The 57,671-nt window shown below is 73.0% G+C and carries 42 protein-coding genes (1 of these 42 running past the window's edge); 15 read left to right on the forward strand and 27 right to left on the reverse strand.

Going from position 1 to position 57,671, the window contains the following annotated elements; all coding sequences use genetic code 11:
- The 4 genes from ACZ4UB_RS34145 to ACZ4UB_RS34160 all read right to left on the reverse strand — a co-directional run.
- Nucleotides 1-2,060, reverse strand: a 2,060-nt coding sequence (locus ACZ4UB_RS34145; RefSeq protein ID WP_468076333.1) for a condensation domain-containing protein, incomplete at its 3' end; no start/stop codon positions are given.
- Nucleotides 2,060-8,362 carry an amino acid adenylation domain-containing protein gene (locus tag ACZ4UB_RS34150; RefSeq protein ID WP_468076335.1) on the reverse strand — a complete coding sequence of 2,101 codons (6,303 nt, stop codon included), beginning with the start codon at nt 8,360-8,362 and terminating at the stop codon, nt 2,060-2,062. The genes ACZ4UB_RS34145 and ACZ4UB_RS34150, both read right to left, overlap by 1 nt.
- Nucleotides 8,363-8,649: 287 nt before the next feature.
- Entirely contained in the window at nt 8,650-9,618 is a 969-nt protein-coding gene (locus tag ACZ4UB_RS34155) for a TauD/TfdA family dioxygenase (RefSeq protein WP_468076337.1), read from the reverse strand.
- Nucleotides 9,615-13,595: a PA14 domain-containing protein gene (locus ACZ4UB_RS34160; RefSeq protein ID WP_468076339.1), complete on the reverse strand. Its 3,981-nt coding sequence runs from the start codon at nt 13,593-13,595 to the stop codon at nt 9,615-9,617. Before ACZ4UB_RS34160 ends, ACZ4UB_RS34155 begins: the two co-directional genes overlap by 4 nt.
- A 184-nt stretch (nt 13,596-13,779) precedes the next feature.
- Between ACZ4UB_RS34160 and ACZ4UB_RS34165 the strand changes: the two genes are divergently transcribed.
- On the forward strand, nt 13,780-14,442 hold the full coding sequence (locus tag ACZ4UB_RS34165) for a response regulator (RefSeq protein WP_468076341.1): 663 nt from the start codon (nt 13,780-13,782) through the stop codon (nt 14,440-14,442).
- Nucleotides 14,443-14,450: 8 nt separating this feature from the next.
- Here ACZ4UB_RS34165 and ACZ4UB_RS34170 read toward each other — a convergent pair whose 3' ends face one another.
- The 4 genes from ACZ4UB_RS34170 to ACZ4UB_RS34185 form a co-directional block, all read right to left on the reverse strand.
- Nucleotides 14,451-16,328, reverse strand: a complete 1,878-nt coding sequence (locus ACZ4UB_RS34170; protein ID WP_468076343.1) for an ArnT family glycosyltransferase — start codon at nt 16,326-16,328, stop codon at nt 14,451-14,453.
- Nucleotides 16,329-16,469: 141 nt separating this feature from the next.
- Nucleotides 16,470-16,724 (reverse strand): LysR family transcriptional regulator, encoded by a 255-nt coding sequence (locus ACZ4UB_RS34175; protein WP_399263373.1) that lies wholly within the window; start codon nt 16,722-16,724, stop codon nt 16,470-16,472.
- Between the two features lie 217 nt (nt 16,725-16,941).
- Nucleotides 16,942-19,485: an ABC transporter permease gene (locus ACZ4UB_RS34180; protein ID WP_468076345.1), complete on the reverse strand. Its 2,544-nt coding sequence runs from the start codon at nt 19,483-19,485 to the stop codon at nt 16,942-16,944.
- Nucleotides 19,485-20,267 (reverse strand): ABC transporter ATP-binding protein, encoded by a 783-nt coding sequence (locus ACZ4UB_RS34185; protein WP_468076347.1) that lies wholly within the window; start codon nt 20,265-20,267, stop codon nt 19,485-19,487. Before ACZ4UB_RS34185 ends, ACZ4UB_RS34180 begins: the two co-directional genes overlap by 1 nt.
- Before the next feature lie 241 nt (nt 20,268-20,508).
- Between ACZ4UB_RS34185 and ACZ4UB_RS34190 the strand changes: the two genes are divergently transcribed.
- Nucleotides 20,509-21,726: a cytochrome P450 family protein gene (locus ACZ4UB_RS34190; protein ID WP_468076349.1), complete on the forward strand. Its 1,218-nt coding sequence runs from the start codon at nt 20,509-20,511 to the stop codon at nt 21,724-21,726.
- A gap of 30 nt (nt 21,727-21,756) precedes the next feature.
- On the opposite strand, the gene ACZ4UB_RS34195 is transcribed toward ACZ4UB_RS34190, so the two are convergent.
- Nucleotides 21,757-23,886: an ABC1 kinase family protein gene (locus ACZ4UB_RS34195; protein WP_468076351.1), complete on the reverse strand. Its 2,130-nt coding sequence runs from the start codon at nt 23,884-23,886 to the stop codon at nt 21,757-21,759.
- A 243-nt stretch (nt 23,887-24,129) separates the two neighbouring features.
- Here ACZ4UB_RS34195 and ACZ4UB_RS34200 point away from each other — a divergent pair, with 243 nt between their 5' ends.
- Complete coding sequence (locus tag ACZ4UB_RS34200; protein WP_468076353.1) at nt 24,130-24,369, forward strand: DUF6269 family protein; 240 nt, start codon at nt 24,130-24,132, stop codon at nt 24,367-24,369.
- Between the two features lie 19 nt (nt 24,370-24,388).
- On the opposite strand, the gene ACZ4UB_RS34205 is transcribed toward ACZ4UB_RS34200, so the two are convergent.
- The 5 genes from ACZ4UB_RS34205 to ACZ4UB_RS34225 all read right to left on the reverse strand — a co-directional run bounded on the left by ACZ4UB_RS34205 (nt 24,389) and on the right by ACZ4UB_RS34225 (nt 32,475).
- Nucleotides 24,389-26,191 carry an AfsR/SARP family transcriptional regulator gene (locus ACZ4UB_RS34205; RefSeq protein ID WP_468076355.1) on the reverse strand — a complete coding sequence of 601 codons (1,803 nt, stop codon included), beginning with the start codon at nt 26,189-26,191 and terminating at the stop codon, nt 24,389-24,391.
- A gap of 337 nt (nt 26,192-26,528) precedes the next feature.
- Entirely contained in the window at nt 26,529-29,519 is a 2,991-nt protein-coding gene (locus ACZ4UB_RS34210; protein WP_468076357.1) for an AfsR/SARP family transcriptional regulator, read from the reverse strand.
- A gap of 116 nt (nt 29,520-29,635) precedes the next feature.
- Nucleotides 29,636-29,845, reverse strand: coding sequence for an acyl-CoA carboxylase epsilon subunit (locus ACZ4UB_RS34215; RefSeq protein ID WP_468076359.1), 210 nt, complete (start codon nt 29,843-29,845; stop codon nt 29,636-29,638).
- An 11-nt stretch (nt 29,846-29,856) separates the two neighbouring features.
- On the reverse strand, nt 29,857-31,398 hold the full coding sequence (locus ACZ4UB_RS34220) for an acyl-CoA carboxylase subunit beta (protein ID WP_468076425.1): 1,542 nt from the start codon (nt 31,396-31,398) through the stop codon (nt 29,857-29,859).
- A 24-nt stretch (nt 31,399-31,422) separates the two neighbouring features.
- Nucleotides 31,423-32,475 carry a polyprenyl synthetase family protein gene (locus tag ACZ4UB_RS34225; RefSeq protein WP_468076361.1) on the reverse strand — a complete coding sequence of 351 codons (1,053 nt, stop codon included), beginning with the start codon at nt 32,473-32,475 and terminating at the stop codon, nt 31,423-31,425.
- Between the two features lie 246 nt (nt 32,476-32,721).
- On the opposite strand from ACZ4UB_RS34225, the gene ACZ4UB_RS34230 reads away from it, so the two are divergent.
- Entirely contained in the window at nt 32,722-33,393 is a 672-nt protein-coding gene (locus tag ACZ4UB_RS34230) for a hypothetical protein (protein ID WP_468076363.1), read from the forward strand.
- A gap of 55 nt (nt 33,394-33,448) precedes the next feature.
- Here ACZ4UB_RS34230 and ACZ4UB_RS34235 read toward each other — a convergent pair whose 3' ends face one another.
- The 4 genes from ACZ4UB_RS34235 to ACZ4UB_RS34250 all read right to left on the reverse strand — a co-directional run bounded on the left by ACZ4UB_RS34235 (nt 33,449) and on the right by ACZ4UB_RS34250 (nt 36,765).
- The gene (locus ACZ4UB_RS34235; protein ID WP_468076365.1) at nt 33,449-33,907 is read right to left on the reverse strand and encodes a hypothetical protein; all 459 of its coding nucleotides are present in this window, start codon (nt 33,905-33,907) and stop codon (nt 33,449-33,451) included.
- A 158-nt stretch (nt 33,908-34,065) separates the two neighbouring features.
- Nucleotides 34,066-34,830, reverse strand: coding sequence for an IclR family transcriptional regulator (locus tag ACZ4UB_RS34240; protein WP_468076367.1), 765 nt, complete (start codon nt 34,828-34,830; stop codon nt 34,066-34,068).
- A 349-nt stretch (nt 34,831-35,179) separates the two neighbouring features.
- Nucleotides 35,180-35,926, reverse strand: coding sequence for a TrmB family transcriptional regulator sugar-binding domain-containing protein (locus ACZ4UB_RS34245; RefSeq protein ID WP_468076369.1), 747 nt, complete (start codon nt 35,924-35,926; stop codon nt 35,180-35,182).
- Nucleotides 35,927-36,030: 104 nt separating this feature from the next.
- Nucleotides 36,031-36,765 (reverse strand): DNA-binding response regulator, encoded by a 735-nt coding sequence (locus tag ACZ4UB_RS34250; protein ID WP_468076371.1) that lies wholly within the window; start codon nt 36,763-36,765, stop codon nt 36,031-36,033.
- Between the two features lie 855 nt (nt 36,766-37,620).
- Here ACZ4UB_RS34250 and ACZ4UB_RS34255 point away from each other — a divergent pair.
- The 4 genes from ACZ4UB_RS34255 (at nt 37,621) to ACZ4UB_RS34270 (ending at nt 42,415) form a co-directional block, all read left to right on the forward strand.
- The gene (locus tag ACZ4UB_RS34255; protein ID WP_468076373.1) at nt 37,621-38,007 is read left to right on the forward strand and encodes a 4'-phosphopantetheinyl transferase family protein; all 387 of its coding nucleotides are present in this window, start codon (nt 37,621-37,623) and stop codon (nt 38,005-38,007) included.
- 153 nt (nt 38,008-38,160) lie between these two features.
- On the forward strand, nt 38,161-40,977 hold the full coding sequence (locus ACZ4UB_RS34260; RefSeq protein WP_468076375.1) for an AMP-binding protein: 2,817 nt from the start codon (nt 38,161-38,163) through the stop codon (nt 40,975-40,977).
- Nucleotides 40,974-41,990, forward strand: coding sequence for an NAD-dependent epimerase/dehydratase family protein (locus ACZ4UB_RS34265; RefSeq protein WP_468076377.1), 1,017 nt, complete (start codon nt 40,974-40,976; stop codon nt 41,988-41,990). The genes ACZ4UB_RS34260 and ACZ4UB_RS34265 overlap by 4 nt, the downstream gene beginning before the upstream one ends.
- Nucleotides 41,987-42,415 carry a nuclear transport factor 2 family protein gene (locus tag ACZ4UB_RS34270; protein ID WP_468076379.1) on the forward strand — a complete coding sequence of 143 codons (429 nt, stop codon included), beginning with the start codon at nt 41,987-41,989 and terminating at the stop codon, nt 42,413-42,415. The genes ACZ4UB_RS34265 and ACZ4UB_RS34270 overlap by 4 nt, the downstream gene beginning before the upstream one ends.
- A 55-nt stretch (nt 42,416-42,470) precedes the next feature.
- On the opposite strand, the gene ACZ4UB_RS34275 is transcribed toward ACZ4UB_RS34270, so the two are convergent.
- A complete protein-coding gene (locus ACZ4UB_RS34275) occupies nt 42,471-42,674 on the reverse strand; it encodes a cold-shock protein (RefSeq protein WP_468076381.1) in 204 nt (67 codons plus the stop codon).
- A 236-nt stretch (nt 42,675-42,910) separates the two neighbouring features.
- Between ACZ4UB_RS34275 and ACZ4UB_RS34280 the strand changes: the two genes are divergently transcribed.
- On the forward strand, nt 42,911-43,648 hold the full coding sequence (locus ACZ4UB_RS34280) for a hypothetical protein (protein WP_468076383.1): 738 nt from the start codon (nt 42,911-42,913) through the stop codon (nt 43,646-43,648).
- Between the two features lie 40 nt (nt 43,649-43,688).
- Here the strand turns inward: ACZ4UB_RS34280 and ACZ4UB_RS34285 are convergent, their stop codons facing one another.
- Complete coding sequence (locus ACZ4UB_RS34285; RefSeq protein WP_468076385.1) at nt 43,689-44,360, reverse strand: DUF4097 family beta strand repeat-containing protein; 672 nt, start codon at nt 44,358-44,360, stop codon at nt 43,689-43,691.
- Nucleotides 44,361-44,588: 228 nt separating this feature from the next.
- Here ACZ4UB_RS34285 and ACZ4UB_RS34290 point away from each other — a divergent pair, with 228 nt between their 5' ends.
- From ACZ4UB_RS34290 to ACZ4UB_RS34315, 6 genes are all read left to right on the forward strand, one after another.
- Nucleotides 44,589-45,323, forward strand: coding sequence for a GbsR/MarR family transcriptional regulator (locus tag ACZ4UB_RS34290; protein ID WP_468076387.1), 735 nt, complete (start codon nt 44,589-44,591; stop codon nt 45,321-45,323).
- Nucleotides 45,324-45,463: 140 nt separating this feature from the next.
- Nucleotides 45,464-46,615 (forward strand): NUDIX hydrolase, encoded by a 1,152-nt coding sequence (locus ACZ4UB_RS34295; protein ID WP_468076389.1) that lies wholly within the window; start codon nt 45,464-45,466, stop codon nt 46,613-46,615.
- Nucleotides 46,612-47,112 (forward strand): hypothetical protein, encoded by a 501-nt coding sequence (locus tag ACZ4UB_RS34300; protein ID WP_468076391.1) that lies wholly within the window; start codon nt 46,612-46,614, stop codon nt 47,110-47,112. The genes ACZ4UB_RS34295 and ACZ4UB_RS34300 overlap by 4 nt, the downstream gene beginning before the upstream one ends.
- A gap of 75 nt (nt 47,113-47,187) precedes the next feature.
- Entirely contained in the window at nt 47,188-47,916 is a 729-nt protein-coding gene (locus tag ACZ4UB_RS34305) for a VOC family protein (RefSeq protein ID WP_468076393.1), read from the forward strand.
- 105 nt (nt 47,917-48,021) lie between these two features.
- Nucleotides 48,022-48,366: a hypothetical protein gene (locus ACZ4UB_RS34310; protein WP_468076395.1), complete on the forward strand. Its 345-nt coding sequence runs from the start codon at nt 48,022-48,024 to the stop codon at nt 48,364-48,366.
- Nucleotides 48,363-48,674, forward strand: coding sequence for a hypothetical protein (locus tag ACZ4UB_RS34315; protein WP_468076397.1), 312 nt, complete (start codon nt 48,363-48,365; stop codon nt 48,672-48,674). Before ACZ4UB_RS34310 ends, ACZ4UB_RS34315 begins: the two co-directional genes overlap by 4 nt.
- 2 nt (nt 48,675-48,676) lie before the next feature.
- Here the strand turns inward: ACZ4UB_RS34315 and ACZ4UB_RS34320 are convergent, their stop codons facing one another.
- The 7 genes from ACZ4UB_RS34320 to ACZ4UB_RS34350 all read right to left on the reverse strand — a co-directional run.
- Entirely contained in the window at nt 48,677-50,083 is a 1,407-nt protein-coding gene (locus ACZ4UB_RS34320) for an ABC1 kinase family protein (protein WP_468076398.1), read from the reverse strand.
- The gene (locus ACZ4UB_RS34325; RefSeq protein ID WP_468076399.1) at nt 50,080-52,356 is read right to left on the reverse strand and encodes an anthranilate synthase component I; all 2,277 of its coding nucleotides are present in this window, start codon (nt 52,354-52,356) and stop codon (nt 50,080-50,082) included. The genes ACZ4UB_RS34320 and ACZ4UB_RS34325 overlap by 4 nt, the downstream gene beginning before the upstream one ends.
- Before the next feature lie 34 nt (nt 52,357-52,390).
- On the reverse strand, nt 52,391-53,851 hold the full coding sequence (locus tag ACZ4UB_RS34330) for a nitrosuccinate lyase (RefSeq protein WP_468076401.1): 1,461 nt from the start codon (nt 53,849-53,851) through the stop codon (nt 52,391-52,393).
- The gene (locus ACZ4UB_RS34335; RefSeq protein ID WP_468076403.1) at nt 53,848-55,845 is read right to left on the reverse strand and encodes an FAD/NAD(P)-binding protein; all 1,998 of its coding nucleotides are present in this window, start codon (nt 55,843-55,845) and stop codon (nt 53,848-53,850) included. Before ACZ4UB_RS34335 ends, ACZ4UB_RS34330 begins: the two co-directional genes overlap by 4 nt.
- A gap of 76 nt (nt 55,846-55,921) precedes the next feature.
- Complete coding sequence (locus ACZ4UB_RS34340; protein ID WP_468076405.1) at nt 55,922-57,064, reverse strand: acyl-CoA dehydrogenase family protein; 1,143 nt, start codon at nt 57,062-57,064, stop codon at nt 55,922-55,924.
- Nucleotides 57,057-57,557: a PaaI family thioesterase gene (locus tag ACZ4UB_RS34345; RefSeq protein WP_468076407.1), complete on the reverse strand. Its 501-nt coding sequence runs from the start codon at nt 57,555-57,557 to the stop codon at nt 57,057-57,059. Before ACZ4UB_RS34345 ends, ACZ4UB_RS34340 begins: the two co-directional genes overlap by 8 nt.
- Nucleotides 57,558-57,639: 82 nt before the next feature.
- Nucleotides 57,640-57,671 carry the end of a ferritin-like domain-containing protein gene (locus ACZ4UB_RS34350; RefSeq protein WP_468076409.1) on the reverse strand. It continues 1,114 nt past the right edge of the window, so 32 of the gene's 1,146 nt are visible here — the last part of the coding sequence; the start codon falls outside the window, past its right edge; its stop codon occupies nt 57,640-57,642.

Consider the following 57,671-nt stretch of genomic DNA (forward strand, 5'->3'; position numbering starts at 1 on the left):
TCCGCCAACAGCTCACCCGCCAACGCCCCCACCTCGGGCACCACCAAAGCAGCACCCGAAGTCAACGCCATGCACAACTCCAACACCGACGCATCAAAACTCGGCGAAGAAAACTGCAACACCCGACTCGAACCCGACACCGCGAAACGCTCACGCACCGACGACGCGAACGCCGCCAAACCCGCATGCGTCACCACCACACCCTTCGGCACCCCCGTCGAACCCGACGTATAAATCACATACGCCGGCGAAGAAACCGACACCGGACCCGGAACAACCGAATCGCCCGGCTCCAACTCCGGCAACACCACCTCATCCACAACCACCACCACACCATCGAAACCCGCCACCACACCCGCGAACTCCGCACACGTCACCACCACCGACGGACGCGCGTCACCGAACATGAACTCCACACGCTCCGCCGGATAATCCGGATCCACCGGCAAAAACGCAGCACCCGCCCGCATCACCGCCAACGAAGCCACCACCGACTCCACCGAACGACCCAGAACCAGCGCCACAACCCCCTCAGCACCCACCCCCAAACCCACCAAATACGCGGCCAGACGCTCCACCCGAGCATCCAACTCCGCATACGACAACGACTCCCCCACCGACTCCACCGCCACCGCACCCGGAGTCCGCGCCACCTGCCCCGCGAACAACTCCGAAAACGTCACCGCCTCCGGCACCTCACCACCCGACACACCCCCACCCGACAACCACCGCGCTTCCTCACCCGACAACAACTCCACCGAACCCACCACACCCGACACACCACCGACCACCGACTCCAACACCCGCACCACACGAGCGGCGATCGACTCCACCACCCCACGCCCGAACACATCCGGACGGAAGCTGAACTGGAGCCGCAGACGGCCGTCCTCGATGTGCGCGATCAGGCACAGCGGGTAGTGGTTGGCGTCGATGACCTCGAAGTTCTCGATCCGCAGGCCGCCCGCCTGGGTGCGCAGCGCCTCCAGGTCGAAGGGGAAGTTCTCGAAGGCGACGTAGGTGTCGAACAGTTCCGCGTGCCCGGAGACCCGCTGGATGTCGCTCATGCCGAGGTGCTGGTGCGGCATCAGGTCCGTGTGCTCGCGTTGGATGCGACCGAGGACGTCGAGCAGCGGAGCCCGCGTCGGCACCTGGATCCGGACCGGCAGCGTGTTGATCAGCATGCCGACCATCCGCTCGGACCCGGTGATCTCCGGCGGGCGACCCGCGACGACCGTGCCGAAGACGACGTCCTCCCGGCCCGTGAGCGCGCCCAGCACGACGGCCCACGCGGCGTGGAGGGCCGTGTTGAAGGTCAGCCCGTGCCCGCGCAGCACGGCGGCGATCGCTTCCGTGGTGTCGGCCGGCAGGTCCAGGAACACCAGCTCGGGCTTGACGACGGCGTGCCCCTGCCCCTGGCCGCCGCCCAGCCGGGTCGGCTCGTCGAGGCCGGAGAGCGCCTGCTGCCACGCCGACTCGGCCGCGCCCCGGTCCTGCTTGGCCAGCCAGGCGAGGTAGTCCCGGTAGGGGGTGACCTTGGGCAGTGCGCGGTCGTCGCCCGCGTGGCCGTAGAGCTCGAAGAACTCGCCGAGCAGGACGGAGGTGGACCAGCCGTCGAGCAGCAGGTGGTGGAACGTCCACAGGAGCCGGTACGTCCCGTCGCCGAGGTCGATCAGGCGGAAGCGCATGAGGGGCGGACGGGCCAGGTCGAAGCGCCGGGCCTGCTCCTGGATCTGGAGGCGCTCCAGCTCGGCGGCCCGCTCGGGGGCGTCGAGGCCCGCCAGGTCGGTTTCCTCCCACGGCAGTTCGACCTGCCGGGCGACCACCTGGACGGGCCGGCTCTGCTTCGGGTGCAGGAAGCCGACCCGGAGGTTGGCGTGGCGGCGCAGCAGGGTGACGGCGCTGGCCCGCAGGGCCGCCACGTCGACGGTGCCGGCCAGGTCGAGGACGACCTGGACGGTGTACACGTCGTGGCCCTGCTCGTCGTACAGCGCGTGGAAGAGCAGGCCCTCCTGCAGCGGCGACAGGGGAAGGATGTCCTCGGGACCCGACTTCGTCATTACAACGTCCTCCACTCGGCTTCGAGCATGTCGATCTCGTCTTGGGAAAGTTCCACCAGAGCCAGGTCCGATGGGGTGTAGCCGCCGGCGTCCGGCGCCTGCGCGTGCTCGATGAGCGCGTCCAGCGCCCGGAACCACCCTTCGGCGAGCTCGCGCACGTCCGGTTCGGCGAGGAGCCGCTCCGGCCAGGTCCACGAGGCGAGGAGCCGTGGACCGTCGGGGTGCTCCTGGGCCAGGGCGTTGACCTCCACGACGTGCGTGAGCGCGAGCCGCGCGTCGCCGTCGCCGATGACGACCTGGGACTCGGCGGCCGGACCCCAGTCGGCGCTCGCCGTGTCGCCCGGGGCCGCGGCCCGCCCGAAGTAGTTGAAGAGCATCTGCGGCCGGGCGAGGGCCGCCAGTTCCGGCCCCGAGACGGGGTTGAGGTGGCGCAGCAGGCCGTAGCCGATGCCGCCGTCCGGCAGGGACCTCAGGTGTTCCTTCACGGTGCGCAGCGCGGCGCCCGCCGGCGCCCCGCCGGACCACAGCTCCTCGCGGTCCGCGACGTCGAGGTCGAGGCGGACGGGGTAGAGGCTGGTGAACCAGCCCACCGTGCGGGACAGGTCGAGGCCCTCGGCGATCTCCTCGCGGCCGTGCCCCTCGATGTCCAGGAGGACGTCCCCCGCGCCGGTCCGTCCGCGGCGCTCGCGCCAGTCGGTGACCGCCAGCGCGAGGGCGGTGACGAGGACGTCCTGGACGGTGGCGTGGAAGGCCGCGGGCACGCTGGTCAGCAGGCGCTGGGTCTGCTCGGTGGTCAGGCTCAGGCTCAGCTTCCTCGCGGTGCCCACGACGTCCTGCTCCGGGTCGAGTTCCGCGTCCACCAGGGTGGGGGCCGGAAGGCGCAGGGCCTCGGTCCAGAGCGTGGTCTCCGCCGCCACCCGGGTGTCCCGCAGGGCCTCCGAGCGCAGCAGATCCGCCCAGTGCCGCAGCGGTGTGCCCACCGGAGCCGGCTGCGGGTCCTTGTCGGCGACGACGGCTTCGTGGGCGGCGCGCAGGTCGGGGAGCAGGATCTGCCAGGACACCCCGTCCACCACGAGGTGGTGGGCGGCCAGGAGCAGCCTGCCGGGCCGCTCCGCGCCCGCGTCGAACCAGACGGCCTGGAGCATCACCCCCGCCTCCGGCGCCAGCCGTGACCAGGCCGCGCGGGCCTCGGCGCCGATGACCTCGCCGAGCCGGTCGTCCGCCAGGGTGGTGATGTCGACCGTCCGCAGCAGCCGTTCAGCCCGTACGTCCGCGCGCCCGGCGATCTCGTAGGTGCACGGCTGGCTCCCGGTTCCCGGCCGGCGGCACATGCGCAGGGCGTCGTGCCGGTCGAGCACCGCCTGGAGCGCGGTGGTCAGCTCCCCCGCGTCGAGGCCGGCGGGCACCTGGAGCAGCATCGACTGGTTGAAGGTGTCGACGGGGCCGCCGCGGTCCTCCAACCAGCGCATGATCGGGGTCGCGGTCAGCTCGCCGATGCCGGCGTCCGTGTCGAAGACGACGGGACCCGCGGCCAGCGGCGTGACCACTTCGGCGAGCCGGGCCACCGTCTTGTGTTCGAAGACGTCCCGGGGTGAGAGGTCGAGCCCCAGCCGTCGGGCCTTGCTGACCAGTTGGATCGAGAGGATGCTGTCGCCGCCCAGCTCGAAGAAGCTCTCCTCCAGGCCGACGCCGGCGAGTCCCAGTACGTCGGCGAACAGGGCGGCGAGGGCTTCCTCCCGCTCGTCGCGGGGAGCGCCGTCGGCTTCGGCCGTACCGAACTGCGGCGCGGGAAGCGCGCGGCGGTCGAGTTTGCCGTTCGGGGTGACCGGCATGCCGGCGAGGACGACGAACGCCGCGGGCACCATGTAGTCGGGAACGGCGGCGGCCACGTGCCGGCGCAGCTCCGCGGCCTCGGTCCGCCGGCCCTCCTCGGGCACCACGTAGGCCACCAGCAGTTTGCGCCCGGGCTCGTCCTCCCTGACCGCGAGCGCGACCCGGGCCACGTCCGGGTGGGCCGCCAGGACGGACTCGATCTCTCCGAGTTCGATGCGGAAGCCGCGCAGCTTGACCTGTTCGTCGGCGCGGCCGAGGAACTCCAACTGCCCGTCGGCGCGCCAGCGGACCAGGTCGCCGGTCCGGTACATCCGGCCGCCGTCCGCGCCGTAGGGGTCCGCGACGAAGCGCTCGGCCGTCAGGCCGGGCCGGCCCAGGTATCCGCGGGCCAGGCCCGCCCCGGCCACGTACAGGTCACCGGCCACGCCCCGGGGCACGGGTTGCAGGGCCGCGTCCAGGGCGTAGACGCGGGTGTCGCGGATCGGGCCGCCGATCGGGGGCGTGCCCGCGTCGGCGGTGAGCGGGTGGCTCATGGTCGCGCAGACGGTCGTCTCGGTGGGGCCGTAGGCATTGATCATCCTGCGGCCGGGCGCGAAGCGGGCCACGAGCTCCGGTGCGCACGCTTCGCCGGCCACCACGAGGGTCATCCCGGCCGGGACCTGAGCGGTGGTCAGCACCGCCAGGGCGACCGGGGGGATGGTGGCGTGGGTGACGCCGTGCCGGGCGAGCACGTCGGCCAGGTCCTCGCCCGGCAGCAGTCGCTCGGCCGGGGCCAGGACCAGGGCGGCTCCGGTCAGGAGCCCCATGCACAGTTCCCAGAAGGCCGCGTCGAAGCTCGGCGAGGCGAACTGCAGGACGCGGCTGCCCGGACCGACGCCCAGGTGCACCGCCTGCGACCGGGCCAGGCTCGCGACGCCGGCGTGGGAGACCACCACGCCCTTGGGCCGACCGGTCGAACCCGAGGTGTAGATCACGTACGCGGCCCCGGACGGCGCGGCCTGCGGCGCCGCGAGCGGGGCGGGTGCCCCGTAGGCCACTTCGTCGATCAGGAGGACCGGTACGCCCGCGCCGGGGAGGTTCCCGGCGGTCTCCCGGACGCTCACGAGCAGGGCCGGGGCGGAGTCCTCCAGGATGTAGGCGATGCGTTCCACCGGGTAGTCGATGTCCACCGGCACGTACGCCGCACCCGCCTTGAGGACGGCGAGCACCGCCACGACGAACTCCACCGACCGCGGCAGGGCCACCGCGACGCGGCTCTCCGGGCCGACGCCGTACTCGGCGAGCAGCGCCGCGAGGGTGTTCGTGCGGGCGTCCAGTTCGGCGTAGCTCAGCACGGTGTCCTCGAAGAGCACCGCGGGTGCTTCCGGGGTGAGCGCCGCCCGCGCCGAGAAGATCTCCGGGAAGCTCCCGCCGGGTGCCGTCCCGCTCGTGGTGTCGTTGAACTCGACGAGGATGCGCCGCCGTTCGTCGGCGGACAGCACGTCGAGCCGGCTCACCGGCCGCCGGGGATCGGCCGCCGCGGCGTCGAGCAGGCGCAGCAGACGCTCCCCGATCGCTTCGACGGTCTCCCGGTCGAAGAGGTCGCGGCTGTATTCGAGGCGCGCCGCGATGCCGGCCGGCGTGCCGTCCGTGCGCAGCGATTCCTCGGCGCCGAAGACCAGGTCGACCTTGATCAGGCCGGGGTCGACCTGCTGCGGGACGGCCGTCAGGCCGGGCAGTGCCAGGGTGGCGGGTTGGGAGGTGTCCACGTCGAGCATGACCTGGAAGAGCGGGTTGCGGGAGCGGGAGCGCTCGGGGCCCAGCGCCTCGACCAGTCGCTCGAAGGGAACGTCCTGGTGGGCCTGCGCCCCCAGGGTGCTCTCGCGCACCCGGGCGAGCAGCTCGCCGAAGGTCGGGTCCCCCGACACGTCCGTGCGGAAGACGAGGGTGTTGACGAAGCAGCCGATGAGGTCGTCCAGCGCGGAGTCGGTGCGTCCGGCGACGGGAGCGCCGATCGGGATGTCCTGGCCGGCGCCCAGCTTGCTCAGCAGCAGTGCCACGGCGCCCTGGAACACCATGAACAGGCTCACCTGGTGCTCCTGTGCGAGGGCGGTGAGCCGCGCGTGCAGGGCGGCGTCGACGTCGAAGCGGACGATCTCCCCGCGCTGGCTCAGCTCGGCCGGCCGCGGCCGGTCCACCGGCAGCGCGATCTCTTCCGGCAGGTCGCCCAGCGTCTCCTGCCAGTAGCGCAGTTGCTCGGCGACGGGGCTGCGCGGATCGTCCTCGGCGCCGAGGAGCTCGCGCTGCCACAGGGTGAAGTCGGCGTACTGGACGGGCAGCGGCTCGAAGTGGGGTGCGAGCCCCTGCACCCGGGCGGCGTAGGCCCGTTCGAGGTCACGGGCGAGGGGGGTCAGCGACAGGCCGTCCCCGATGATGTGGTGCAGGATCACCAGCAGGACGTGGTCCTCGGGGCCGACCTCCAGCAACAGCGGCCGGATCGGCGGGGCCGCCGCCAGGTCGAAGCCCTCGGCGACGGCCTCCGCGACCGTGCGGTCGAGGTCGTCCGCCGCGACCCGCCGGTCCCGCAGCACCGGTCGTGCCGCCTCGGGGGCGAGGACCTGCTGGCGCGGCCTGCCCTCGGTGTCGGGGAAGAAGGTGCGCAGGCTCTCGTGCCGGGCGACGACGTCGGCGAGGGCCTCCGCGAGCGCCGCTCGGTCCAGCCGGCCGCCGAGGCGCAGGGCGAGGCCCATGTTGTAGGCGCCCGTGGCTCCTTGGAACCGGTCGATGAACCAGAGGCGCTGCTGTGCGGGCGACAGCGGGACCTCGGCGGGCCGCGGCATGGGCGCCACCGAACGGCGGGCGCGGCGGGCGCCTTCGATCCGCCCCGCCAGGGCTGCCGCCGTCGGCTCCTCGAAGACCGTGCGGATCGACAGCTCGGCGCCGAAGACCTCGCGGATCCGGCTGAGGAGGCGGATGGCGCTCAGCGACTGGCCGCCGAGGGCGAAGAAGTCGTCGTCGAGACCGACCCGCGGCACGCCGAGCACCTCGGCGACCAGCGCGCACAGCCGCTCCTCGCGCGGGGTGCCCGGTGCCCGGTAGGGCGCGGGCTCCCGGCGGCGGTCCCCGTCGGCGGCCGCGGCGGCCGCGGGGTCCGCGGGCGGCGTCCAGTGCGCGGGCAGGGGCAGGTCGAGTGCGTCGAGCCGCTGGTCGGGGTCGGCGGCGGCGAGGGTGGAGAGGAAGCCGACGAGCCCGTCGCGGTGTCCGCGGGCCGCGTTCGCGTCGTACAGGTCGGCGTTGGCGTGGAGGTCGACGAGGAAGCCGTCGTTCGCCTCGCGGTTGTCCACGATCAGCGAGAGGTCCTCCTCGGGGCCGATCGAGAAGCCGCGCACCGTGGCCGGGTGGCCCGCGAAGGAGAGTCGCTGGCCGTACATGATGAGGTTGATCTCGGGGCCCCAGAGCCTCTTGCGCTCCCCCACCCGGTCCAGGTCGCGGTGGATGTCCTCGTAGCGGTAGCGCTGGTGGCGCAGGACGGTGTGGACCTCGTCGCTCGCGGCGCGCAGCAGCTGCGCCACGGTGGTGTCCGCGCGGACCGTGAGGCGGACGGGTACGGCGTTGGACACCATGCCGGGGGTGGCCCGGGCGACCGCGTCGGGGCGGGCGGCGACGGCGAGGCCGAGCACGACGTCCTCGACGCCGGTGAGGCGGTGCAGGTAGGCGGCGATGCCCGCGACCGCCGCCGTCGGCCAGCTGACCCCGATCTCCCGGGACAGGGCGCGCAGCGCGTCGGCCGCGGCGGCGGACACCTCGCCGGTCTGCCGGACGTGATCGGTCGGCACCCGGGTGGGGCGCGGGGCGAGGCTCACCGGGGCGGGGAGGGCCGCGAGGTGTTCGGTCCAGAACGCGCGGTCCGCGGCGAACCGTTCGGAGCCCCGGTAGTCGGCGTCCTGCTCGACGAGCCGGGCGAAGGGGTGGAACGGCGTGGCCGGCGCCTCCTCGCCCGCCGCCATCGCCGTGTAGAGCGAGGCGACCCGGGCGACGATCAGGGACCAGCTGTAGCCGTCGACGATCGCGTGGTGCACGCGGCTGAACCACGTGTGGCGGTCCGCGGCGAGCTTGATCAGGCCGAAGGTGAAGAGCGGACCCCCGGCGAGGTCGACCGGCTCCGCGGTGCGGGCGAGCATCCACTCCTCGGCGGCGGCCGCGGGGTCGGCCAGGGAACTCACGTCCAGCGCGTGCAGCAGCTCCCGCGGCGCGGGGGCGATGACCTGGAGCGGTCCGTCGGGGCCCGCCACGAAGCGGATCCGCAGGGTCTGCGCCTCGTCGACCACGCGGCGCAGCGCGGCCTCGAAGACCTCCGGATCGACCCCACCGTGTATCTCCACGCATTCCGCGATGCTGTACATGGGGTTGTCCGGATTCATCTGCTGCGCGAGCCACATGCCGGACTGGGCGGCCGTCAACGGCATTTCGTACCGATTCTGATCGGCCATTGCCATCCACCTCGATTGCGTAAGCGCGACGAAACATCCGGCACCCACACTACGAAGATCTGCACCGACGGCTTCGGGCTCATGAAAAACTTCGATCCGCCCTGAATCGCATATCGAAGAATGTAAATCGAGCTGTTGGGGGCGGGGTTCGCCGCGTAGGGGGGGCGGCGCCCGCGGGCCGGGAACGCCGAATGCCCGGCCGGGGGGAGGCCGGGCATCAGGGCCCTGAACCGGCGGGGGTTCCGGTCCCGGGACCGGGCGCTCCGTGGCGGGCGCCCGGCGGTCGGTCAGCTCGTGCGCCGGGTCATGGCGACGAGCACCTTGCGCTCGCCGGTGAAGGGGCGCCGGCCGTGCGTGGTGAGGATGTTGTCCACCATCATCAGGTCCCCGGTGGCCCATTCCTCGGCCAGCGTCGCCTCCTGGTAGGCGGCGGTGATGACGGCGTGCTCGTCGGCGGTGATGGGCGTGCCGTCGCCGTAGTAGGCGTTGCGCGGCAGGCCGTCCGCCCCGCAGAGCTCCAGCAGGCCCTCCCGCACGTCTTCCGGGAGGGCGTTGACGTGGAAGAGGTGCGCCTGGTTGAACCACACCCGCTTCCCGGTCACCGGGTGCACGATCAGCGCCGGCCGGCGCTGTCGCGTGCGCAGGACGTCACCGTCCCAGTCGGTCACGATGGCGTGGTCGGCGCAGTAGCTCTCCACCTCGCCCTTGTCCTCGGTCTGGAACCCCTCCTGCCAGGAGAGGCCCATGCCCTGGCGGTACGTCCTGGTGTAGAGCACCCCGTGTGCGGCGAAGCGTTCCACCAGGGCGACCGGGAGGCGGTCGAGAACCGCCGCGCTGTCGGCCACCGGGGTCTCGCCGCCGCTCCGCGCGGCCAGCGCGCAATAGAAGAAGACGTTGTGCGGCCAGGATTCCGAATAGGCCGCTTCGTTGTGCTGGGGAATCGTTTGATCGGCCGGATATTCGGTGGAGGTGTACACGTTTCCGGTGACCCGGCTGCGCGGCGTGGAGCGCTCGTTGTACTCCAGGGTCTCCCCTCCGATCTCCGCGGCGAGTTCGGCGAGTTCGGCCTGCTCGGCCAGGGCGCTGTCCTTGACCATCACCGCGCCGTGCTCGTACATCGCGGCGCGCAGGGCCCCGGTGTTGCGCCGGAACCAGTCCCGGCGGTCACCGTCGTGCAGCGGGGTGACGCGGACCAGTCGGGTCCCGCCGTGCTCGACGACCTCGGTGTCCGCCGCGGTGAACTGCTCTGCCGTCACTTGTCCTCCTCCTTCAGGCCGACTCCGTCGACGCTCACGTGGTTGATCGGATCGCCGGATCCGTAGTCGTAGGGGTTGGCGAAGGGACCGTGCGTCACGGGTCCCGAGAACCGGCCGGTGACGGGCTCCAGGACGCGGGTGCGCAGGAAGTACGCCGCGTTGCTCCCGGCGTGCTCGTAGCGGACCTCGTACTGGCCCAGCCAGGCGTAGTCGTTCTCGCCGGGCAGGTTGTCCGGTACGTGGTCGGCGTCCACGCGGCCGTCGGCGAGCAGTGCCTCCCCGTAGGGCCCGTAGCGGTAGAGGTCGCCCCGCTGGCGGCCGTCGGCGCCGGCGACGAGGAAGACGTCACCGCGGACGGTGGGCAGGTTCCAGCTGGCCTCGCCCCGGTACGAACGCCCCTTGGCCACGTGGACCACCCCGCCCGGCAGTGCGACGGTGCGGGTCAGGAGCCTCTTGTCGCGGTCCATGACGAGGTCGAGCTGGGGGTCGGCGGCGCTGGTGTACCCGTACAGCAAGGTGGCCGCGGCCGGTCCCTGTGCGATCGTCCGGCCCGCGTGCAGGTCGAGCATGTCGCCCGGGTAGGAGATCACGGCCGGGTCGGGACCTCCGGCGCTCTTGCCGATGTAGCGCTCGGCGGCGTCGAAGAGCTGGCCCGTCGGCGTCCCGCCCAGGTCGTAGCCGGCCAGGGCGCCGGCGACGCTGTAGCGGGGGTGGTCGATCACCTGGGCGCCGGTGGTCGCCAGCAGCCGGTCGGCGCCGTCGTAGCAGTAGTGGGTGGTGGCGGTGCCGGACGCCGTGCGGTCGACGAGGGCGACCCGGTTGCCGTTCGCTCCCGCGTTCGCGGCGGTGCCCGCGGGGCAGTCGGTGGCGGCGGGCGAGGTGAAGTCGTAGCCGTAGTGGTGCCCGGTGACGTAGGCGTCGACGAGCCGGCCGACCGCGTCGTAGCGGTAGTTGGGGCCGTCCGGGCGCGGGTCCTCGCCCGCCGTCGACTCGTCGACGATGGTGCCGGACCGGGACCGGGTGACCGTGCTGGCGAGCGTGCGCCCGTCCGCGAGGGTCCACTTCTTGGCGACCGTCCGGCCCTGCGGGTCGCGTTCCACGGCGAGCCGCGCGCCGTTCGCGTAGTCCACGGCGGCGACGTCCCCGCCCGCGTCGTGACGGACGGAAGCGAGCGCGGTGCCGTCGAGCGACACGGCCTGGATCCGGCCGGCCGCGTCGTAGCGGAGGGTCTTGACCTGCGGTGCGTCGAGCGGCGTCGGCAGCGTCACGCGCTCGCGGACGAGTCGCCCGGCGCGGTCGTACTCCGTGTCCGTGCGGGTGCCGTGGACGTCGGTGAAGCGCGTCGTGCGGCCCAGCAGGTCGGTGGTGAAGCTGACGGTGCCGAGGCTGTCGGTGGCGCGCGACGCCAGCGGGTCGCCCCCGACCGCGAGGTCGAACCGCACGGTCCGCGCCGGGGCGTTGGCGTCCGCGGGCACGGCGGTGGCGGACATCCGGCCGCGCGCGTCGTAGGTGACGCACGTCCAGTCCTTGGCGCCGTTGGTCACGGCGATCGGCAGGCCCCGTGCGCTGAAGACGAGCTTCTCCACCCGCGTCGAGCCGGTCGCCGGATCGGGCAGGCTGACGGACTTCGGCAGACCGCGCTGGGGGGCGGGGTCGTGCGCGGGCGTGCAGGGGTTGTCGGCGTCCTCCGTCGGCCCGTAGTAGGCGGTGGTCTTCTTCCCGCCGCCGGGCGCGACCTGGGCCGTCAGCCGGAAGGCCTCGTCGAACTCGTAGCCGGTGCTCAGGGCCAGGCCGTCGGGGTCGGCGACGGTGGCCAGGGGCAGACCGATGGGGCCCAGCCGGGTCTCGACGACCTGCTGCGGCACGCCGTCGGAGTCCGCGCGCTCGGTCCGCGATCCCGTCGGACCGTACGAGGTGGTCGTGGCCGCGACCTTGGCGCAGGCGCCGGGGGCCGGGGTGAGCGGGCGCAGGTCCGCGCCGAAGCACTCGCGCGGGCCGGGCCCGTACGACCCCGTGGGCATGCCGTTCCCGTCGTACACGGTCGTGCTCATGCGGCCGGCGGCGTCGGTCGTCGACGCCGGGGCGTCGGTGGCCGTCCAGGTGAAGCGCTCGGTGCGCAGGGTCGCGTCCGTGTCCGTGGCCAGCCGGCCCGCGGGGTCGAAGGTCACCTCGCGGGTCCAGCCCTGCGGCGTGCCGATGCCGGCGGTGCGCACCTGCGCCGAGCCGGGCGAGACGGTGTAGGAGTGCTGGGGGCGCCGCTCGGGGTGGCCGGTGGTGCCCGCCGGGTCGGGTGCGGTCACCTCGGCCACCGCTGCCGAAGCCCCGCGGTAGGCGATCTGGTACTGGGCGGCCGCGGTGTCGCGCCCGCGGGGGCCGGCCGCGATCCAGTCCATGACGAGCGGCGGGCGCACGGCCGTGAGCCGGTGGTCCGCCGCGAAGCCGAAGTCGGTCGTCTCCTCACCCGGGTTGACGAAGCGGACCAACTTCCCGCCCCGGTAGACGAGTTGGGTCGTGCCCGCCGAGGGGACCCGGACGGCGCAGACGTAGCCGGCCGGCGCCGCGCCGTCCGCGCACTCCGTACTGCCGGCGTAGAAGAACGTGAGCCCGCTGTCCTCGGCGCTCTGGATCCCCGCGCGCGCGGCGTCCGTACCGGCCGTGCGCCGCTCGGGCGCCGGCGCCTTGCGGGCACCGCGGGCCGGGGCCGCGGACGGGGCGGGTTCCGCGCCCCGGGAGACCTTCCCGGCCGCCGGGTCGCTCGCGTCGGCGGCGTTCGCCGCCTTGGCGGCGTTGGCCGCGTTCGCCGCGCCGGCCGTGTCCGGGCCGGCCGCGCCCGGTGTCACGCTCCATCCCGGCGGCAGCACGGCGCCGGCCGGTTGCAGCCAGGACGCCGGTACCGGAACGGATCGGCCCGCCCGGCTGATCCACAGCCCGGCCTCCGCGCCGCCGGCGCCGCGGCGGTACTCGACCGTGACGTCGTGGGCCTGCCCGGCCCGGAGCGCGACGCCCCGGCCGTACACCTCGCGGGCGCCGGCGGGGTGCGTGCCCCGCCATTCGTCGAGGACCGGCCGGCCGTCCACGAGGATCCGCACGCCGCCGTCGTAGGAGCCGCCGAGCCGGTAGACACCGTCGGCGGGCACCTGCAACCGCCCGGTCCACCGGACGCGGAAGGGCGCGGCGGGCGCGCCCCCCGGGTAGGCGGCCTCGGCGCCCCAGCGGAAGCCGATGCGGGAGTCGGTCCGTACGAACGCCGCCTTCTCGCCGGCGGCGATGCCGGAGTCCGCGTCACCGGGGTAGTACGAGCCGGTCAGCCCCGCCGAGGTGGCGACGGCCTGGGAGTCGTAGCGGAAGGTCGCCCCCAGGACGCCGGAACCGGAGTACACCTGCGGTGTCGTGACGGAGACGGCGGCGTTCCCCGTGGGCAGGGCGACCGTGACGGGGCCGAGGGTGTCCGTGGGCACCGGGCCGCCGGGGGCCTGGGCACCGAGCCGCTGGTTCAGGGAGAAGGAACGGGTGGGGGCATCGGCGCCGGCGCGCCCGCCGCGGTCCTTGGTCCGCACGGTCCACTTGTACTGTCCGCCGTCCTTCAGCAGTCCGGCCGGAACCTGCCACTGCGGAGCGTCGATCCAGCCGGACGAGGTGACCAGGCCGGTGCGCGCGGTGGCTCCGTCGGAGACGACGAACTCGTAGGCGGCCGCGCCGCTCCGCGGCTCGGCGGCGAGCCGGGGCACGGAGTCGGTGAGGGCGGCCCCGTCGGCGGGTCCGGTGGGGGCCGGCGCGGCCGGGCCTCCCGTGAGCGCTCCGGAGCCGCCGGCGAACTCGCCCGACGGCCAGGCCGGTTGGACGGGCAGGCCCGCGGGGGCCGCCAGGAACGCCGAGCGGGACGCCGGGGTCTTCCCGCCGGATCCGGCCGCCGCGGGGGACTCGGCGCCGAGCAGGGTGAGGCAGAGTGCCGCCATGGCGGTCGTCGTGGTCAGCACTCTGAGTTTTCCGGGGGGAGCCATACCCATTCACCACTCCAAAACATCGGGCCGGCGCCGTGCGTGGCGCTCGGGTCGCAACCCTCCCGAGGCTGTCAGTGGCCGAATCCCGAGCGAAGCCCGCAGAGAATCTTTGAATACGCCGCGTTGGTGACCTGCGCGACCTGCAACTACGGTGCTGGACGTGACGATCCGCATACTTCTCGCAGACGATCAGGAAGCCGTCCGCATCGGTTTCCGTTTGATCCTGGACAGCCAGCCGGACATGGAGGTCGTCGGCGAGGCGGCCGACGGTGTCCAAGCCCTCGCCCTCGCGGAGGAGTTGAAGCCGGACATCGTGCTCGCCGACATCCGCATGCCGCGCCTAGACGGACTGGAGGTGACGCGACGGCTCGCCGGCCCCCAGGTCAAGGAGCCCGTGCGGGTGGTCGTCGTCACCACCTTCGACCTCGACGAGTACGTGCACACCGCGCTGCGCAACGGTGCCTGCGGGTTCCTGCTGAAGCGGTCGGGAACGACGCTGCTCATCGAAGCGGTGCGCGCCGCGATGGCGGGCGACACCCTGATCAGCCCGTCACTGACCGTGCGCCTTCTCAAACACCTGCACCGTCCCGCGCAGGCGAGGGCCGTCGGCGCGGCGGGGCAGCCGGTCGAGGCGTTGACGGAGCGCGAGACGGAGATCGCCCGGCTGGTGGCCAAGGGTTTCACCAACGCGGAGATCGGTACCGAGCTCTTCATCTCGGCCGGCACCGCCAAGACCCACGTCGCCAACATCCAGCGCAAGCTCGACTCCCGCAACCGGGTCGGCATCGCGGCCTGGGTGTGGGACAACGGCCTCGCCGGCTGATCCCGCCGTCACTTGGGCGCGCAGTCGTACAGGATGACGTCGTCGCCGAATCCCATGGCCGGGGGTGCCTGCGCGGGCCGCGGCGGGCCCCCGTAGGCGGTGGCGGGGACCTTGGCGCAGTGCTCGCTGATCCAGTGGGTCCGCCGGGTGAACATCTCGGCTCCCGGGGCGCTTCCGTCCGCGCTGAGCACGTAGCGCAGTTCGCCGCCGGCGGTCCATTCCTGGAGCTGCCGGACCGAGGGCGCGTCGTTGTCACCGCCGTAGCCGCCCATGCCGATGACCGGGGCGTCGGTGTTCAGGATGTAGGACGAGGCGCCCATGGATCCCCATTCGACGGCCAGGGCGATCCGCCCGGTGCCCGCCCGTTCGGTGACGTACCCGAGGATCTGCTGCTGGAGTGCGGTCAGTCGGGCGCTGCTGCTGGGCACGGGCGGTAGTTTCGTCGGCCCCGCGATCGGGTTGAGGCCGCCCATGACCTGGGGGGATCCCGGGACGCTCGCCGCCCAGGCGCCGGGCGCCAGCAGTACGGCGACCACCGCGCCGCAGAGCGCGGCGGGTAGCAGGGCGCCGCGCAGGCGGGAGGCCCCGAGCAGCGCGACGGCGAGGAGGCCGGCCGCCAGCACCGGCCAGACGAGCCAGCCGTGCCAGTCCGGGGCGCGGCGGATGACCGCCACGGCCCAACCGCTCGACCCGACGACGGCGGCGACCGCGGCCGGGACCGCCCAGCGCGCGCCCGCGCGGTGCGCCCGTACCAGTGCGGACAGCAGCCCGCCGCACAGCGCGGCGACGGCCGGCGCGAGGAGGCTGGTGTAGTAGGGGTGGAAGACGCCGCGTTGGGTCGAGAACAGGCCCGCGCACACGATGAGCCACACGCTCCACAGCACCCAGCCGGAGGTGGGTACCGTCGCGTCGGCGGCCAGTCGACCGCGCCGGCGCCGCACCGCTGCCGTCACGGCCACCACCAGTGCGACGGCGCAGAGCGGCAGCAGCCAGCTGATCTGTCCGCCCACCTGCTCGTTGAAGAGGCGGCCGGCGCCCGCGGGGCCGCCGAAGACGTCGCTGCTCCCGGCGGCGTCCTCGGCGTGGAAGATCCGCCCGAGGCCGTTGTAGCCGACCACCAGGTCCCAGGCGGAGCCGTCCCTGCCGCCACCGATGTAGGGGCGCTCCCCCGGCCACGCCTCGACCAGCGCGATCCACCAGAGGGAGGAGGCGACCAGCACCGCGGCCGCGGCCAGCAGCCGCCACAGCCGGGCGGCCACGGTGCCCGCCCCGCCCACGAGCCAGGCCGCGGCGAAGGCGGGGACCACCATCCAGGCGGCCAGCATCTTGGTCAGGAACCCGCACCCGATCAGGAAGCCGCTCGCGCAGAGCCACCAGGTCGCCGAGCGTCCGGCGGCGGCCCCCTCCAGGGCCCGGGTCAGGGCGTAGGCGGCCGCGACGAGCAGCAGGACCAGCAGGGTGTCGGGATTGTTGTCGCGGTTGATGGCGACGGTGATGGGCGTCAGGGTCAGCGTGAGGGCGGCGAGCAGTCCCGCGCCCTCACCGGCCCAGCGCCGTACCGTGCGGTGCAGTACGAGGACGGCGGCCACGCCCTCCAGCACCTGGGGGAGGATCAGTGACCATCCGTGCACTCCGAAGACCTTGCTGCTGAGCACTTGCGGCCACAGGGAACTCGGCGGTTTGTCGACCGTGATCACTCCGGCCGCGTCGTAGGAGCCGAAGAGGAAGTTGGTCGCGCTCGTGCCCATCGATTTGGCGGCCGCCGAGTAGTAGACGTTCCCCCAGCCCAGGCTTCCCAGGGACCAGCCGTAGAGGCCGGCGGCGAGGACGAGGATCGCGGCGAGCGCGGCACGCGCGGACCACGGGGGTAATCGATCGCCGGCCACCGACGCCGGCCTTCCGGGTGCGGCGGGACGTGCGGGGGCGGAAACGGAAGGATTCATGGGGCGGTTTCGCTTTCGTGGAGGGAGGAGCTCACGGCCGCGTGCGGGAGCGGAGAACCGGACGGGCGGCGGCCGCGGGCCGTGTCACGCCGCGCACACGCCCTTCATGCTGTCGATGAGCACCAGTACGGCCCGCGCGGACGGAAGGATCATCCGTCCCTCCCGGGTGAGCGTCGCTCCCGTGGAATCGCGGGTGAAGAGTTTCGTGCCCAGCATTTGTTCCAGACACTTGATCTGGTAGCTGATGGCGGGCTGCGAATACCCGAGCACTTTCGCGGCACGGTCCATGCGCCCAATCTCAGCCACGGACACAAAAGCGCGGAATTCCCGCTCGTGCATCTCGCCCCCCGTCTTTTTGGTAGACCACGATCGGCTTCACCGGTCCCGCCCGCCGTGGCGGTGGTGTCCGGTGAAATCGAGTCCATATCAGCCCACCCACGAGGCAGGGGCAATGGATGAGGCAGGAAGCTGCAACCACTCTGCGGGGCGCACGCGCCGAGGGCGCCCCCGCGTCCTGCGGGGGCGCCCTCGGCGCGGGGTCGTCAGCGCGCCCCGGTCACGCCTGGCTGATGGCCGTCAGCACATTGAGCCGGGCGCCGCGGCGGGCCGGCGCGATCGACGCGATGACACCGACCACGGCCGCACCGATGAGGTAGGCCAGCATCTGCGACCAGGGGAGCGACAGTTCGCTGACGCCCTGGTCCTTCATCGCATGGGCCACGGCGAGTCCGAGGACACCGCCGACCACGATCCCGAGCACCGCTCCGAACAGCGAGATCACCACCGATTCGGTCATGATCATGCGCACCGTCTGGCCCCGGCTGAGGCCGATCGCGCGCAGGGCGCCCATCTCCTTGGTGCGTTCGAGGATGGACAGGGCGAGGGTGTTGATGATGCCGAGCACCGCGATGAGCATCGCCACGCCGAGCAGCACCTGCACCACCGTGAGCATCATGGCGAAGCCGCTGCTGAACTTCTCGATCACCTGCGCCCGGGTGGAGAGGGCCACCTCCGGGCTGTCCTTGAACAGGTCCTCGATCTGGGCCCGTACGCCGGCCACCGGCGTGCCGTCCCGCAGTTGGATGAACGCCTGGGTCGGCAGCTTGTTGCCGAATCCGGCCTCCGCGTCGGCCCACGGAACGATGAGGCCGTTCGCGAGGGCGGTGTCCTCGAAGACGCCGGCGACCTTGTAGGTCCGCGGCTCGCCGCGCTGGAGCTGGACGGTCAGGCTCTCGCCGACCTTCGCACCGCGGGCCTTGGCCGTGGCCGCGTTCATGACCACGGTTCCGCTGTCCACGGCGTCGATGGATCCGTCGTGCACGCGCAGGCCGAGCACCTCGCGCGCCGTGGCCCAGTTCTGCCAGGAGGAGACGCCCTGCACCTCCTTGGACACCGTCCCGGAGTCGTACATCGCGGCCGCGATGTTCTTCACCCCGGGCAGTTGGGCCGCCCGGGCCAGTGCGCCCGGGTCGATGGTCGCCGAGGCCGCCGTGTCGCCTTCGCCGAAGGCGACCAGGTCGGCCTTGAGGTTGTGCGAGATGTCGTTGTTGATGCTGTCCTCGGAGGACGAGGCGACCGTGCTGAGCGCCGTGACCAGCGCGACGCCGATCATCATGGCCGAGGCCGTGACGGCCGTGCGCCGCGGGTTGCGGGCCGAGTTGCGCCGGCCGAGCTGGCCGGGGAGCGAGCGGGAGAAGAGCGCACCCAGCGCCCAGACGGAGGGACGGCTGATCAGCGGGGTGAGCAGCGCGATGCCGACGAAGGCCAGCAGGACACCGGTGAGGATCGGTGAGATCCCGCCCGAGCCGAAGAGGCCGAGCGCCAGCAGGACGACACCGAGACCGAGCAGGATCGAGCCGGTCCAGGTCTGCTTGCGGCCCTTGCCCTCGGGCGCGGCGGCGGCACGGATGACCGCGATGGGGGCCACCTTCGCCGCCCGCATCGCCGGGAAGAGCGCGGAGAGCATCGTCACCAGGATGCCCACGGTGAACGCCGTGACCACGGCGCTCGCCGGGACGCCGAGGGAGGCCACCTTGAGGCCGTCGATCGCACCGGCCAGCAGATCGGCGCCCAGGGCGCCGATCCCGATGCCGGCGGCCAGGCCGAGGGCGGAGGAGACCAGCCCCACCACGAAGGACTCCACGAGGACGGAGCGGATCATCTGGCCGCGGCTGGCGCCCAGGGCCCTCATCAGGGCCAGTTCCCGCAGCCGTTGGGCGATGATGATCGAGAAGGTGTTGACGATCAGGAAGATCCCGACGAGCACCGACACCGCGGCGAACCCGAGCAGCACCTGGTTCATCAGGCTCAGGACGCCCCGGGACTTGTCCGAGGCCTTCTTGGCGAGCTCCTCGCCCGTGTTCACCTCGAAGTTCTCGCCGAGTGCCGTCGTCAGCGCCGCCTTCACCGAGGCGACCGAGGCGCCCGGTGCCGGGGCGACGGCGATCCCGGTGAATCCGCCGGCCTTGCCGATCATCAGCTCCTGGGCGACCGGGGCGGTGAAGGCCACGGTCTGCTCCCCGCCCACCGAGTCGCGGTCCAGGGAGTATCCGAAGACGCCGGCGACGGTGAAGGTCCGCTTCGGTTCGTGGGTCAGCACGCCGATCTGGTCACCGACCGAGAAGCCCCCCTTCTTGGCGAGGGCCGCGTTGATCACCACCTCGGTGTCCGTCCGCGGCTCGTGGCCGGCACGGAGGCTGATCAGCTTGCTCTCGCCCCGCCAGCTCTCGCCGTAGCGGGGGCCACCGGTGCTCGCCACGACCTTGCCGTCCTTGCCGACGGCGCGCGCGCCCTCGGCCTTGACCAGCCCGGTGGCGGCGCCGACCCCGGCGACCTTGGAGACGCGGTCCACGGCCGCCGCGTCCACGGGGGGCACCGCCGCGGCCGCGTCACCGGTTCCGGTGTCCAGCTTGGGTGCGAGCGAGACCTGGAGGGCGATGTCGTCGTAGGCCCCGTTGAACTGCGCGTTCAGGGAACGGTCGAGCGTGTCGCGGATGACCATCGCGCCGGACACGAACATCACGGCGAGCACGACCGCGAGACCGGACAGGATGAGGCGGAACTTCCGCGACAGCAGGCTCTTGAGGGTTGCGTTCAGCATCACGCCACCGTCGTGCGGACGTCGATCTGCCGCATCATGTCGAGGACGGAGTCCGCCGTCGGTTCCCGGAGCTCGTTCACGATCGCGCCGTCGGCCAGGAAGATGACCCGGTCCGCGTACGAGGCGGCGTTGGGGTCGTGCGTGACCATCACGATGGTCTGGCCCAGGGTGCGCACCGAGTGCTGGAGGAACCTCAGCACCTCGGTGCCCGAGGTGGAGTCCAGGTTGCCGGTCGGCTCGTCGGCGAAGATCACCTCGGGCTGTGACACCAGGGCGCGGGCGCAGGCCACGCGCTGCTGCTGCCCGCCGGAGAGCTCCGTGGGCCGGTGGGAGAGCCGCTCGGACAGGCCGACGGTGTCGACGACCCGGTCGTACCAGTCCTGGGAGGGCTTGCGTCCGGCGATGGCGAGCGGCAGCAGGATGTTCTCCTGCGCCGTCAGCGTCGGCAGCAGGTTGAACTGCTGGAAGATGAAACCGATACGGGTCCGGCGCAGTGCGGTGAGGTCCTTGTCGGACATCCCGTTGACCTGGGCGTCCCCGATGAACACGTCACCCGCGGTGATGGTGTCCAGCCCGGCGAGGCAGTGCATGAGGGTGGACTTGCCGGAGCCCGAGGGCCCCATGATCGCGGTGAACTCACCGCCGACCAGGTCGACGTTCACCCCGCGCAGAGCCGCTACTTGCGCCTCGCCCTCGCCGTACAGCTTGGTCACGCCCACTGCTCGGGCGGCAATCTGCCGCTTCGTCGAGATCGTCGCGGTCACACGACTCACACTCCCCATATCGGGTTTGAATTCTGACAGTCGATGACCGGAGCACTGTGCACCGTGGTCCGGCAATTGAGTTGAGACTAGGAGCGGTCCGGGACGGACGCATCTGCCAATCGGCATAGATACTCGCCCCTTCCGTCTTCCGGTTCCGAGGCCAGATAGAACTCTTGAGATCGGGCCTGCGCCGAGCGCGGGAGCGCCATAACGTCCCACGAAAGGGCAGCCGCCGGCGCCTAGGGCACGGAGGACGGATATGACTGGCACCAGGGCACTTTCCAAGTTCTGGATGCTCACCAACGACTTCACCCAGAACCCCTTTCCGGTGCTGGAGCACGTGCGCCGCGAGAGCCCCGTCCGCGAACTGTCCATGCCCGGCGGCGGCCGCGCCTGGGTGGTGACGCGGTACGAGGACGCCAAGGCCGCGCTCGCCGACCCACGGCTGAGCCGTGACATCCACGTGCACTTCCAGCTGATGTCGCAGCGCTCGGGCCGCGTGCTGGCCCCGCCCGCGGAGGAGGCCAACCACCTCGCGAACGTCGAGCCGCCGCGCCACACCCCGCTCCGGCGCGCCATCAGCTTCGCGTTCACCCCGCGCCGGGCCGAGGCCCTGCGCCCGAAGGTGGAGCAGATCGCCGACGAGCTGCTGGACGGGCTGGCCGGACGGCCGGTCCCGGACCTCATCGCCGGTTACGCCGACCCCCTGCCGGTCATCGCCATCGCCGAGCTGATGGGCGCACCGGCCTCGGCCTGGCCCGACTTCCTGCGCTGGTCGGCCGCGCTGCGCACCTACTCGCCCGCCGACGGCTCGGGGGTGCTGGACGCCAACATCCAGGAACTGTCGTCCTTCATGGCGGAGTTGATCGCGCACAAGGAACGGCAGGGGGGCGAGGACCTGCTGTCCGCCCTGATCCACGCGGCCCCGGAACGGCGCCTGACCCCGACCGAGATCCTCTCGACCGGCTTCGCCCTGATGACGGGCGGCAACGACACCACCGCCAGCCTGGTCGGCGGGGTCATCGCGGCGCTGCTGACCCACCCGGTCGAGCGGGCCGAGCTGCTGGCCTCGCCGGCCCGCTGGGGCAAGTCGATGGACGAGCTGATCCGTTACGTCAGCCCCATCAGCAACGCCCTCCAGCGCGTGACGACCGAACCGGTCGAACTCGGCGGGGTGACGATCCCCTCGGGCGAGGTCGTCATCATCAGCGTGATGTCGACCAACCGGGACGAGGAGCAGTTCCCGGACCACCCCGACCGGTTGGACCTCGACCGGCACAAGCCGGCGCACCTCAGCTTCGGCTTCGGCATCCACTACTGCTCGGGGGCCCACATGGCGAAGGTCATCACCGAGATCGCCGCCCGTCGGCTCTTCGAGAGGTTCCCCGACGTCCGGCTCGCGGTCGATCCCGCGGAGCTGCGGTACCAGCAGAACGTGGTGGTCCGCCCGCTGGAGGCGCTGCCCGTGCTCCTCTGACCCGGCCGGCGGCCGCCGCCCGCCCGCCGGTCAGGTGGGGCGGCGCATCGCCGTGTACAGCGCCCTGAGCATGAGGATCGCGCTCACCACGAGCGCGTGGTAGCCGAGGAGCGGGAAGAGTTCGAGCTTCCCGGTCAGCCGCGGTCCCCGGTCGGTGCCGAACACCACCAGCACCACCCCCATCAGCCCGGTGCAGGCGGCCAACAGGGTGACGGTGATCTGGTGGATGAGCCCCGAGACGAAGCGCCGCTCCCTCTCGTCGGCGAGCACGCGGACCCGGACCCCGAGCCGGCCCTCCTCCAATGAGGCGCTGATGCGCTCGGCCCTGCGGGGCAGCCTGCGGAGCATCGGCAGGACGGCGAGCACCTCCTGGGCCGCGCCGTGGGCCAGGGCCGAGAGATCGGGGACGCCGAAGCTCCCCGTGCCCCCGTCGCCCGCGCCCTCCCCCCGCCCCGTCCTCGCCCTTCCCGTCGTCGTCCCGCCCGTCGTCCTGCGCTTCGCGGCGCCGAAGCTGAGACGGTCCATGAGCATCGCGACGGCGAACCCCCGGGCCTCGTCCAACAGGTTGAACTCCGGCGCGAGTTGGGTGAGCGTTCCCTCGATCGTGGCGAGCGCGCGGAAGACGGCCGCGACCTCGGGCGGGACGGCCAGGCCGAACCGGGAGAGCATCCGGAACAGGGCGGTGAACATCTCCGTGTCCGGCTGCGCGCCCACTCCCAGGTGGCGGGCCATGAACCGGCCCAGCTCCCGCTCCAACAGGGCCGGGTCGGGCATCAGGTCCTCGTGGGTGGTGGCCCGCGTGCCCAGCAGCATCAGCAGCGCGTCGTGCAGCCCCGCGGCGTCCCCGCGGTCCACCGCCACCAACAGCTCCTGGATCGCGAGCCGGATCGAGGTGTCGGTGCGGCCCACGGAACCGAAGTCGAGCAGCCCGATCCGCCCGTCCTCCAGCAGCAGCATGTTGCCCGGGTGGGGGTCCGCGTGGAAGACGCCCACGCGCAGGATCTGGTGCAGGACGGCGTTGAAGGCCGTCCGGGCGAGCTCCTCCCGGTCCAGACCCGCCCGGTCGGCGACCGGTCCGGCCCGGTCCAGGGTCACCCCCTCCAACCACTCCTGCACCAGGACCCGGGCCGAGGTGTACTCGTAGTACACCCGCGGGATGCGGACGGGCGCATCGGGCTCCAACCCCCCGCTCGCCGAGGCCACGGCGCTCGAATTGCGGGCCTCGATGCGGAAGTCCAGTTCCTCGCGCACCGATTCGGCGAACCCGTGGCCCAGTTCGCGCAGCCCGAAGGTCTGCGCCGACCGCGTCCGGCTCTCCAGGCTCCCGCTGATGGCCATGACGATGCCGAGGTCCCGCTCGACCGTCTCCCGGATGCCGGGCCGTTGCACCTTGACGACCACGGTCGGGCCGCCCAGCAGCCGGGCCCTGTGCACCTGGGCGATCGAGGCGGCGGCCAGCGGCTTGTGCTCGATCCACTCGAAGACGTCGGCGACCGGTTTGCCGAGTTCCTTGTGCAGGACCGCCTCCACCTCCGGCCACGGCGCCGGGGGCACGTTGCTCTGCAGTCGGCTCAGTTCGTCGATGAAGTGCGGGGGCAGCAGGTCCCGCCGGGTGGACATCAACTGCCCGATCTTGATGAGCGCTCCGCCGCACTCCTCCAGCGCCAGCCGGGCGGAGCGGGCCGACTTCTCGCCGAACTCCCCGGGCCGCAGCGCCCGTTCCCAGGCCACCCGACCCCGCAGCATCCGACTCAGGCCGTGCCGCATGAAGATGCGGCTGATCTGGGAGTAGCGACGGGCGCGACGCATCCGGTCGCCCATCCCCCGCAGCGCCTGCAGCGGCCTCGACCAGCTGCCGTAGGGGAGGAACACCTCGACGAAGACGAGGACCGCCATCGCGGCGAGGAGGGCCAGCGGGATCTGGATGGTGGAGAGCGCGCTCCCGTCCTGGGTGTCGCCCATCACCTTCTCCAGGACGGCCAGGGTCGCCACGCCCGCCAGTCCGGCGCAGAGGGCGCGTACGGGGCCGACCCTGATGCCGAGCAACCGGCGGGAGGCCGTCGACACACCGAAGACGACGCCCGCCAGGACCGCCGCGGTCGCGAGGATGATGAGCGTCAGGGATATGTCGTCGATCGCGCCGTCGGCCAATCGGGTCATGAAGGTGCTCCCTCGGTAGGTCGCGGGCCACCCTAGGCCGATCCGCCGCGGGGTCGGCGGAACGTGGCAGCTTCATGCAACCGACGCCCGCGGCCGCCGCCGCGGCCCTCTGTACGGAATCTGTATCGGCGGGTCCGGGGAGGGGCGGCCCGGTACAGAACCACGCATGTTTTCGGCTATCGACGCGGCCGAACCTGTGCTCGTGCGGGACCCGTATGAGGTCCTGATGACACAGGAGCAGAGATGTTCGAAAGCGAGATCACCCCGCTCAAGGCGCCCGACGTGCTGAGTTTCCTGACGGAGATCGAACAGCGGGCGTCGCGGCACCACGAGATCCTGCTGCGCGACAGCGCCGCGCCCTGGGCCGCACTGCTCGCGGACTACGTCGAGAAGCTCACCGCGCTCATGTCCGAGGCCCAGGACTCCCGCGTCCCCGCCGAGCTGTACGGGCTCGACGTGGGCCACGCGGGGGGCTGCGGCTGAGCCACGGGCCCGGAGGGGCTCAGGCGACGAGCGCGGGACGGCCGCGCTCGCGGACGAGCAGCCGGACGAGCGGCGCGCAGCGGTAGTGCGGCCAGGGATCGCCGGCGACGCTCCAGCCGTCCAGCAGGCACGCGTCGCTCAGGTGGTCCAGCAGCGCCTCGGCCTCCTCGGTTCCGGTCCCCAGCAGGCCGGCCACCTCGACGACCGTCACCCGCGTCCGGCCCGCTCCCGCCAGGGCGTCGAAGGCCGCGCGGACATCGGGCGGCAGCCGGTCGACCGCCCGGGTGAGGGCGGCCCGTACGTCCGAGCTGCCCAGCCGGAGCTCGTCCAGCCTGCGCTCCTCGGGCTCCAGCCGGGCCGCGAGGCGGGCGGCCGTCCACTGCGGACGGGCGGCGAGTCGTGCGCCCGCGATGCGCAGGGCCAGCGGAAGCCGGTCACAGAACTCGGCGATCCGCGCGCCCGATCGCGGGTCCCGCGCGATGCGGCCGGCTCCCTCCACCGACGCCAGCAGCGCCACGGCCTGGGCGGGCGTCAACGGGGCCGGGCGCAGCAGCCGGGTCCCCGCGAGCGAGGCCAGGGGCGGGCGGGCGCCGGTGACGACGGTGCGGCTGTCGCCGCCCGGCAGGAGCGGGCGCACCTGGTCGTCGTCGTCCGCGTCGTCGAGGACGACGAGGACGCGCCGCCCGGAGAGCAGCGTCCGGTAGAGCTGCACGCGCTCGTCGAGGCCGTCCGGTAGCCGGGCGGGTTCGGTGCCCAGGGCGCGCAGGAACCAGCCGAGCACCTCGTACGGGGTGCGGGCGGCGCCGGCGGGGGTGCGCAGGTCGGCGTAGAGCTGGCCGTCCGGGAAGGCGCCGCGGCCCAGTTCCGCCGCCCGCAGGGCCAGCGCCGTCTTGCCGATGCCGGGTGCCCCGGTGACGACGGCGTCCCGGCCCGTGCGCAGGGTCGCGAGCATCTCGGCGATCTCCTCCTCGCGGCCGGTGAAGTCGGCGGGCGCGGCGGGCAGCAGCGCGGGCACCGGGCCGGGCCAGCCGCCGCGCCCGGCCGGCGCGAGCATCGCGGCTCCGGTCGTGCGCCCGGGGGCCCGGGGCGCGGGGACGGTGCCCGTCAGGACGCTCTGGCGCAGCGCGCGCAGTGCGGGACCCGGGTCGATGCCGAGCTCCTCGGCCAGCACGCGCCGCCCCTCCTCGTACACGGCCAGGGCGTCGGCCCGGCGGCCGCAGCGGAACAGCGCGGTCATCAACTGGCCGCGCAGCCGCTCCCGTACCGCGTGCCGGTCGACCTGGCGGGTCAGGGCGGGGACCGCGTCCGCGTGCCGGCCCAGGGCGAGTGCGGCCTCGGTGTGGTCCTCCAGCGCGCCGAGGCGGGCCTCTTCCATGCGGGGCCCCTCGGCCGCCGTCAGCCGGTCGGTGACGTCCGTCAGGGCCGGTCCGCGCCACAGCGCGAGGGCGGCGGCGAGGCCGCGTTCGGCGTCGTCGTACCGTCCGGCCGCCAGGTCGGCCCGGCCCGCCGCGGTCAGTCGCCCGAAGGCGTCCCAGTCGAAGGCGGCGTCCCCCCTGTCCATCCGGTAGCCGGAGCCGACCCGCTCCAGGCCGTGGCGGACGCCGAGGCGGGTCCGCAGCCGGGACACGTAGGTGTAGAGCTGGTGGGTGCTGCTGGCCGGTGGCTCCTCGCCCCACAGCAGCGTGGTGAGCCGCTCGTCCGTCATGACCTTGCCGCGGGCCAGGAGCAGGGCGGCCAGCACGGTGCGCTGCTTGCTGCCGTCCAGTGCCACCACTCGGCCTTCGACCTGGGCCGACACCGTTCCAAGGACCGTGAAGTGCATGGCGTCCTCCGCCTGCCGCGGGCCCGCGCCGGCCGCGCGCCACCTGCCGCGGCACGCTAGGGCGCGGTGCTTACCCGGCGGCTTCGGATCCGTTTCGCGTGCGCGAAAGCGATACGAAACCGGCGGGAAAAGCCGCGCCGGTAGGTTCCTGTCCGTACCCCAGGACGAGGCGACACGGTCGACGGTGACCGGTCGCACTCCGCAGATCTCAGGAGGACCTCATGCAGCGCCTCACTCCCCGGTCCAGGTGACCATGTCGAACCCATGGCTCCCGGGCCTGCGCCACCCCACCGCCCCCGGCTCCGACGATCCCTGGACCTGACCGCGTCCGCCGCGGTCAGGGCTGGATGAGGGCGAACAGCTCCCCCGACTCCATCCGTTCGCCGGTGCCGAGCAGGTGCAGCAGGCGTTCGGTCCGGTCCCGCCAGGCCGGTGCCCCGACCTGGGCGAACAGATCACCCGCGGACTTGAAGGAGCCCGCGGCGCCGGCCCGGTCGCCCAGCAGGCCGCGTACGCACCCGAGTGCGGCCCCGGCCCGCGCCTCCAGGTAGCGGTCCGGGACGATCGTCGCGGTGAACTGGGCCTCGCCCAAGGCCGCCTCGGCCTCCTCGTAACGCCCTTGCCGCCACAGCGATTCGCCCAGCGTCCGCAAGGCGTGGGTCTCGCCGCGGCGGTCGCCACTGCCCCGCACCAGCTCCAGGGCGCGCCGGGAGGCTTCCTCCGCCCGGTGCCCGTCGCCCTGGTGGATCAGCGCCTCGGCGAGCCGCACGGTTCCCTGCGCCTCGCCCCGGACCGTACCCAGTCCCCTGCTCCGGGCGACCGCCTCCGAGGACAGCACCAAGCTCGTCTGCGGCTGTCCTCCCTCCAGTTCTATCTGGGCCAAAAGCCCCAGTACGTGTGCCTCCGCATAGTGGTCACCGACGGCTCGGAAGATCTCCAGCGACTGGTGTCCCAGCTCTCGTGCCGCCTTCAGATCGCGGCGGTGGCGTTCGCACAGCGCCAGGTTCCTGAGCACCAGGGCACGTCCTCGATCCTGGCGCTGCTCCTCGAACAGGAGCAGCGCCAGGCCGAGGTGCTCGATGGCCGACGCGTAGTCCCATTCGACGATGTCGAGCGTTCCCAGCGAGTGCAGCATCACGGCCTCGCCCAGCCGGTCGCCGGTCGTGCGGGCGGCCGCGAGCGCGCGCTCCGCGCAGTGGCGCCAGTCCTCCAGGTGGTTGCGGTTCTGGAAGAGCGTCACCCCGGTCACCGCGATGTCCCACGCGTACGCCGACTCGCCGTCCCGGGCCGTCTGGTCCACCAGGGCGGTGATCGTGGCGCGTTCGGACTCGAACCACTCCATGGGGTCGACCAGCAGGCTCTCCACGAGGTGGCCCGGGAGGGGGTGCGGCCGCGCCGGACCGTGGATGACGCTGTAGTCGCCGCCGTACACCTTGCGGTGGGCGGCCACCGCGAGCCCCAGCCAGGCGCCGGCCACCCGCCGGGTCGCGGCCCGCAGTTCCTCGGGCGTCTCCTCGGCGAGCGCCACCTCCCGGGCGAAGAGCCGGGGCAGCGCCTGGAAGCGGTAGCGGACGTGGCCGCTGGCGGGGGCGGCGCTCTGCGGTACGAGCAGTTGTGCGTCGACGAGTTCCTCGATGAGGTCCTCGGCGTCCAGCAGGTCGATGTCGAGGAGCGCGGCGCCGGCCCAGGCGGAGAAGTCGGGCAGGTTGGCCGCGCCGAGCAGCCGGAACATCCGGGCGGTGGCGGCCGGCAGGTCGCGGTAGCTCAGGCGCAGACCCGCACGGACGCCGCGCTCGTCGGGGCTGAGCTCGTCGAGCCTGCGGTGCTGGTCCTCCAGTCGGGAGACCAGGGTGCGCACCGGCCAGTGCGGCTTGGCCGCGAGCCGGGCCGCGGCGATCCGCAGGGCGAGCGGCAGCCCGTCGCAGAGCGCGCTGAGCCGGGCCGCGCCGACCGGGTCGGCGGACAGCCGGTCGTCGCCCGCCACCCGGGAGAGCAGGGCGATCGCCTCGTCCTGCTCCAGGGCGCCCAGGTGCAGCGGGACGAAGGCGTAGTCGCCGGCGAGCGCCCCGCCCATGGGGTCCCGGCTGGTGACCAGGACGCAGCAGCGCCCGGTACCGGGCAGCAGGGGGCGGATCTGCCGGAAGGAGCGGGCGTTGTCCAGCAGGATCAACACCCGGCGACCGTCCAGGACGCTGCGGAAGAGGGCGGCGCGCTCGTTCGGGTCGCCGGGGACCTCCGGTCCCGGTACGCCGAGGGCGCGCAGGAAGCGGTCCAGGACGGCCCCCGGGCGCAGCGGCGCCTCCTCGTCGTAGCCGCGCAGGTCGGCGAAGAGCTGGCCGTCGGGGAAGCGGTCCCCCACCTGGTGGGCCCAGTGCACGGCGAGGGCGGTCTTGCCCACGCCGCCGATGCCCGTGACGGATCCGACGGGCAGGGACGGGCCGTCGAGGTGGTCCAGGAGCCGGTCGAGCGCGACGAGTTCGCCGCCGCGTCCGGTGTGGGAGGCCACGTCGGAGGGCAGTTGGGCCGGAACGCTGCGCGGGGGGACCACGACGGCGGTCCGGGCGGGCGGGTTCAGCTTCGGGGAGTCGGCCAGGATCTGCTCGTGGAGTTCCTGGAGGCCGGGCCCGGGGTCGATGCCGAGTTCGCCGTTGAGCACCCGCCGGCCCTCGCGGTACGTCTCCAGGGCTTCGGCCCGCCGGCCGGACCGGTAGTGGGCCAGCATGAGGTGGCCCTTGGCCTGCTCCCGCAGCGGGTGTTCGCGCACGAAGGCGGTCAGCTCGCCGATCACGTCGCGGTGGTGGCCCAGGTGCAGGCGCAGCCCCATGTGCTCCTCGTACACGTCCAGGCGCAGTTCCGTCAGCCGGTCCGCGCCGGCCGCGACCCGTTCCGTGGTGATGCCTTCCAGCGCCGGGCCGCGCCACATGGCGAGGGCGTCGCCGAAGTGGCCGCAGGCCTCTTCGGCCCGACCGCCGCGGGCGGCCTCGCGGCCCCGTTCGGCGAGCTCCTCGAACTCGACCGCGTCGATGCGGTGTCCGGCGGCGAAGAGCATGTAGCCGGGATGGCTGGTGACCAGGACCTCCTCGACACCGGCGGCGGCCTTGAGGGTCTTGCGCAGGGCGGAGACGCAGATGGCGATCTGGTTGCGCGCGGTGGCGGGCGGGTTCCCGTCCCAGACGGCGTCCGCGAGGGTGTCGACGGACACGATCCGGTCGGGGGCGAGCAGCAGCATGGACATGATCGTGCGCTGACGGGCACCCGTGAGGTTCACCGGCGTCCCGTCGACGCTGATGTCCAAGGGACCCAGGACGCGGAACACCACCTGACGCACGAGCTGCCTCCCCATCACACGGCCGCGGCCGAGGTCACGCGGCCTGTTCACGCCGCTTTCTACTGGTTAACAAGGTGTGTGGGGGCCGGCAACGCGGCTGGCAGCAAGCTGCCAACTCATGGCCTCGCCCTCCAGGAGACGGGCGGGGTCCGCTCGCTCCGGTCCCAGCCGGCGGCGGGCACGGGCCCGGCCTCCGGCTCCGGGACGGCCGCCGCCAGCGTGGTGAGCAGCGCCGCGAGCGCGGCGATCTCCTCGGCGGTGGGGGCGCCACGGATGATCTCGATCATGGTGGGACCGAGGGGTCCGTCGAGTGCGTGCGTCGACATGGCGCGTCTCCTCACATCGGGGGGTTGCCGTGCTTGCGGGACGGCAGCGGGGCGTGCTTGGCCCGGAGCATGGAGAGCGCCCCGATCAGCGCGGAACGGGTGTCGGCCGGGTCGATGACGTCGTCGACGAGGCCGCGCTCGGCCGCGTAGTAAGGGTGCATCAGCTCGGCCCGGTACTCCTTGACCAACTGCGCGCGCGTCGCGTCGGGGTCGTCGGCCGCCTGGATCTGGCGCCGGAAGACGACGTTGGCCGCGCCCTCGGCCCCCATGACGGCGATCTCGTTGGAGGGCCAGGCCAGGGAGAGGTCGCAGCCGATGGAACGGGAGTCCATGACGATGTACGCGCCGCCGTAGGCCTTGCGCAGGATCACCTGGACCCGCGGCACCGTGGCGTTGCAGTAGGCGTAGAGCAGTTTGGCGCCGTGCCGGATGATCCCGCCGTGTTCCTGGTCGACGCCGGGCAGGAAGCCGGGCACGTCGACGAGGGTGACCAGCGGGATGTTGAAGGAGTCGCACATCTGCACGAACCGCGCGGCCTTCTCCGACGCCCGGATGTCGAGCACCCCGGCGAAGGACTGCGGCTGGTTGGCGACGATGCCGACGACCTGGCCGCCGAGCCGGGCCAGCGCCGTGATGACGCTGGTGGCCCAGCGCTCGTGGACCTCCAGGTACTCGCCGTGGTCGACCAGTTCACCGATCACCCCCCGCATGTCGTACGGGCGGCTGCCGTCCAGCGGCACCAGGTCGAGCAGCCGCTCGCAGCGCCGCTCGACCGGGTCGTCGACGGGCGCGCCGGGCGGCATCTCCTTGTTGTTCGCGGGCAGCATCGAGAGCAGGAAGCGCACCTCGGCGATGCAGCTCTCCTCGTCGTCGTAGGCGAAGTGCGCGACGCCGGAGACCTCGGCGTGGACGTCGGCGCCGCCGAGCCCGTTCTGGGTGATCTCCTCGCCGGTCACCGCCTTCACCACGTCCGGTCCGGTGATGAACATCTGGGAGGTGCCCCGGACCATGAAGACGAAGTCGGTCAGCGCGGGGCTGTAGGCGGCGCCGCCGGCGCACGGGCCGAGCATCACGGAGATCTGCGGGATCACGCCCGAGGCGCGGGTGTTGCGCTGGAAGATCCCGCCGTAGCCGGCGAGCGCGCTGACGCCCTCCTGGATACGGGCCCCCGCGCCGTCGTTCAGCGAGACCAGCGGGGCCCCCGCCGCGAGGGCGAGGTCCATCACCTTGTGGATCTTGGCGGCGTGGGCCTCGCCCAGGGCGCCGCCGAAGATCCGGAAGTCGTGGGCGAAGGCGAAGACCGTACGGCCCTCGACCGTCCCCCACCCGGTGACCACGCCGTCCGTGTGGGGGCGCTTGGCCTCCAGGCCGAAACCGGTGGCGCGGTGGCGCCGCAGCTGTTCGATCTCGGTGAAGGAGCCCTCGTCGAAGAGGAGGGCGAGGCGTTCGCGGGCGGTCAGTTTCCCCCTGCCGTGCTGCGCCGCGGTGGCCTGCGCCCCGCCGTCCAGGACCTCGTCACGGATCCGCGTGAGCTCGCCGACCCTCTCCTGCATCGTCATGGCCTACCCCTGTCCTTGTCATGTGGTGCGAAAGGCGACGAAGTCGCACAGCGCGTCCAGCGCCCGGCGTGCCGTGCACCGGGGCAGGACGCCGAGCGCGTCCCGGGCGAACGCCAGCCGTTGGTGCATGATCGCCTCGGCCCCGGCCGTGGCCGACGCGGTGGCGAACAGCTCCAGGGCCCGGCGGTGCGCGGCCGGTTCGGTCACCGGGCCGGCGGCCAGCAGGGCCCGCAGCTCCTCGTTGGCCGGGTCCAGGTCCGCGAGGGCGAGCAGGACCGGCAGGCTCGCGACCCCCGCGAGCAGGTCCTTGCCCCGCTCCTTGCCGGTGGCGTCGGCCGGGGCGGCCAGGTCCAGCAGGTCGTCGGCTATCTGGAAGGCGGCGCCGAGGTGCTCCCCGTAGGAGGTCAGGGCCCGTACGTACGGCTCGGGCGCGCCGGCCTGCAGCGCGCCGATGCCCAGGGCCATGGACATCAGGGCGGCCGTCTTGCCGGCGACCACCTCGAAGTAGTGGGCGACCGGGTCCTCGCCCGGCGCGGGTCCCGTGAGCTCGCGCAGCTGGCCCGCCACGAGCCGGCCGGCGGTCCGCGCGTTCAGCCGCAGGGCCTGCGGGCCGAGTCCGGCGGCGAGCTGCGCGGAGCGTGCCAGCAGCCAGTCCCCGCCGAACACCGCGGCCCGGCTGCCCCAGCGCACGTTGGCGCTGGGCACGCCGTGCCGGGTCTCGGCCTCGTCCATGACGTCGTCGTGGTAGAGCGAGGAGAGGTGGACCAGTTCGGCGATGACGGCCGCGTCCGTCACGCCGTCCCGCCACGGGTCGCCGAACTCGGCGCCGAGCAGCACGAGCACCGGACGCATGCGCTTGCCCCCGGCGGCGGCGAGGTGCCCGGTGAGGTCGGCGATCCTCGGGTCCGGGGCGTCCGTGGCGCAGTCCCGCAGCCGCTTCTCCGCACCGGCCAGCGCGTCGCCCATGCGGAGCTCGAACTCCGGGTCGTCCAAGCACAGTCGGGCGAGCAGACCACTGCCCGCGTCCGCCCGCTCGGCTATGGCGGCCGATCGCGCCGGAATACGACCCACGAGGAATCCCCCACCTCACGACGGATCGCCATTCGCCATCCGAACGGCGGCTCTCAGCGAAACTCTGGCACCGCACCGGAAGGTCGCCCAAGGGAATTGGCATGAAGGTGCCACCGCCGCGCCATCTGACGACGTGCCAGCTCAGTGCCATCTTCCTGCCAACATCGGAGCGTCCCGCCTTCCGCCGAATAACCGTGGTTAAGCTCACGGACCGAGGAACTCAGCTCAGAACAAGGGGAATTAAGAATGCGCATCGCAACCGTCGTCACAGCCTCGGTCGGTCTGCTGGCCCTCATGGGCACCGCCGCCGTCGCGGCTCCTGCCGACGCCTCGGCCCCGGCCCCGGCCGACCGGAAGTGCGAGGGCGTGAAGCTGTCCGGATCGCTGCCCCTGCCGCCCGCCGGCATGGCCGTGCAGCAGCAGGTCACGATCGGCGCCGACTGCAAGCCGGTGCTGGGCGAGGTCCGCTACGTACCGGCCGCCGGCCAGCAGGCGAAGGGCGCGCAGGTCGCGGGCGTGGCCGCCGCGGCCGCCACCAGCCGTACGGTCCGCAGCTGGAACGAGATGTTCGACTGCTGCAACATCCGGATGACCGGCCTGTACACGGACTCCACCTGGGACGCGGCGAACGGCCAGGTCACGGGCGCCGCCAGCACGGCCCGCCAGGAGTGGAACCGCGAGCCGTGGAACGCGGGCTGGTCGCTGAAGTCCTCCAGCGCGCAGGGCGCCGCCACCGCGTCCTACGCGGCGCACGCGGACTTCACCTACAAGGGCATCTTCGACCTCTCCGGCAACACCTACGCGAACTCCCACCACTCGTACGTGCGGCTGAACGGTGACGGGACCTCGACCTGCACCTTCGACGTGGAGCTGAAGAGCACCTTCATCGGCTGGAACTGGCAGCGCGGCTGCGCGTGACGGTCCGCGACCGGCCGGTGGGGGCCCGTACGCGCTCCCCCACCGGCCGGTCGCGTCAGTGCCACAGCACGCGCACGGACGGGTCGAGGATCCAGCCGGCCACCTCGTCCATGCCGGTGATCCGCGTCCCGCGCCGGAGCGCGTCCTCGGCGAGGCCGTGTTCCTCCAGGGAGAACCGGTCGGCGGCCAGCAGGCCGCCCTCGCGCTGGAACCGGTCGATGTCGGTGTCCCGGCCGGGCACCGCCAGCACCACTCCCTCCTGCACCAGGAAGAGGACGACGGAGTTGCCCATGAGCACCTGCGTGACCGCCTCGCTCCTGAAGCCGTCCGGCTCGCCCGCGGCGCCGCCGTCCCGCGCCCGGTCCTGCGCCCGGTTCTCCACGAACAGCAACCGCGGGGCGCCCGCGGCGCGCTCGACCCACTCCTTGTCCTCGTTCCCGCTGCGGCCGTCGCTGCCGCCCGCGCCGCGAACGGCCGTTCCCGCACCCGGTCCGGTGGCGGTGTGCACGCTCATGGACCTCCCTCCACCGCGGCGACGCCGTCGATCTCGCCGACCTCGAACGCCTCGAACGCATGGGGTTGCGCCATGTCCTACCTCCCCGTTCCGTGGGGCACCCGTGCCCCACCTCGAGTCGATCACGCGCCCGCCGCACCCGAGGTGACGCCTGACAGCTAGCTGCCAACACCCCGCCGTACCCCCGGCGCCCGGGTCCTCGCCGCCGCGTCGCAGAGTCGGGACGCCGCGTCGATCACCGCGCCCAGCAGGGCCCGGTTGGGTTCGAGGGGCATCCGGGGCCGCTTGCCCGTGAGGACCAGCGCGCACACCACCTGGTGGTCGTCGGCGCGCACGGGCACCGCGATCGAGACCGCTTCCGGCACCGCCGCGTCGGGGCCGTGGGCCCACCCCCGGCGGCGCACCAGGGCGAGCTGGGCCGCGGTGAACCGGGCGCCGCGCAGACCTTCGTACAGTTCCTCCGGCTCCTCCCAGGCGAGCAGGACCTGCGAGGCCGCACCCGCCTTGGCCGGTCGGGCGGTGCCGACGGGGACGCAGTCCGTGAGGCAATAGGGGTCCACCGAGGTGGCGACGCAGACCTGGTTCTCGCCGCGCCGCCGAAAGATCCTCGCGTCGAGTCCGGTCAGGGCCGCCAGGTCCGTGAGGACCGGCAGCGCGGCTCCCACGAGCCGGTCCCGCTTCACTTCCACGGCGATGTTGCCCAGCCGGGTGCCGAGCAGGTAGCGGCCGCAGTGGTCCCGGGTGAGCAGGTCGAGGCGCTCCAGGGCCTGTGCGATCCGGTGGGCCGTCGGGCGGGTCAGGCCGCTGATGGTGACCAGCTCCGCCAGCGTGGCGGGGCCGTCCTCCACGATGGCCAGCAGGGCGGACGCCTTGTCCAGCACGCCGACGCCGCTGATCCGCGGCTCCTGGGTCAGGACCTTCATCGCCCGCCCCCCGGGCAGCCGCAGCGGGTCGCGGCGGACCTCCGACCCCGTGTTCCCCGGGCCTGGACGTCGAGGGCGACCGCCGACTGATTCATGGTCCTGCCTTCCGTTGGGCGTTCACCTGGGGGAACGGGAGGCCGGCCCGAGCTTTCCGGGGCGGCCCCCCGTGCGGCGACGGCGCTCGGGTGGGGGGACCGGCCGCCGGGGACGGGAGCGGCGCCGTGCGGCGCGTACCCGTCCCTGACGGCCCATACAACGGGGCGGGCGGGTGCGCGGACAACGCTCCTTTCAGGAAGTTGCCAGCGAACCCGCCCGCCGCGCCCCGATCAGCGGGGCGGCGACCCCGCGCTCACCGGGGCAGCAGCCCCAGCTCGGCGGCCCGTACGCCCGCCTGGAAGCGGGAGTTGGCCCCCAGCAGGGCCATGATCTCCGCCACATAGCGGCGGTAGGTGCGCACCGAGACCGACAGCTCCCGGGCGGCCACCTCGTCGGTGGCGCCGTCCTGTAGCGCGCCCAGGATCTGCCGCGCGAGCGCGGCGCGGTCCCGGTCGCCGAAGACGATGCGCTCGCCGGCGGGCACGGCGTTGCTCCACACGCTCTCGAAGAGGGTGTGCAGGGTGTGCAGGACCTCGGGCACCCGGATCACCGAGGCCCGTCGTCCGACGGCGGATTCCGCCACCACCAGGGCGGCCCGGCCGTCGACGATCAGCGCCTGGAGGGGCGGCACCTTGGCCACCCGTACCGCCACCGGCCGTTCCCTGGCGAGCTGTTCGCGCACGAACTCCTCGTCGAGCAGGGCGGGCGAGGCGAGCAGCCGTACGGACACCCCCTCGGCCGCGCTGTAGATCAGTCCTCTCTCCGTACGCATCGGCTTCTCGTCCGAACCCAGCAATCTCGCGTGGACGATGTCGATGCTCTCGGTGGCGCTCTCGATCAGCCGTTGCGCGGTGTCGAGGACGACCTCGTAGTCGTTCTCCAGCACGCTGATGACCTGCTCCTGGAGGCTGCGGCCGCGGTGCATGGCCACGGTCGACTCCAGCAGTTCCCGCACCTGGAGCAGGGCACGCTCCATCACGTCCTCTGCCCTTTGGGACACGCGTGTCCACCTCTTCCTGACGATCCGAACGGCGTGGGGGCTGCTCGTGGGCAGCCGTGCGGGACCCGGCGTCCTGTGTGCGGACGCCGGGTCGAAGGGGTCCGTTATTCGGCCAGGAGACCGAACTCCACGGCCCGCACGCCGGCTTGGAAGCGGGAGTTGGCGTCGAGTTCGCGCATGATGTCCGCGACGTGGCGCCGGTAGGTGCGCAGGGAGACGTTCAACTCCCGCGCGGCGATCTCGTCGGTGTTGCCCGCCCGGAGCCGTTCCAGGATGTTCCGGGCCAGCTCCGTGCGCAGGCGCGGGCTCAGTTGGAGGTGGTCGGCGAGTCGGGTGCCGCGCGACCAGGCCCCGGCGAAGAGGAGTTCCAGGGCGCGCACCGCGGCCACGTCGTTCACCACGGCCGCCTCGTCTCCCGCGCTGCCGGCGGCCCGCACCAGGGCCACCGAACCGTCGACCACGAGGATCTCTCGAAGATCGCTCTCGGAGACCCTGACTTCCACGCGTCGGTCCGGAAGCTCGGATAAGGTCACGACCGGCTCCACCGCCTCGGCGGTGCAGAGCACGCGGACGACCGCCCGGGCGGGGATCGTCGCCAGCAGCGCCAGCACGGCCTCCGAGAAGTCACCGGTATCGGTGAGGGCGACACAGACCGAGTGCCGCGCCCGCTTGACCAGCTGTTCCAGGGTGTCGCCGGTCAGCGTGGCGCGGGTGCGCGCCACCGCGGACGGCGCCACCGGTCGCGTCCGGTGCAGGGAGACGGTCGACTCGATCAGCGCGTGGGCCTGGAGGAGTGCGCGCTCCAGATATGCCGCGTGATCGGTCCCCGCTCCGTCCACCCCCTCGGGACCTGCCGCGCTTGGTGTTTCAAATCTAATTCCCGTCATTTCGCCCCCGTATGTTTAGCGCCGCCCCCTACCACAGGGCATGCACTGGTCGTACCCATCCTAACCACTGGACCCGGCGTGTCCGGCCAAAAAATCTGGCCATCCACGGAGATGTGGTTGAGGGGCGAACTATTCGAAGCGGTGTCAAGAGCGGCGGGATTCGGCTCGTCCCGAGTTCAGATCCTGAGACACCGTCAAGAAACCATCGCCCTATTGAGACGCGGCCGCCCGACCGGGCGAGATATCCCGGTGCCCCCGGGGCGTCGAGGCTACCCGCCCGCCATGTCAGGAAGCTGCACGCGAAGGCCGGAAACGGTACCTCCTCTTACTGTTTCGGACACCGTCAGCAGCACCCCCCTCACCCTACGTTTCACAGCTGACCGCAATTTGTCAACGAGTCCCCAGGTCAGACCTGTTGCTGTCTACGGTTCCCCGGTGACCACACGCCATGCACACACCGTTCGGACATCCGGTACCGCGTCTTCCGGCCTCGATTCCGCCGATGTCCTCGTGTGGTGGTGGCCGATTCGGGACGGTCGTGCCAGCGCGTCCGATCTCGCCCTCCTGGACACCGAAGAATTGAGCCGTGCACACGCATTCACATCGACTTCGCGCGCCGCGGAATTCATCAGTTCCCGCGCCACCATTCGCCGCATCATGTCGGATTACCTTCGCATTCCCGCCCATGACATTTCCCTAGGCCGCGCGCCCTGCGGAGGGTGCGGCGACATCGGACACGGCCCGCCCGCCATAGTCCGACCCGCGATTTCCCCGCGCATCAGCCTTTCCCACACCAAGGGGCTCGGCATGCTGGCCGTCTCCTCCCACCCCGTCGGAATCGACGCCGAGCCCGTCCGCGAGATCCCGGTCGCGGAGGTCGCCGGCGTCGCGCTGACCCCGCGGGAGCGCGACGCCGTACTGGCCGAACCGGCCGGGGCCGCGCGCAGCCGCGCGTTCCTGCGCTGTTGGACCCGCAAGGAAGCGGTGCTGAAGGCGGTCGGTGTGGGCATCACCGACGAACTCACCCGGCTGGAGACCCACCCCGGGACCCCGGGTCCGGTGGAAGTGACCACGCTGGCCCTCGGCACGCCGTCCACCTGGTGGGTGGCCGACGTCGAGGCCCCCGCGGGCTGGACGGCGGCCGTCGCGCTGCCGGCGGGCCCCGACCGCACCCTCGTCGTGCGGCCCGCCTGACGCCGTCGCACGACCCTCGATCCCGACGTCCCCACATCCGACGCCTCGATCCCGACGTCCCGATCCCGACGTCCCCGAATCCACGGTTCCCCTACCTCCGGCGCGTCGCGCGGGCCACGCCGCCCCGCCGCGCCACCAGGCAACGGAGTACTTGTGAACACCGCACCTCCCCACGGCATCGCCGACCTGCTCCTCGACGCCGCACGGCACCACCCCGACCACGGGTTCCGCTACTGCCCGGGCCCGGCCGACGGCGCCTTCCACGACCAGAGCCACGCGGAACTGCTGCACGAGGCCCTGCGCGTCCTGACCGGCCTGCGCGCCCGGGGGCTGCGGCCGCGGGACAAGGTCGTGCTGGTCCTGGAGCGCCCGCAGGAGTTCCTCACCGCCTTCTGGGCCGCCGTCCTGGGCGGCTTCGTCCCCTGCCCCATGGCGCCCCTGCCCGGCGACCGGGACCGCTGGGCCGCCCAGCTCGCCCACGTCGACGCGCTCCTGGACGGGCCGCTGGTCGTCACGACGGCGTCACTGGCCGCCGAGCTGCCCGCGGTCGACGGCCTGGCGGTCGCCGAGCTGGACGCCCTGTACGGACCCGCGCCGGCCGCCCCGTACGCCGACGCCCGCGCCGAGGACCCCGCCGTGCTCGTCCTCACCTCGGGCTCGACCGGCAACTCCAAGGCGGTGGTGCTCAGCCACGCGAACCTGCTGGCGTCGATGGCCGCCAAGAACGGTCACCACCGGCTGACCGCGGCCGACACCACGATGAACTGGGTCTCCTTCGACCACGTGGCCGCCCTGCTGGAGTGCCATCTCCTGCCGCTCTCCGTGGGCTGCCGCCAGCTCCACACGCAGGCCGCGGTGATCCTCGACGAACCCCTGGAATTCCTGCGGCTCATTTCCCGGCACGGCGTAACGATGACCTTCACGCCCAATTTCCTGCTGGGGCAGCTGAATTCAAGCACGGACCGCTTGGAGTCCGGCGGAGAGCGGCTGGACCTTCGCGCCCTGCGCCAGATCATCAGCGGCGGCGAGGCGGTGGTCCGTACTACCGGCGAAACCTTCCTGGAGCGGTTCGCACCCTACGGACTGGCCCCGGGCGCCCTGTGGCCGGCCTTCGGAATGACCGAGACCTGCGCCGGATCCGTCTACTCCCGGGAGTTCCCGGAACCTGACGGCGGCGGCACGGAGTTCGCGGACCTGGGCACCGCCGTGGCGGGCCTGCGGATGCGGATCGTCGGCCCCGACGACCGGCCGCTGCCGGCGGGCGAGGTGGGCGAGCTCCAGTTCACCGGCCCGATGATCACCCGCGGCTACCACAACGACGCGCGGGCCACCCGCGCGGCCTTCACCGCCGACGGCTGGTTCCGCAGCGGCGACCTGGGCCGGGTGGACGGGGGCCGCCTCGCGCTCGTCGGGCGCAGCAAGGACAGCGTCATCATCAACGGGGTCAACTACTTCAGCCACGAACTGGAGACCGCGCTGGAGGAGTTGGACGGGGTCGCCCCCTCCTTCGTCGCGGCCTTCCCCACCCGCGCGGCCGGCAGCGACACCGAGGAGCTGGTGGTCGCCTTCCACTGCGAGGCGGCCGAGCACGACGAGGCCGAGCTGTACCGCGTGCTCACCGCGGTCCGCAGCAGCGTGGTGATGCGCTGGGGCCTGCGGCCCTCGCTCGTCCTGGCGCTGCCGCAGGAGGCGTTCCCCAAGACCAGCCTCGGCAAGATCCAGCGCGCGCTGATGCGCCGGCGCCTGGAGTCCGGTGCCTACGACGCGGTGCGCGACCGCCTCGCGGACCTGGCGCTGCGCATGCTCGGCGGGTACACCGCGCCCGAGGGCGCGACCGAGCGGGCCGTCGCGGAGGTCTTCGCGGAGCTGTTCGAGGCGGACCCGGCTTCGATCAGCGCCACCGCCAACTTCTTCGACCTGGGCGGGACCTCCCTGGACATCCTGCGCCTGCGCGGCAAGGTGGCCCGGCGTCTGGGCGTCGAGGAGCTGCCGGTCATCACCGTCCTGACCTCCCCCACCGTCCGGGCGCTGGCCGCGCGGATCGACGCGAGCGGCGGCTCCGCGCCGCGGGAGTACGACCCGGTGGTGCCGATGCAGACCGGCGGGGACCGGACCCCGCTGTTCTGCGTCCACCCGGGGGTCGGCGAGGTCCTGGTCTTCGTCAACCTCGCCACGTACTTCGCGGGGGACCGGCCCTTCCACGCGCTGCGCGCCCGCGGCTTCAACGAGGGGGAGAAGCCCTTCGCCACCTTCGAGCAGATGGTGGACTCCTACGTGAGCGCCATCCGGGCCCGCCAGCCGCACGGCCCCTACGCCGTCGCGGGCTACTCGTACGGCGGCGCCGTCGCCTTCGAGATCGCGAAGGTGCTCCGCGACGCGGGCGAGCGCGTGGACTTCGTCGGCAGCTTCAACCTGCCGCCCCACATCAAGTACCGCATGGAGGAACTCGACTTCGTGGAGACCGCCGTCAATCTGGCCCTCTTCCTGGAGCTGATCGACAAGCGGCAGGCGCGGGAGCTGCCGGGGAGCCTGCGCGCACTGCCCCGCGAGGAGCAGGTCGACCGCCTGGTGGGCCTCGCCCCCGCCGCCCGGCTGGCTGAGCTGGACCTGGACCGGGCGAAGTTCGACGCCTGGGCGGAGGTGGCTGCGCGGCTCACCGAACTCGGCCGCGACTACGAGCCCAGCGGCACGGTCCCCGCCATGCACGTCTTCTACGCGACCCCGCTGCGCGGCACCAAGCAGGACTGGCTCGACCACGAGCTGCGGCGCTGGGACGAACACACGACCGGGCCGAACCGCTACGTCGAAGTCCCCGGCGAGCACTACACCTTGATGGGCCGCCGGCACGTGGCCGCCTTCCAGAGCGTCCTGCGCCGCGAGCTGGACCTGGCCCTCGGCGACGCCGACCGGATCAGCGCCGCCCGCGCCGCCGCGGCGCGCCCCACGACCCCGCAGGGAGCGAACGGATGAAGGGCATGGACGACATGAACGGCCTGAAGGGCAAGAAGATCCTGGTCACGGGCGGCACCGGTCAGGTCGCCCGGCCGGTGGCCGAGGCCCTGGCCGAGGACAACGAGGTGTGGTGCCTGGGCCGCTTCGGCGCCCCGGGCGTCGAGCGGGCGCTGAACGAGAAGTCCGTCACCACCTGGCATTGGGACATGGACGACCCCGACGGCGGCTCCCTGCGGGACCTCCCGCGGGACTTCACCCACGTGATCCACTCGGCGGTCCGCCGCGGCGAGGACGGCGATTTCAACGCCGCGGCCGAGGTCAACTCGGTCGCCACGGGCCGGCTGATGAACCATTGCCGGGAGGCGGAGGCGTTCTTGTACGTCTCCACGGGCGCCGTCTACGCCCGCCGCACCCTGGAGCACCGCTACACGGAGTCCGACCCGGTCGACGGCGTCGCCGACTGGCTGCCCGCCTACCCGGTGGGCAAGCTGGCGACGGAGGGCGCCGTACGGGCCTTCGCCCAGGTCCTGGGGCTGCCCACGACCATCGCGCGGCTCAACATCGCCTACGGGCCCGGCGGTTACGGCGGGGTCCCGATGCTGTACTTCGCGCGCATGCTCGCCGGCGAGCCCATCGCCGTACCGCTGCGGGGCCAGAACTGGTGCTCGCCGCTGCACACGGACGACCTCGTCCGGCAGGTGCCGCACCTGTGGCGGGCCGCCACCACCCCGGCGACCCTCGTCAACTGGGGCGGTGACGAAGCGGTCGGGATCACCGACTGCATCCGCCACATGGAGGAGCTGACGGGCGTGGAGGCGCGCCTGGTGCCCAGCGCCGTCACCCGCGAGACCTACCAGTTCGATCCCGCGCTGCGCCGCGCGCTGACCGGGCCCTGCTCGGTCCCCTGGCGCGACGGCATCCGCGACACCCTGCGCGCCCTGCACCCCGACCTCGTGCGCGAGCGGCCCGAGCACGCCCCGCACGCCGAACACACCGAGTACGCCGAACACGGATTGGGAAGAGCAGCATGACCATCACCACCTGCGGCCCCTGCCCCACGCAGTCGGAGAACCTCGCGCTCATCCGCCGCGCCTACGACGCCTTCCGCACCCGCGACGTGGCGGCGCTGCTGGAGGCCCTCGCGCCGGACGTGGAGTGGGTGCATCCCGACAGCATGTCCGACTACGACCTGGGCGGTACCAAGCACGGCCACGCGGGCGTCAAGGCGTTCCTGGCCCACGCGCCGACCGTGGTGGGCGGGATGCGGCTGGAGCCGCTGGAGTTCGTGGAGTCGGGCGACCGGGTCGTGGTGTTCGGCGTGCGGCACGTGACGTCGGTGAGCGGCCGGACCGAGCAGCTGAGCTTCGTCCACTCCTGGACCCTGCGCGACGGCCGGGCCGCCCGCATGGAGGACGTCTTCGACACGGCGGCCTTCAAGCGCCTGATCGAGCACTGAACGCACCGGAGCGGGCCCGCTGACGCGGGCCCGACCTACGGCATCGGCATCGGCATCAGATGACGTGAACCTGCTGGGCCTGCGGACCCTTCTGGCCCTGGCCGATCTCGAACTCGACCCGCTGGCCCTCCTCCAGGCTCTTGAACCCGCTGCCCCCGATCTCGGAGTAGTGCACGAAGACGTCGGGGCCTCCCCCGTCCTGCTCGATGAAGCCGAAGCCCTTCTCAGCGTTGAACCACTTGACCGCGCCCTGAGCCATGTCCCGATTCCCTCTTGTTCACGTCCGCGGACACCTCGCCGCGGTACGCGCCGATCCTCTCCCGTCCACCGGCGCGCGGAGCGCGGGTGACGCGCTTCTTGACTCGACCGGGTGAACGCGCACCCGAACGCAGTACACGCCCCGTCACGGGGTCACGGCCTGCGGAAACGTTGGTCGAAGGCCCGCCGGCCTGTTACCTTCGGGCGATTTGATCACTCGGGGTGGAAGGTGTCGAGGTGCGGAACCTCAAGTTCCGGTGCGTGGCCGGATGCGTGTCGCTCGCGTCGCTCGCGTCGTTGACGGCGTGCGGGAGTTCCGCCGAGGACCAGGGTTCGCAGTCCTCCGCCGAGGCGCGACCGCTGTCGGCCGCCGAGCTGCGCACCCGCCTCCTGCCCGCCACCCTGCCCTACGGCTGGACCTCCGTGGCGGATCCCGCCGCGGACGCCGCTACGGGGTCGTCCCCATCGCCGTCGCCGTCGCCCTGCACGGACCTGATCGACGGGCAGAGCGTCGTGGACGCGAGCACGGGGGCGTCGGCCGCCTCCGCCCGCGCCACCTTCAGCGGCGGACGCTCCGCCGGGGGCGGCGTCATCCCCGGCAGGGAGACGCTCTACTCCTTCGCCGACAACGGCGCGACCCGGGCCATGCTGGACCTGCGCGACCTGGTGAGCCGGTGCCGGAGCGTGGAACTGCCCCACGCGGCGGGGGAGCCCGCGGACAAGGCCGCCTTCGTCGTCGCCGAGGGGCCCCGGATCGGGGACGAGAGCCTGGTCGTCCAGGCCCGGGTGACGGGGGCGAAGGGCGACTCCCAACGCGGCGACGCGACCGTCGTGCGCGTGGGGAGTTCGCTCGTCGTCATCAGCAGCGTCCTGTCGCTGCCCCCGTCCGAGGGCGACACGGTGGCGGGGTTCATGCCCACCGCCGTGGCCCAGTTCACCGCGGAGCACCCGGAGCCGGTCGACGCGGTCTCGTGAACCGGGCCGCCGTGGCGGGCGCCGGGCACGTCGGGGCGCTTCAGTTGCTGTGGGCGCTGATGTCGCCGTACGTCGTGCTCGCGTGGATGTGCAGGCCGGCGGCCGCGCCCTCGCTGTTCAGCAGCGCGTTGCGGATCCGCCCGTAGCCGGTCTCCGCGTCCAGCGAGGCCGAGACCCCGCGCGCCGCGCCCACCGAGATCTCCCCGGCCTGCGTCCGCAGCGCGACCCGGCCGCCCACGGCTTCGGCGATCCGGATGTCGCCCTTCGCCGTGGTGATCTCCGCGGGACCGCCGAGCCGCCCCAGCGACACGTCGCCGGCCTGCAGCGTCAGCCGCGCACCCGCCGTCTCGTCCAGCTTGACCGAGGCCAGCGCCCCCTCGAAGACGACCTCGCCCAGCCGCCCCACGCCCCGCACCTGCGCGCTGGCCACCTTCGCCTCGACCCGCGAACCGGCGGGCAGTTGCACCGTCACCTCGACCGCGCCGGAGCTGCCCAGCATCCGGCTCTTCGCCGGCTCGGCCCCGATCCGCAGGACGCCCTCGGCGTAGTCGACCGTGATCCGCTCCGCGGCCTTCACGTCACGCCCGTTCGACCCGTCCGCGGGCAGCACCTCGACGGTCGTGTCCGCACGGTCCGCGGCGATGAACCGGATCCGACCCGCGGGAACCTCGACGACGGCGGCGACCGGGGCGGGGGTGATGAACTTCTGCATGATGTTTTCCTTCACTCACTCGTTGTTTCCGACATGGGAAAAGCTACGTTGCGTTCATAGATTCGGCAACACACTCGTTGCGCTAGATCTATATACCCCCAGCTCAAACCCCCCTTTTCATTGCAATGACCCGACCTTCAACGCAACACCCCCCCTTCCCCACGTTGCAATGAACCAAGAATGAACGCTATGCTGGCGGCGCCCAGGACGACTACGGAGGAGACCGCGATGCCGGGAGGCAGACTCACCCAGCAGGAACGCCAACAGATCGCGCTGGGGCTCGCCGACGGGCTCGCCTACGCGGAGATCGCCAGGCGTCTCGACCGCCCGACCTCGACCGTCACCCGCGAGGTCATGCGCAACGGCGGCCCCACCACCTACCGCGCCGACCTCGCCCACCGCGCCACCGAACGCCGTGCGCACCGGCGCGGACAGAGCGCGCCGCGCGACCCGAAGGCGACACCGCAGGCCCACGGCCGCGACACCGAGGCCGTGCGCGCGTACGAGGAGGTGTTCGCCACCGTCTTCATGCAGTCGGGCCTGCCCACGATGACGGCCCGGGTGCTGGCCGCCCTCTACACCACCGACATCGGCAGCCTCACCGCCGCCGAACTCGCCGCGCGCCTCCAGGTCAGCCCCGCGTCCATCTCCAAGGCGATCGCCTTCCTCGAAAGCCAGGGCCTGATCCGCCGGGAGCGCGACGAGCGCCGCCGCGAGCGCTACGTCGTCGACGACGACGTCCTCTACCAGTCCACGATGGCCAGCGCCCGCGCCACCGCCCACCTCGGCGAGATCGCCCGCCAGGGCGTGGGCGTCCTCGGCCCCGGCACCCCGGCCGCGGCCCGCCTGGAGAACATCGCCCGCTTCGTCGACTTCGTCTCCGAAAGCATCGCCCGCGCCGCGGACCAGGCCCGCGCGGTCCTCCACTCGAAACCGGAAACCCCCCCGACCCCCACCCCGTAGCCGGCGTCGCCCGGGCTCCTTCTTTTCGTTCTGACACGTTGTCGAACAACCCGCTCCCACCAGCGCGGACAGGGGAGTTCTTGTCAGGAGGGCGCTTTCGGGAGTTCCCCTCGGCGACGCTCCCCTGGCACAGTCCCCGCATGCGCATCTCGACCACGGCCTCCGTCGCCCTCATCGGAAGCTTCCGGCAGCACTACCCCGAAGTCCGCGCGGCCGCCCGGATCTTCACGGACTCCGGGCTGACCGTGACGAGCCCGCCGATCTGCCGGATCGTCAGCCAGGGACCCGAGTTCGTGCGGTTCGAGTCCGACCCGCCACGGGCCTCGGACCACGACCTCCAGGCCGCGACCCTGGCGAAGATCTTCACCGCGGACCTGGTGTACGTCGTGAACCCCGGCGGATACGTCGGTCGCACCACCGCGTACGAGTTGGGGCGCGTCCACGAGCGCGGCATGGCCGTCTACTACGCCGAGCCGCCGAAGGACCTGCCGATCGCCGTCCCGGAGGGGACGGTCGTCGACGCGCGCCGATTGGTGGAGATCATCGGCGGGGGCGGCCCCGGGCCCGCTCCGGTGCGGCGGCCGCGGGTCTCGGCGCAGCCGACGGCCGACCTCGTGATCTTCACGATCCGCTCGGAACAGTTACGGGCGCTGCTCGTGCGCCGCGGCACCAAGCCGTACCGCGGGATGCTGGCCCTGCCCGGCGGGTTCGTCCGGGCGGGAGAGTCCCTGGAGGACACGGCCAGGCGCGAGCTCCAGGAGGAGACGGGGCTGAGCAGCTCCGGGATCCGGCTGGAGCAGCTGCACACGTACTCGCGCCCGGACCGCGACCCCCGGGGTCGGGTCATCTCGACCGCCTTCCTCGCGGTCACGCCGGACCCGCCGGAGGTGACCGGTGCGAGCGACGCCAGCGAGGCCGACTGGGTCGAGGTCGAGGAATCCTTGTGGGGCCCCCACAGCAGCCTCGCCTTCGACCACGGCGAGATCCTCCGGTACGGACTCGAACGCGCCCGGACCCGGCTGGAGCACACCACCGTCGCGACCGCCTTCTGCGACGACCTCTTCACCATCACCGATCTGCGCAAGGTCTACGAGGCCGTGTGGGGCTACGAGCTGAACCCGGGGAACTTCCACCGCAAGGTGGTGGAGGAGACCGCGGGTTTCGTCGTCAAGACCAACAAGGTGCGCCGGTCGGGGCTGGGGAAGCCGCCCGTCCTGTTCCGCCGGGGCACGGCGGACCTGCTGTACCCGCCGATGATGCGCGGCCGCCGCGCCACCCTCGTAGGGCCGTGACCACGAAGGACGCCACCATGCTGCCCGTACCCCCTGACAACCCGTCCTCCTGGACCTGGGGGGCGTTGATCGCCCTCGTCGCCCTGGTCGTGAGCACCTGGCTCGTCATCGACAACCGCCGCCGCGACCGGGCCGTGCGGTGGCACCAGCCCGACTACGACGCGTCGAGCGGTGCGCTCCTCGTGGTGAACCGGCTGTCGCTCACGACGGCCGTGGAGGGCGTCACGCCCGAGCTGCGCGAGCTGGTCGACGTGGTCAGCAGGCTCAGGATCGCCCAACAGCACTCCCCGGACCTGCCGTTCGCCGTGATCGTCGCCGAGTTGGAGGCCTACCGGGTACACGCGCTGCCGCAGCGGCACGCCGACCGGCTGGCCGCGGACGGGCGGCTGCTCGACGACTACCTCGCGCTCGCCCGCGCCCAGGGCGTCCGACTCGAAGCGGCGCGCGCCGGCATCGCCCACGTCCAGCGCACGATCGAAAGGCGAACGCGCCATTAGGGACATCGCCATTAGGGACATTACGTCCCGATAATCCTTGGCGGGGAGGGCGGGACGGCGCCTAGGCTCCGCAGAATGACATCTCTCTTGTTCGCGGTGAGTTTCGATGCGGGCCACCCGCCGCGCGTGGCCCGGTTCTGGTCCGGGGTCCTGGGGTGGGAGGTGGGCGAGGACGCGGGGGACGGCGTCGCGCTGGTGCCCTCGGACGACACCGGCTTCCGGCTCCACTTCGTGGCGAGCCAGGAGCCGAAGATCGAGCAGAACCGGATGCACTTCGACCTGACGAGCGCTTCCGCCGAGGAGCAGCAGCGGACGGTGGACGCGGCGCTGGGCCACGGCGGCCGGCACATCGACGTCGGCCAGCTCCCGGAGGAGGGGCACGTGGTGCTCGCCGACCCCGAGGGCAACGAGTTCTGCGTGCTGGCGCCGGGCAACGACTTCCTCGCCGACTGCGGCTTCCTCGGGGCGCTGGCCTGCGACGGCTCGCAGGAGGTCGGGTACTTCTGGAGCAAGGCGCTGGGGTGGCCGCTGGTCTGGGACCAGGACGAGGAGACCGCGATCCGCTCGCCGCACGGCGGCCCGAAGATCACCTGGGGCGGCCCCCCGGTGGCGCCGGAGGCGGGTCGGATCCGGGTCCGCTTCGAGCTGGCCGTACCGGCGGGCGAAGACCTGCCGGGCGAGGTAGCCCGACTCCTCTCCCTCGGCGCGACCCGGATCGGCCCCACCACGACCGGCGACGAGGCCGACCCCGTCCTCCTGGCCGACCCCGACGGCAACGAGTTCTCCGTACGGGCGTCGCGGTAGCCCGGACCCCCAGGGGCCCGGGGCCCACCCGGGCGCGCCGGTTCTGGCGTCCCGCCGATGGCCCGCGCACTATCGTGGACGGCGCCGACGGAAGAGGAAGCGACCATGACCACCGCCCCCGGGGCCTCGCGAGGCGTCCCGCCGATGCCCGAGCGCAGCATCCCCGCGCTCCGCGCCGCGATCGCCGCGCACGCCCCCGAGCTGCTGGCCGACTTCGAAGCCAACTGGCGGGTCAGGATCGCGGACACCTACGACATCGGCGCGGCGCCCGCGTTCCTGGCCCGCTGGTGGGGGGCGTACGCCCTGGCCCGGGACCCCGAACTCGACCACCATGTCCGGGACCTCGAACAGCGGGCGGCCGAGTGCGCCGACCCGGACAAGGCCAGAGACCTCCTCGAAGAGGCCTCCCGGATCCACCACGCTGTGGCTTCTCTCGGACCCGGCGAGTGAGCGCGGACTTCACCGGACCGCCCTGGGCAACGGACTGGACGAAGCTGGCCGCCGAGTACCGCGATGCGCTCCCCGAACGGGTCCGGGAGCTGATCGTCGACGCGGTGACCGGGCTGAAAACCTCTCGTCATCCCTACCGCGACGACCACCTCGATACGGCCGAGGTCAGCATCGAGCCCGTGCGCTCCACCGACCCCCGCGGAGCGCACGTCCTCTACTTCGACCGGGGACACGGGTGGTTGCGCTACACCTTCGTCCACCGGACGGCAGATCCGCAGATCGTCGTCGAGCAGCTCTTCTGGCAGTGACGTCACGCGGGGGCGGGCGTCTCCTGGGGAGGGGCGAAGCCGGGGAGCCAGCGCAGGGCTTCGGCGCGGAAGGGCAGTTCGCACTCCAGCTGGCACAGGACGGCCGTCGCCGCGCCGACGACGCGGTTCACCAGGACGTACGACGGCGGCAGGTTGAAGCGGCGCAGGAGGCTGCCCGGGCCGCGGTCCACGGCCTGGACGACCTCTTCGCGCAGCCACTGGCGGGTGAAGCGGTAGGTGTCCTCCCGGGTCGGGGTCGCGAGGGGCAGCAGGAACGAGGCGAGCGCGGTGTCGTCGGGCTCGGATCCCGGGCGCATGAACCCCTCCTCGACGAGGAGTGCGTGGGCGGCGCCCCAGTCGCCGAGCTGCGCGAGCCGGTTCAGGGTGCCGAGGGCGGCCGGGAAGCCGTCCGGCAGGTGTTTGACCGCCCCGAAGTCGATGACGCCGAGGCGACCGTCCGCGAGCATCCGGAAGTTCCCCGGGTGGGGGTCGGCGTGCAGGTACCCGGCGCGTTCGGGGCCGGAGAAGAGGAAGCGGGCGTACCGCAGCCCGGCCGCGTCGCGCTCCTGCTGCGTTCCGTCGCTGATGACGGCCGACAGCGGGGTGCCGTCCATCCACGCCGTGACCAGGACCCGCTCGCTGAAGTCGATCACCTCGGGGACGAGGACCTCCGCGTCGTCGCGGAAGGCCTCGGCGAAGGCCCGCTGGGCGGCCGCCTCCAGGCGGTAGTCCAGCTCCTCGGTGACCCGTTCGCGCAGTTCGTCGAGCATCGGCTCGACGTCGAGGCCGGGCGCGACGAGGGAGAACAGCTTCATCAGGCGGCCCAGCTGGCGGTAGTCCCCCAGCAGGGCCTCCCCCGCGCCCGGGTACTGGACCTTCACCGCGACCGGGCGGCCGTCCTTCCACACCGCGCGGTGCACCTGGCCGATGGAGGCGGCGGCGGCCGGTTCGTCGTCGAAGGAGGTGAAGCGCTCGCGCCAGTCGGCGCCCAGTTCGGCGGCGAGCACGGCGTGGATCCGCGGGGCGGGCAGGGCGGGCGCGGCTTCCTGGAGGACCGTGAGGGCGGCCCGGTAGGGGCCGATGACCTCCGGGGGCAGGGCCGCCTCGAACACGGAGAGCATCTGGCCGAACTTCATCGCCCCGCCCTTGAGTTCGCCCAGGACGCGGAAGAGCTGCTCGCCGGTGCGGCGCTGGAGTTCGCCGGTGAGCCGCTCGACCGGCTGGCCGAGCAGCCGCTTGCCCATGCGCAGGGCGCTGCGGCCGGCGAAGCCGAGGGGGAGGGAGGCCAGCCGGGCGTTGCGGGTGAGCGGGGAGCGCGGGATGTCCCGCGCGGGGCGGCGCGCGGGGCCGGCGGCAGGGCCCGCGCCAGGACCGGAGGAGGGCGCGGCGGCGGGGTCGGGGGTGCTCATCGCAGGCTCCCGGCGGGGATGCGGGGCGCGGCGGCGCGGGTGAGCCCGGCGACGGCGTTCGCGATCAGGGTGTGACCGGCCCGGCCGTCCGTGGTCATGATCGATTCTGGGTGGAACTGGACGGCCGCGAGGGGCAGTTCGCGGTGCTCGATGCCCATCACGATCCCCTCGGCGGTGCGGGCGGTCACGTCGAAGACCTCGGGCAGCGTGCCCGCCTCGGCGTACAGGGAGTGGTAGCGGCCCGCGGGGAAGCTGGCGGGCAGGTTCTTGAACAGCGTGCCGCCGCCGTCGAGCACCTCCACGGGCGAGGGCTTGCCGTGGACCGGTCGCGGCAGCACGCCGAGGGTGCCGCCGAAGTGCTCCACCAGGCCCTGGAGGCCGAGGCAGACCCCGAAGACGGGCAGCTGCCGGGCCAGGGCCTCCTCGATCAGGGCGGACATCGCGAAGTCGGCGGGGCGGCCGGGGCCGGGCGAGAGCACCAGCAGGTCGGGGGCGAGCGCGTCGAGCAGCGCCGGCGGGAAGCCCGCCCGGTAGGTGATGACCTCGGCGCCGGTCTGGCGGACGTAGTCGGCCAGGGTGTGCACGAAGGAGTCCTGGTGGTCGACGAGCAGCACGCGCGGGGGCCGCCCACCGCCCACCGCACCGGGGACGGGCACGGGCACGGCGCTCGTCCCGGATCCGGCACCGGTCGGTGTGCGGGGCGCGGGGTTCTCCACCGCGTCGATGAGGGCGAAGGCCTTCAGGATCGTCTCGCTCTCCTCCGCCTCCGGGTCGGAGTCGAAGAGCAGGGTGGCGCCCGCCCGTACGGTGGCCACCCCGTCGCGGATCTGGATGGTGCGCAGGGTCAGGGCCGTGTCCAGGCCGCCGTCGAAACCGATGCGGCCGACGGCGCCCCCGTACCAGCGGCGCGGGCTGCGCTCGTGCTCCTCGATGAAGGCGACGGCGGCGCGCTTGGGCGCCCCGGTGACGGTGACGGCCCACATGTGGGTGAGGAACGCGTCGAGCGCGTCCCGGTCGCCGCGCAGCCGTCCGCGCACGTGGTCGACGGTGTGGATGAGGGTGGAGTAGAGCTCGATCTGGCGGCGGGCGAGCACCTCCACGCTGCCCGGCTCGCACACGCGGGCCTTGTCGTTGCGGTCCACGTCGGTGCACATGGTGAGCTCGGACTCCTCCTTGCGGGAGTCGAGCAGGGTGCGGATCCGCTCGGCGTCCTCCAGGGGGCCGGCGCCGCGCGCGATGGTGCCGCTGATCGGGCAGGACTCCACCGTACGGGCGTCCGGGTCGACCCGGACGAACATCTCGGGCGAGGCCCCGACCAGGTGCTCCCCCGCGGCGAGGTTCATCAGCAGGCCGTAGGGGGCGGGGTTGCGGGCGCGGAGCCGGCGGAACACCTCGGAGGGGGCGTCGGCACTGGGCCGGTGGAAGCTCTGGCCGGGCACGGCCTCGAACATCTCCCCGTCGCGGAAGCGCTGTTGGGCCTCGCGGACCAGCTGCGCGTACTCACCGGGCGCGTGGTCGCGGTAGGCGGCGGGCTCGGCCGGGGGACCGTAGGGGGCGGCGGGCGTGGCGCGGTCGAGACCGACGGTGGAGCGACCCGCGTACGCGAACTCGTAGGTGTGCCGGGTCGCGGCGCCGCGCGTGCGGTCGATCTCCACGATGGTGTCCGGCAGGTGCAGGACGACCGTGCGGTCCCGCGGGTCCCGCTCCTGGTGGAGCGGTACGGGGTCGAAGCCGAGGACCAGGTCGTAGCCGAAGGCCCCGTACAGGCCCCACACCCGGTCCTGCGGGCTGGCGAGGGCGGCGACGGCGGCCCGCAGGACGGTGAGGACGCAGCGGCGGCGGGTCCGGTCCTCCTCCCGGCCGACGGGACCGGACTCCGCGCCGACGGCGACCGCGAAGCCGCCGTCCGCGCTGTACGTCCCGTCCGCCGCGTCGTGGAGCGCGCCGTGCGGGCGCAGGGCGTCGGCCAGGGCGGGCAGCAGGACCCGCCCGCGGGCGTTGAGGGCCCGTACGTGGAGCCGGTCACCGACGGCGGTCAGCTCCACCGGCGGGTCGACGTGGCCCAGGTCGTAGGGCCGGTAGCGGCCGGGCTGCTCGGAGCGGCCCGACATGAGCAGGCCGCGCCGCGTATCGAGGGCTTCCTCCAGGCGGGCCAGTTCCGCCTCGGCCCCGGCCGGGTCCAGGGGTTCGGAGAGCCGCGTGACCCGCACTCCGGCGGGGGTGGTCCAGCGCAGGGTGGTGGGGGTCTCCGTGCTTGCCGTGCTTGCCGTCATCGTGTCGTCGTCCTTCTGCGTGGTCGGGGGGCGGTCAGCGCGGGCGTCGGGTGCGCGCGTGGCGGGCCAGGACCCGGTCCACGAGGGCCGCCGCCGCCCCGGTGTAGTGCGCGGGTTCGCACAGCGCGCGCAGCGCGGGGGCGCCGTGGCGGCCGGCGAGCTCCGGCGCCGCGGCGAGTACGTCGGCCAGGTGGCGGCCGCTCTCGGCGGCGCGCGCCGAGGCCGCCGAGACCAGGCTCCGCGCCCCGGCGCGCCCCAGCTCCGGCGAGAGCAGGGCGGCGAGCCTCTCGGAGACCACCAGGCCGCCGGTGAGTTCCAGGTTCGCCCGCATCCGCGCGGGGTGGACGACCAGTCCCGCGGCCAGTTCGGCGGCGGTGGCGGCGGCGCCGCCGGTCAGCCGCAGGGCCGTGCGCAGCGTCTCCCACTCGGCGTGCCAGGCTCCGGCGGGCCGTTCGTCGTCGGTGACGGCGGCCTGGGCGAGGGTGGCCACCAGCCCGGGCAGTTGGTAGGCGGCGGACCGGATCAGCGCGGCCAGGGCCGGGTTGCGCTTGTGCGGCATGGCGGAGGAGGCGCCGCGTCCCTCGCCGGCCGCCTCGGTGACCTCGGCGGTCTCCGTGCGCGAGAGCAGCTGGACGTCGGCCGCGAGCGTGCCGAGCCCGCTGGCGGTCAGGGACAGTGCGGCGGCCAGGTCGGCGAGCGGGGTGCGCACCGTGTGCCAGGGCACCAGCGGTTCGGCGAGGCCGAGTTCGGCGGCGACGGCCGCGGTCAGCCGCGGCGCGTAGTCCTGCGGCTCCGGCGCCGCGGGGAAGCCCCCGCCCTCGCCGTCGCCCTCGCTGCCGAGGCGCGCGTATTCCAGGTAGCCGGCCATGGTCCCCGCCGCGCCGCCCAGTTGGACGGGCAGGCCCTCCTCCCGGACCCGCCGCAGCCGTTCCTCGGCGTCCAGTACGGCCTGGAGCCAGCCGGCCGCCTTGAGCCCGAAGGTGGTGGGCACCGCGTGCTGGCCCAGGGTGCGCGCGGCCATCGGGGTGTCCCGGTGCGCGCGGGCGAGGACCGCCAGCGCGGCGGCCGTACGGTCCAGGTCCGCCAGGATCAGGTCCGTGGTGCGGGCCGCGACCAGCATCAGCGCGGTGTCGAGGACGTCCTGGCTGGTGGATCCCTGGTGCACGTACTGCGCCGCCCCGGGGTCCTGGCGGGCCACCGCTTCGGTGAGCATCCGCACCAGCGCCACCACCGGGTTGGCGCTCGCCCGGGCGCGCACCGCGACCTCGCGCAGGTCGTAGAGCTCCGCGCGCGCCGCGGCCGTGACGGCCCCGGCGGCGCGGGCGGGCACCACGCCGAACCGGGCCTGGGCCCGGGCCAGCCCGGCCTCCGCGTCGAGCATCGCCTGGAGGACGGCGGTGTCGCCCGTCGCGACCTCGGCGGCGGTGCCCGCCCGGACGGGCGACAGCAGGCCGCTGTCCGCCACCGGTTCCGCCACCGGCCGGGGCGCGCTCACGGGCGCTCCCGCGGAACGGCTCCGGCGGATACGGATACGGGCACGGGTACCGCTGCCGGCACGGCGAGGTCGAGCAGGGCGAGCGCGATCGCGTCGGAGTCCCCGAGGGTCACGGAGTTCACGCCGGGCCGGATGCCCGCCGCCGTGACCCAGTGCACGGCCTCGGTCGGCACCCCGTAGGCGAAGCGCCGCGGGTGCGCCCGGCCCGCGGCGTCGACCAGCCGGTAGGGGCGGGCGGTGACCGCCACGCCACCGGTCCGGTGGGAGCCGTGGTCGAGGTCGCGGATCTCGTGGGGGCGGCAGGCCCCGGTGGCGGCCAGGTGCCGCAGCAGCGGGTCGGCGGTGCGGCGCAGGTCGGGTTCGGGCAGCCGGGCCTCGATGAGGGTGGTGACCTCGGTGCGCGAGCCGGGGACCTCGGCCGAGGCGACGACGAACGCCCCGGCCCGCTCGTCGGCTTCCACCCGCATGCCCGGTCCGAGGACCGTGAGCACCCCGGCCTCGACGAGGGCGATCATCTCCTCGATGCGGCGCGGCGGCGGACCGATGGACAGGAAGGCGTTGAGCGGGGTGTACCAGCCGTCCAGGTCCTCGCGGTGGGAGCGGCCCGTGAGCCCGCCGTGGTCCACGACCAGCCGGATCTCGTTGCGCAGGTCGCGCAGGACGTCCAGCGCCGCCTTCAGCGGGCCGTCGACGTTCCCCTCCTCGGAGGCGGCGAGGTCCCGGCGCAGGACCTCCAGCAGCCGCGCCCGGAAGTCGTCGGCGCCGCGGAAGGGCAGGTCCCCGTAGGGGCGGGCGATCCGCTCCCAGTCCCAGCGCTCCCCGGGACCGATGCCGAAGCGGGCGAACACCTCGCTCTCCTCGGCGGATCCCCAGGGCGTCGCCAGGGTGCTCTCCTCGAACCGGCGGGCGTGCTCGGGGTCCACCCGGCGGGCCAACAGCGCCGTGTGGAAGACGGTCTCGACCTCCTTGGCGATCAGCGGCCACAGGTCGCGGACGAAGTCGAGGCCCTCGACGTCGGCGACGGCGCGCAGCTGCGCCAGCCGGTCCGGGGTCAGCAGCCGGGAGTGGTGGCGCCCGTGCGCGCCCTTCTGGTTGCGCCCGCGCGAGTGGTACGGAACTCCGCGCCGGGAGGCGGCGTACAGGCGGGGTTCACGGCCCGAGGGGCGGTAGACCAGGGTCCCGTCCTGGCGCTCGAAGGTGCCGCCGCGGCCGAGGGTGAACAGGGCCATGTGGTCGAAGAAGTTGAGCCCGAGGCCGCGCAGGGCGACGGCCTCGCCCGGGGCGACGGCGGACAGCTCGGTGTCGGCGGGGTTGGCCGGCGGGACGTGGCGCAGGCCGTGCGTACGGGCGAACTCCGCGAGCCGCCGCTCGTCGGCGTCGGGGAGCAGGGGCAGGTGGCCCTGGGCCATGACCACGGCGTCGAGGTCGGCGATGCGGGTGCCGTTGGCGAGGGTGACGCACTGGCGTCCGTCCGCCTGGTCGTGCAGGCGGACCGCGCGCAGGGGGTGGACGTGGACGGTGAGCCGCGGGGGTGCGGTGCGCACCACGCGGCGGAACACCCACTCCAGGTAGTGCCCGTAGAAGGCGCGCGTCGGGTACGAGTCCGGGGTGAGGTCCCTGGCTTCGGCCAGCACCTGGTCGTCGTAGGCGGTTCCGTCGTGGGCGGTGGCGTCGTGGGCGGCGTCGTGGGCGGTCGCGTCGACGAGGCCGCGGGCCCAGGCGTAGAGGCTGGGCCCCGGGGCGGGGGCGCCGGCCATCTCGACGCTCGGGTCGGTGAACAGGGTGACCTGGGAGGCGACCGTGTTCATCAGCAGGTGGTGGGACTGCCGGGTGCGCCAGACGCTGCCCGCGCCCGGCCGGGCCGGGTCCACGAGGTGCACGGTGACGGTGGTCCCGGCGGCCCGCTCGCGCGCGTCGGCGCAGAGCCGCTCCACCACCGAGAGCCCACGGGGACCGGCGCCTATGACGCAGACCTCCAGCTGTCTGTCACTCACGTACGTTCTCCGTTCCGGCGGGCGGTTGGGGGTGCGGGCTGGTGCTTCTGTGTGTGTGTGGGGGGCGGAGGGGTCCTCAGACGCCGAGGTCGCGGCCGATGAGTTCCTTCATGACCTCGTTGGTGCCGCCGTAGATCGCGTGCACCCTGTTGTCGACGAAGGCCCTGGCCACCGGGGTCTCGCGCATGAAGCCGTAGCCGCCGTGCAGTTGCACGCAGCGGTCCAGCACGCGGCGCTGGACGTCGGTGGCCCACCACTTGGCCTTCGCGGCGGCGACGGCGTCGAGCCGGCCCGCGTTGTGCTCGGCGACGGCCCGGTCCACGTAGGTGCGCGCCACGTCCAACTCGGTCGCCATTTCCGCGAGTTCGAAGCGGACGTGCTGGAAGGAACCGATGGCCTGACCGAACTGGCTGCGGGACTTGCAGTGCGCGAGCGTCTGCGCGAAGGCGGTCTCGGCGGCGGCCACGGCGTAGGCGGCGATGCCGAGGCGTTCCTGGGGAAGGTTGTTCGCCAGATGGAGGAAGGCGCGTCCGGCCCGTCCCAGCAGGTTCGCGACCGGCACCCGCACCTCGTCGAAGAACAGCTCGGCCGTGTCCTGTGCGGCCATGCCGATCTTCTCCAGCTTGCGGCCGCGCTCGAAGCCGGGCATGCCGCGCTCGACGACCAGCAGGCTCAGTCCCCGCGAGCCGCTGCCGGGCTCGGTGCGGGCCACCACGATGACCAGATCCGCGTGGATGCCGTTGGTGATGAAGGTCTTCGCGCCGCTCAGCACGTAGTGGTCGCCGTCGCGGCGGGCGCTGGTGCGGATGGCCCGCAGGTCGCTGCCGGCCTCGGGTTCGGTCATGGCGATGGCCGTGATCAGCTCGCCCGAGCAGAAACCGGGCAGCCAGCGGCGCTTCTGTTCCTCGGTGGCGAGGTCCAACAGGTAGGGGGCGACGACGTCGTTGTGGAGGGCGAAGCCGACGCCGGTGGCGCCGACCCGCATGATCTCCTCGCTGATGATCGCCTGGTAGCGGAAGTCGCGCACGCCCCCGCCGCCGTACTCCTCGGGCACGTCGATGCCGAGGAGGCCGAGCTCGCCGGCGGCGCGCCACACCTTCCGGTCGACCAGCCCGTCCCGCTCCCAGTCGGCGTGGAAGGGCGCGATGTCCCGGTCCACGAACTCGCGCACCATGTCCCGGAAGTCGAGGTGTTCCTGGTCCAGTTCGCTCTCACGCACGGTGGCTCCCGGCCCGGTGGATGATCTGCTCGACCGTCCCGGTACAGGCGGGCCGCCCGTCCTGGAGGAAACGGACCTCGGCGACCGCGCGCCGGGTCGAGCAGCTGGTCAGTACGGCTTCCACGGACACCGGACCCGGCAGCAGCGGCGCGTGGTAGGCGACGGACAGGCCGGCGGTCAGGAAGCCCGACCCGTCGGGGATCGCCGACAGCATCACCAGGCCCGCGAAGTGGTCGACGAGGCAGGCGATCCAGCCGCCGAAGACGACCCCGGGGGTCAGCGTCAGCCGCGTGTCGAACTCCGTCTCGCAGGTGACCAGGCCGGGCAGCCAGGAGGTGGCCGGCGGCAGGGCGAGGGTGTGCGCGGCGGGCGGGTCGGGCACGGTCCCGTCGGCCAGCCCGGTCAGGGTCCGCCGCCCGCTGGTGTCGGCGTCGGGGGCGGCGAGGCCGCGCAGGCGACCGGGCCGGGCGGGGGGCAGGGTGACTTCGAGCATGTCGGTCTCTCCGCTGGTCCAGGGGCGGGACGGGGCGTGGTCCCGCACGGGGCGGGACGGGGCGGGGCCGGGCGGAGCCCGGTCAGGAGGCGGCGGGTGCGCCGTCCGCGACGG

The sequence above is a fragment of the Streptomyces sp. NPDC028419 genome, from assembly GCF_055565515.1.

Excerpts from the sequence above, each read along its gene's own strand:
- ACZ4UB_RS34150 (WP_468076335.1), bottom strand. The coding sequence starts at position 8,362 with ATGGCCGATCAGAATCGGTACGAAATGCCGTTGACGGCCGCCCAGTCC.
- ACZ4UB_RS34175 (WP_399263373.1), bottom strand. The coding sequence starts at position 16,724 with ATGCACGAGCGGGAATTCCGCGCTTTTGTGTCCGTGGCTGAGATTGGG.
- ACZ4UB_RS34180 (WP_468076345.1), bottom strand. The coding sequence starts at position 19,485 with ATGCTGAACGCAACCCTCAAGAGCCTGCTGTCGCGGAAGTTCCGCCTC.
- ACZ4UB_RS34185 (WP_468076347.1), bottom strand. The coding sequence starts at position 20,267 with ATGGGGAGTGTGAGTCGTGTGACCGCGACGATCTCGACGAAGCGGCAG.
- ACZ4UB_RS34190 (WP_468076349.1), top strand. The coding sequence starts at position 20,509 with ATGACTGGCACCAGGGCACTTTCCAAGTTCTGGATGCTCACCAACGAC.
- ACZ4UB_RS34195 (WP_468076351.1), bottom strand. The coding sequence starts at position 23,886 with ATGACCCGATTGGCCGACGGCGCGATCGACGACATATCCCTGACGCTC.
- ACZ4UB_RS34200 (WP_468076353.1), top strand. The coding sequence starts at position 24,130 with ATGTTCGAAAGCGAGATCACCCCGCTCAAGGCGCCCGACGTGCTGAGT.
- ACZ4UB_RS34205 (WP_468076355.1), bottom strand. The coding sequence starts at position 26,191 with ATGCACTTCACGGTCCTTGGAACGGTGTCGGCCCAGGTCGAAGGCCGA.
- ACZ4UB_RS34215 (WP_468076359.1), bottom strand. The coding sequence starts at position 29,845 with ATGTCGACGCACGCACTCGACGGACCCCTCGGTCCCACCATGATCGAG.
- ACZ4UB_RS34220 (WP_468076425.1), bottom strand. The coding sequence starts at position 31,398 with ATGCAGGAGAGGGTCGGCGAGCTCACGCGGATCCGTGACGAGGTCCTG.
- ACZ4UB_RS34230 (WP_468076363.1), top strand. The coding sequence starts at position 32,722 with ATGCGCATCGCAACCGTCGTCACAGCCTCGGTCGGTCTGCTGGCCCTC.
- ACZ4UB_RS34235 (WP_468076365.1), bottom strand. The coding sequence starts at position 33,907 with ATGAGCGTGCACACCGCCACCGGACCGGGTGCGGGAACGGCCGTTCGC.
- ACZ4UB_RS34240 (WP_468076367.1), bottom strand. The coding sequence starts at position 34,830 with ATGAAGGTCCTGACCCAGGAGCCGCGGATCAGCGGCGTCGGCGTGCTG.
- ACZ4UB_RS34255 (WP_468076373.1), top strand. The coding sequence starts at position 37,621 with ATGCTGGCCGTCTCCTCCCACCCCGTCGGAATCGACGCCGAGCCCGTC.
- ACZ4UB_RS34265 (WP_468076377.1), top strand. The coding sequence starts at position 40,974 with ATGAAGGGCATGGACGACATGAACGGCCTGAAGGGCAAGAAGATCCTG.
- ACZ4UB_RS34270 (WP_468076379.1), top strand. The coding sequence starts at position 41,987 with ATGACCATCACCACCTGCGGCCCCTGCCCCACGCAGTCGGAGAACCTC.
- ACZ4UB_RS34275 (WP_468076381.1), bottom strand. The coding sequence starts at position 42,674 with ATGGCTCAGGGCGCGGTCAAGTGGTTCAACGCTGAGAAGGGCTTCGGC.
- ACZ4UB_RS34285 (WP_468076385.1), bottom strand. The coding sequence starts at position 44,360 with ATGCAGAAGTTCATCACCCCCGCCCCGGTCGCCGCCGTCGTCGAGGTT.
- ACZ4UB_RS34290 (WP_468076387.1), top strand. The coding sequence starts at position 44,589 with ATGCCGGGAGGCAGACTCACCCAGCAGGAACGCCAACAGATCGCGCTG.
- ACZ4UB_RS34295 (WP_468076389.1), top strand. The coding sequence starts at position 45,464 with ATGCGCATCTCGACCACGGCCTCCGTCGCCCTCATCGGAAGCTTCCGG.
- ACZ4UB_RS34305 (WP_468076393.1), top strand. The coding sequence starts at position 47,188 with ATGACATCTCTCTTGTTCGCGGTGAGTTTCGATGCGGGCCACCCGCCG.
- ACZ4UB_RS34310 (WP_468076395.1), top strand. The coding sequence starts at position 48,022 with ATGACCACCGCCCCCGGGGCCTCGCGAGGCGTCCCGCCGATGCCCGAG.
- ACZ4UB_RS34320 (WP_468076398.1), bottom strand. The coding sequence starts at position 50,083 with ATGAGCACCCCCGACCCCGCCGCCGCGCCCTCCTCCGGTCCTGGCGCG.
- ACZ4UB_RS34325 (WP_468076399.1), bottom strand. The coding sequence starts at position 52,356 with ATGACGGCAAGCACGGCAAGCACGGAGACCCCCACCACCCTGCGCTGG.
- ACZ4UB_RS34345 (WP_468076407.1), bottom strand. The coding sequence starts at position 57,557 with ATGCTCGAAGTCACCCTGCCCCCCGCCCGGCCCGGTCGCCTGCGCGGC.